Origin of the sequence: Pseudoalteromonas sp. G4 (genome assembly GCF_028875915.1) — a bacterium.
In the GTDB taxonomy this organism is placed as follows: Bacteria; Pseudomonadota; Gammaproteobacteria; order Enterobacterales; family Alteromonadaceae; genus Pseudoalteromonas.
Window position 1 is genome coordinate 1 of sequence record NZ_JAPEHW010000013.1, and the last position, 57,671, is coordinate 57,671.

Genomic DNA, 57,671 nt, shown 5'->3' on the forward strand with positions numbered 1-57,671 from the left:
AAATCTGAAATCTGAAATCTGAAATCTACAAAATAAAAAACCGCTGTAAAAACAGCGATTTTTTTAGCTACAAATCAAATATCAATTATTGACCTTTGATTTCGCTACGACCATTGTAAATCGCTTTTTCACCTAACTTCTCTTCGATACGAAGAAGTTGGTTGTACTTAGCAACACGGTCAGAACGACACAATGAACCAGTCTTAATTTGACCTGCCGCAGTACCTACTGCTAAATCAGCAATTGTTGCATCTTCAGTTTCACCTGAACGGTGCGAGATAACCGCTGTAAAGCCAGCTTCATGCGCCATTTGAATTGCTTCAAGTGTTTCAGTTAGTGAACCGATTTGGTTGAACTTGATTAAGATTGAGTTTCCAATCTTTTCATCAATACCACGCTTTAAGATCTTCGTATTAGTTACGAATAAATCGTCACCAACTAGCTGTACTTTGTCGCCAATCTTATCTGTTAGTACTTTCCAACCAGCCCAGTCGCTTTCGTCTAATCCGTCTTCAATTGACACAATTGGGTAACGTGCAGAAAGATCCGCTAGGAAGTCAGCAAAACCTTCTGAATCAAATACTTTACCTTCACCTTTAAGGTCGTACTTGCCGTCTGTGTAGAATTCAGATGAAGCACAGTCTAGCGCAAGCGTTACATCTTCATTCATTTTGTAGCCAGCAGCTTCAACCGCTTCAACGATTACAGCAAGCGCTTCTTCGTTAGATGATAAGTTAGGTGCAAAACCACCTTCATCACCAACAGCTGTGTTTAGGCCACGTGCACTAAGTACTTTCTTCAGGCTATGGAAGATTTCTGCACCCATGCGAAGTGCTTCTTTAAAGTTAGGTGCGCCTACTGGCTGAACCATAAACTCTTGAATGTCTACGTTGTTGTCTGCGTGCTCACCACCGTTGATGATGTTCATCATAGGTACTGGCATTGAGAACTTACCCGGCGTACCGTTTAGTTCAGCAATGTGTTCGAATAACTCTTGGCCTTTGTCTTGTGCTGCAGCTTTAGCGTTTGCTAAAGAAACAGCTAGAATCGCGTTCGCGCCCAGTTTTTCTTTGTTTTCTGTGCCATCAAGATCAATCATGATGCCATCAATGTCTTTTTGCTGGTGAGAGTTTTTGCCGATTAAAGCGTCAGCGATTGGACCATTGATGAAATTCACCGCATTTAAAACACCTTTACCTAAGTAACGGCTCTTGTCACCATCACGAAGTTCTAATGCTTCGCGGGTACCCGTTGATGCGCCTGATGGTGCACATGCACGACCCCAAATGCCATTTGCTAAATGTACTTCAGCTTCAACAGTTGGGTTACCACGTGAATCCATTACTTCACGACCAATGACTTTTACGATTTCAGACATCTTATATCCTCTTTCCCATAAAGGTTGTTGTGCTAAGCCTGTGAAGGGTTCAAAATCACAGGCAGTTTAAATAAAAAAGCCGCGACACAGGTCACGGCTTAACAATTACTTTTCGTCTTTTTGCGCAGCGAACGCCGCACCCACGAAGCCTTCAAATAAACGATGGCCATCGCGAGGAGTTGAAGTAAACTCCGGGTGGAACTGTGCAGCCACAAACCACGGGTGATTTGGATGCTCAATCATTTCCACCAGCTTCTTATCTTCCGATAAGCCTGAGAAAACAAGACCGGCTTTCTCTAGTTGCTCAACGTAGTGGTTGTTCACTTCGTATCTGTGACGGTGACGTTCGAAAATTTCTGGCGCGCCGTATACTTCACGTGCTTTAGTACCTTCAACTAAGTGACACTTTTGCGAACCTAAACGCATTGTCCCGCCAAGATCAGACTCTTCAGAACGTTGTTCAACGTTACCTTCTTTATCTAACCACTCAGTAATTAAGCCAATTACTTTGTGCTCAGCGTCCGCATCGAATTCAGATGAGTTTGCGCCTTCAAGGCCAGCAACATTTCGTGCAAATTCAATTAAAGCAACCTGCATACCTAAACAAATACCTAGGTATGGTACTTTGTTTTCACGTGCGTATTGTGCAGTTAAAATCTTACCTTCAACGCCACGACCACCAAAACCACCTGGTACTAAGATACCGTCAAGACCTGCAAGCATCTCAACGCCTTTTGTTTCAACGTCTTGTGAGTCTACATACTTAATATTAACCGTTACACGGTTTTTAAGGCCTGCATGCTTAAGTGCTTCGTTAACTGATTTGTAGGCATCTGGTAATTCAATGTATTTACCAACCATACCAATCGTTACTTCACCGTTTGGATTAGACTCTTGATATAAAACTTGCTCCCACTCAGAAAGATCAGCTTCTGGCGGCTCAATGTAAAAGCGACGACATACTAATTCGTCTAAACCTTGCGATTTAAGAAGCGCAGGAATTTTATAAATACTGTCTACATCTTTTAATGAAATAACGGCTTTTTCTTCTACGTTAGTAAATAACGCAATTTTTGCTCGCTCATTCGCAGGAATTTGGCGATCTGAACGACAAATAAGAATATCAGGCTGAATACCAATCGAACGTAACTCTTTTACTGAGTGTTGTGTTGGTTTTGTTTTCACTTCGCCCGCAGCACCAAGGAAAGGCACGAGTGTTAAGTGCATATATAGTGCAGCTTCACGGCCAAGCTCAGTACCCAGTTGACGTAATGCTTCAAGGAAAGGTTGTGATTCAATATCACCTACCGTGCCGCCAACTTCAACAATAGCAACATCATAACCTTCTGCACCATCCAGTACACGGCGTTTGATATCGTTTGTAATATGTGGAATAACTTGAATAGTTGCACCAAGGAATTCACCACGACGCTCACGACGTAATACGTCTTCAAATACACGACCCTGCGTAAAGTTGTTACGCTTGGTCATTTTGGTGCGAATAAAACGCTCATAGTGACCTAAGTCTAGGTCAGTTTCAGCACCGTCTTCAGTAACAAATACTTCACCGTGCTGAATAGGGCTCATAGTGCCAGGATCAACATTAATGTAAGGATCAAGCTTTAGAATCGTTACGTTTAGACCGCGCGCTTCTAAGATTGCAGCCAATGATGCTGCAGCAATACCTTTACCCAAGGAGGAAACGACCCCGCCTGTAACGAAGATAAATTTTGTATTCATGTGAACCCTAAGATGTCAGGAATTAATAGACAATATTGCCGTTAAAGGCAATCAACAAGACGGGAAAACATTATACTAAAAGTTGCCATTTTGCTCAAATGAAATTTACGCTTTCTCAAGCTTTTTAACACGCTGCCAAACCGCTTCCATTTCTTCTAGGCTTGCTTCTTTCATTGGTTTTGATTTAGTAATGGTTAATTCAACCGAATTAAAACGCCTTACAAACTTATTATTAGCGTTACGCAGTACCTGCTCAGCGTTAAACCCTGAATGGCGAATTACATTTACCAAAGCAAACAGTAAATCGCCTAACTCTTCAGCTAATTTTTCATCTGGCCCGTGTGATTCTAGCTCTTCGCGTACTTCTTGAAACTCTTCTTCTACTTTATCAAGCGCGCCTTTGACTGATGGCCAATCAAAGCCAACACTGGCAACACGTTTTTGAATTTTTTGCGCGCGAGTCAGCGCTGGTAATCCATGTGGAATATCATCGAGGGTATTCGTTTTTGACTTTTGTTTACGCTCAGCCGCTTTTTGTTCTTCCCAATTTGCTTTTAACTGCGCTTCAGAAAACACTTCTTCATTGGCAAATACATGAGGGTGGCGGCGCACTAATTTATCGCAAATGGCCGCAACAATATCGTCAAAGTTAAATAACTGCTGCTCTTTGCCAAGTTGGGCATAAAAGATAATTTGAAACAGTAAATCACCCAACTCATCTTTAAGTTCAAGCAAATCCTCTCGCTCAATGCAATCGGCTACTTCATAGGCCTCTTCAAGAGTGTGCGGCACAATTGAGGCAAAATTTTGTTGCAAGTCCCAAGGGCAACCACCATCGGGGTCACGCAGTTTGCTCATTATATTAAGCAGAATTTCAATATTATGGCTTTGACTCATTAGGTTCTTACCGCCGAAAAAACGCCATCAACTTGCGATAGCTTAACTAACAGTTTATTCATCTGCTCAATATTGTTGATTTCAATCTTCATTTCAAAAATCGCGGTTTGACGCGCATTATTAGTTTGCAGATTCATATTCAGCACATTGGTTTTTTCATTGGCAAGCACTGAAGATATATCACGCATTAGTCCTTGACGGTCGTTTGCCTCAACGCGAATGGTTACCGCATAGTGCTCACACACTTCATCAGCCCAACTAACATTAATAAAGCGTTCTGGAAACAGCCCCCGTAAATGTTCTAATTGTTCACAGTCACTTCGGTGCACAGCAATACCGCGCCCTTGGGTGATAAACCCTTGAACACTGTCACCTGGCACAGGCTCACAACACTTGGCAACATGGCTTAATAAACTGCCTACACCATCAACAACAATACCGTTTTTATCGCCTTTGCGCGGTTTTGCTGATTTACGAAACTTGGGTAGCTCATCATCTTGCGGTAGATGTTTATTTTGTAAAAAGTTAATCAGCTGGTTTATGCGCACATCCGCAGCTCCAACCGCAACTTGTAAATCTTCTATCGAATTCAAGTTAAAACGCGTCAATGCAGGTTTTAAGTCTTTGGTTTGCAAACTCAGTTTAGCAAGTTCTGCATCCAGAATTTCTTTACCAGCGGCAAGATTTTTATCGCGGTCTTGTTGCTTAAACCAGTGATGAATTTTAGAACGTGCACGTGATGATTTTACATACCCTAAAGATGGGTTTAGCCAATCACGACTTGGATTAGGTTCTTTCTGCGTAAGAATTTCAACTTGGTCGCCAGTGTGAAGCTCATGGGTAAACGGCACAATTTTGCCGAACACTTTTGCACCGATACAGCGGTGTCCTACATTCGAGTGAATGTAATAAGCAAAATCAAGCGGTGTTGCGCCCTTTGGTAAGTCGAGGATATCGCCGCGCGGCGTAAATACGTATACACGGTCTTCCACAACTTGGTTTTTAAGCTCTTCAGCAAACTCTTCGTCGTCGACAACTTCTTCTTGCCACTGTAGTAACTTTCTTAACCAACTGATTTTTTGTTCGTAACCTGAGTTTTTACCCGGCAATGAACCTTCTTTATAAAGCCAGTGTGCGGCAACCCCAAGCTCTGCATCTTGGTGCATCGCTTGGGTGCGAATTTGAATTTCAACAGTTTTGCCTTCGGGTCCAAATACAACCGTGTGAATAGATTGGTAGCCATTAGCTTTTGGTGTGGCAATGTAATCATCAAACTCTTTATTGAGATGACGCCAGTTAGTATGCACAATACCCAGTGCCCCGTAGCAATCTTGCAGTTCGTTAACCACCACGCGCATTGCGCGAATGTCAAAGAGCTGATCAAACTGATAGTTTTTATTTTGCATCTTCTTGTAGATGCTATAAATGTGCTTTGGGCGACCGTACACTTCAGCTTCGATACCGGCATCGGCCAATTTAGCTTTAACAAGGGCCACCATATTGCTCATGTAACTTTCACGAGCAATGCGCTTATCATCGAGTAATTTAGCGATTTCCTTGTATTTTTCTGGATGAAGGTAACGCAGTGAAAGATCTTCAAGCTCCCACTTTAATTGACCAATACCCAAACGGTTCGCCAGTGGTGCAAAGATGTTGTCCGTTTCTTTGGCGGCAATTACCCGCTCTTCTTCAGAGGCGTTTTTTAGTTCGCGCAATAAACACACTTGCTGCGCGAGTTTTATTACCACAGCGCGCACATCTTCCACCATTGCCAATAGCATACGGCGAATATTATCAATTTGCGTACTGCCTTTGCCCTGGAAGCTTAGCGCACCGAGCGCCGCCATTTGTTCAACACCTTTTAGAAGCTCTACAACAGATCTTGAAAAATGCTTGCTTAAGTGTTCTTTATCGAGCTTGCCGTTTAAATAAAGCGGCGTGAGAAATGCGGTTAACAGGGTTTCGGCATCCATATTAAGCTCTGCGAGAATTTCGACAATTTCTTTGCTAGCAGGCAAACTGCTTTCAAATTCGTCGTCTAATTTTTTTTGCTCGCAATATGCTAGGCAATAATCATAAGCACGCTCAAGCTGCTGTTGCTTATCGTCGCTTAAGGCCAACATCTCTAGCCACGCTTGAAAGCCCTCTAGATTAGCAAGTAAGTGCGATTGCCTAATGGATACCATGTCTATTAATTCTCCTTTTCAAACAACGCCATCGTTTCAATATGGGACGTATTAGGAAACATATTCATCAATGAAATTTTACTCACCTTAAAGCCCGCGTTAATTAAAAGCTTGCTGTCACGTGCCATGGTTACTGGGTCACATGCAACGTAAAGTATACGAGAAAAACGCTTTAATTTAAGTTGAGTTAGAATATCAAACGCCCCCATACGCGATGGGTCTAGCAATAGTACCGAATACTCGCGATTAAACCAGTCTTGCGTCTTAATATTTTCTGTTAAATCCTGACAATAAAATGCGGCATTGGCCAATTGGTTTTCTTGGGCATTGTGTTTTGCTAGTGTAATAGCTGATGCAACACCTTCTACACCAACCACGTTCTTACACTGAGTTGCGAGCGGTAAAGTAAAGTTACCCACGCCACAAAAAAGGTCTAATACAGTGTCTTCTTTTGTTACATTAAGCCAGTTAAGAGCCTGCTTAATCATAGCTTTATTTACATCTGCATTTACTTGAATAAAGTTATCAAAGCCAAAAAACAGTTTTAACTGATAATCATCAAGTATGTAATACGGTGTTTCTTGGCTATCAAAAAGCCCTTTATCACTATTGAGTACCAACTGCCATTGATGCTCGAGGCACATGGTTTGTAGTTGCTTAAAATCACTGTCTTTAAGGGCTTTTGTATGACGTACGATTAAATAATTTCCGCTTTCAACCGAACATAACTGTAAATGTGAAATTGAATCACCTCCTTTTAATTGAGGTAATAGCGATCTTACCGCACTGAAAACAGCTTGCCACGGCTTAAGCAAAACATCGCACTGTGAAATATTGATTATTTTTTTTGATTGTTTTTGGCGATAACCAACTAAAAATTGATCTTTTTGCTTGTCGTAAATAACCGCAATACGACCGCTGCGACGATAATGAATGGGCTCACTCGTTAACGGTTTTTGCCATGGTAAATTAGATACTTCAGCAAATTTTTCGAAGAGCTTTTTCACAGCCGTTTGCTTTTCTTGCACTTGCTGCTCGGCGTCTAAATGCTGTAATTGGCAGCCGCCACATTGTTCATAATGCTGGCAAAAAGGCGTTACTCGAAAAGCGCTTGGTTCAAGTACTTTTACCGTTTGGAATTTTTCAAATTTACTTTTATTTGAAAGTTGTTTGGCTAAAACAGTTTCGCCTGTTATTGCCCCTTCAACAAATGCCACTTTTTTATTGCTACGCGTTACACCTAACCCTTCATGGTTCATTGAGTCGATGTTTAATGTTTGTTTCTCTGCTGAAAGTTGCTTTTTTTGCGGTTTAAAAAACCTTGCCACTGTGATTACCCTATAAATTGTTTGCCTAATATCGCTTTAGTCTTTAACCTTAACTCAGTGTCATAATAATTTATTATAACAATCGCACCCGATGAGTAGATTTGGCTTAAGAGACTGGATAATACTATTAACTTTAGTACCCACCTTAACGGTAGGTATTATCCTAGGCAGTTATTTTACCTTAACTCGCTATCAAGAACTTAACGATTTTCTCACCGAACAAGGGCAAACCATTTCCACACCGCTGGCAAAAGCCATAGAGCATGCGCTAAACAGCAACAATATTGTTGAATTAAAGTCGGTTATTAGCGATACACACAATCAACACGCGCCACTCATAAAATCAATTGTGTTATTCAACGCCGATCATGAACTTATTCTCACCAGTAACTATTACCCTGAGATAGAAGAGTTTAAATTTGAAAACGGCAACGCATTGCCAAAACAGCTTTATATTAAACAATTTGAAAAAAGCATTCTGTTTTCGCTACCAATTTTCGATAAAAACGCGCTTTCACAAGACAGCTTATTAATTTCACAGCATTTACCAGTAAAAGCCTATGTAAACGTAGAAATTAGTAACGACCGCGCAGTGATTGCGCGCCAAAGTGCTTTGCTGTTTAGTATTGTGATTATTGGGTTAGCCGTAGCCATCGCGTTAGTAATTGCGTTTCGTTTTTCTAATCGCTTAAGTGATCCAATCAAAAAGCTGGTGTTTGCGGTTGATCAGCTAAAAAGTGATGAATTAGAAACCGGACTCGATGAGCGTATGGCAGGCGAGTTTGAAATTTTAAGACGCGGTCTTAACGATATTTCGGCCAATATGGTTACGCAAAAAGATGAAATGCAGCGCCATATCGACCAAGCCATTAGCGACTACCGCGAAACGCTTGAACAATACGAAACACAAAATATTAAGCTAAATTTTGCCAAACGCGAGGCGCAAAGAGCAAACCAAGTTAAGTCTGATTTCTTAGCGAAAATGAGTCATGAGCTCAGAACGCCGCTTAATGGTGTTATTGGCTTTACCCGCCAGTTATCTAAAACACCACTCAATAAACACCAGAAAGATTACCTCGATACCATTGAGTTTTCGGCTAAAAGCCTGCTCACAATTATTAGTGATATTTTAGATTTCTCTAAGCTTGAAGCGGGTGCGATGGAACTTGAGCATATTCATTTTCAATTGCGCGATACCATTAACGAGGCGCTCACCTTATTAGCGCCGAACGCCCACGAAAAGCACATTGAATTATCGCTATATGTTGCTGATGGGATTTCCGATCATGTAATAGGCGACCCTACCCGCTTTAAACAAATTTTAATCAACCTTATTAGTAACGCGATCAAATTTACAGACAATGGCAGTGTTACTATTGACGTAACCGGCCGTATGTTAAGCGACCATAAGCAAGCACTGCTTATTTCTGTTAAAGACACCGGCATTGGCATCGATAGCAATAAACAAGATTCACTGTTTTTGGCGTTTGGCCAGGCCGATTCCAGCATTACCCGTAAGTTTGGTGGTACCGGTCTCGGTTTGATTATTACCAAACACTTAGTCGAAGCAATGGGCGGTAAAATTTCCTTAAATTCAGCGCTAGGCAAAGGCAGTTGCTTTACCTTTAATGCTGAACTTGAAATTCCAAAGCATCAGTACGCAATCGATTTACCACTCGCACCACTTGAGCAAAAGCGCATTCTCTTTTATGAGCCTTTTGAACACAGTTTTGAAGCTGGCTGTGAGCTATTTGAAAGTTGGCAATTAAATGTCACTCCTTGTGCCACCCTTGGCGAACTGGAACAAGCCCATAATCAGGCGTTTAATTTCGATATTGGCTTGCTAGCCATCAACATTGACCCGAGTGACCTGCAATCATGCCGCGATATAATTAAACGCACGCGTGAAAAATGCGATTACTTATATGTTTTAGTGAATACTATTTCTCACAGTTACCGTGAAGTTGTGATTAATGCTGGCGCCGATGCATGCTTGTCTAAACCTATGAACCATCGCAAGCTTTGTCACACTTTGGCAGCACCATACCGTCTTGATCACCCAACGATTAGCACACCAACAAACAGTAAAGAAAAACTGCCACTTAAAGCGTTAGTAGTTGATGACAATGATGCTAACTTGCGTCTAATGTGCGCGCTGTTGCAAGATAAGATTGAAAGCTTTGATACAGCACACAATGGTGCCCAGGCTGTTAGTCTTGCTAAAAGCCGTAAATACGATGTGATATTGCTTGATATTCAAATGCCTATTATGGATGGTGTAACTGCATGCAAACTCATTTTAGAATCTTCACTTAATGAACAAACCCCAATTATTGCCGTTACTGCGCACGCCCTTGCCAGCGAAAAAGAGTCTCTGTTAAGCAATGGCTTTACCAGCTATCTAACTAAACCTATCGATGAAGAAATTTTAATGAAAACCATCGCTGAGTTTGGTTCAAAAGATTATCAACCTTCAGTACAACCAGCTAAACTAATAAGTAGCGAACCACCATTTGAAAGTACCATGATTGACTGGCAGCTGGCGTTACAACGTGCTGGCGGAAAAGAAGATCTTGCAAATGAAATGCTTAGCATGTTGTTGCTTAGCATTCCTGAAACACAAAAGTTAATTAGCGAAGCATTCGGTGATAATGACAGTAAAGAGCTATTAAGTATTATTCATAAATTTCATGGCGCCTGTTGTTATACTGGCGTACCCAAAATTAAAGCTCTCGCAGAAACTATCGAAACAGCGCTAAAACAAGCACAATCACTTAAAGACATCGAGCCAGAAATTTTTGAACTGCAAGATTGTTTATCGAGTTTAATGCAAGATGCAGGCGCAATTCAGAGTGTGGAGTAAGAGTTTACCTTTAAAGCAGACTGAAGAATTTGACGGGACCTTCAGAGTTTAATCTCTTCTAAATCATGGAATAATTATTGGAATGTCGCTGTTTTTGAAAACAACGACAAGCAGAATTAAGCTCTGTAATAAGCTAAAACTCAAGGCTAGAAAAGCTTACATTCTTGCTTCTAGCATTAAGCGTTTCATATCTGAAACTGCTTTTGCTAAACCATCAATCGCTGCGCGGGCAATAATTGCATGGCCAATATTAAGCTCGTAAATTTCAGGAATGGCGGCTATTGGTTTTACATTATGATAATGCAAACCATGGCCGGCATTAACGGTTAAACCAAGGTCTGCTGCATACTTACACCCAGCGGCGATACGCACTAGTTCTTCATCACGGTCTTTATCGTTTTCAGCATCGGCATAAGCACCCGTGTGAATTTCAACAAATGGCGCTTTTACGCGGGCACATGCATCTAACTGCGCTTCAATTGCATCAACAAATAACGATACTTTAATGCCAGCTGCACTTAGTTTTGCTACTGCATCTGCTATTTTTGCTTCATTGCCAATCACGTCTAAACCACCTTCGGTAGTAAGCTCTTCACGCTTTTCTGGCACTAAACATACATATTCTGGTTTTACTTCAAGCGCGATACCTATCATCTCATCGGTAACGGCCATTTCTAAATTCATACGTGTTTGAATGGTTTTTGCCATCACATAAACATCACGATCTTGAATATGGCGACGGTCTTCACGTAAGTGAATAGTAATACCATCTGCACCTGCATGCTCTGCAACCGTTGCCGCATGGGCAGGATCTGGAAATTGTGTGCCACGAGCTTGTCTTAACGTAGCGATATGGTCAACATTGACCCCTAATAAAATCTCTTTCATATTTTAAGATCCAAATAATTCTCGGCTTTTCAGTTTTTTATACCCTAAAAGCGGATTAAGTAAATAGCGTGCCAGTTGTTTTGCTAATGTGCGCGTTAGCTTATCAGAAAAATCTAACTGTGCAATTTGTTGAATTTGCTTGCCGCTTAAGCCACGTTTGCTGCCACGCAAAGATAGCCAACCCAGTTCATTTTGATACTGGTAATACGTATCATCTTTCAATTCAGAGCCATGAGCATCAAAAGAAAAATCCAATCCAACACCTAGCGCTTCTAATAATTGAAATTCAAACGAACGTAAAATGGGTTCGTAGTCCTCATCATTCGCTAACTGCGTTAGATGCAGATGATACAGCTCATATATTTCATCAAGTGGTTCATTGATAGGTGTTAAGCGAGCAGTAAGTTCGTTGAGGTAAAAACCACAGTACAAAGCTTTATTTTTGAGTGCAACAAGGCTCTCTAGCTCGTATTGGTTTAAGTATTTGATATCGCCTTTGCCAGCATATTGTACGCTAAGGCGACTAAATGGTTGTAGATTGGCTTTTTGCTTGATGCTGTTGCGCCCTTTAATGCGGGCTAACAAGCGAAGATGACCAACACCTTGTACCAACAGGTCCAACATTAACTGCGAGTCGCTAAACGGACGTGAATGCAGTAAATAAGCTGGCACAAAGTGTTGCATTGATTAGGCCTTAGTCTTCACCATAGCCTAAGCTGCGAAGTGCGCGTTCATCATCAGCCCAACCTGATTTCACTTTAACCCAAAGTTCTAAGAACACTTTATTATCAAGCATATCTTCAAGATCTTTACGTGCTTCGCGGCCGATTACTTTAAGCTTTTCGCCTTTATTACCAATCACCATGCGTTTTTGTGTTTGGCGCTCAACCAAAATTAAGCCGTTAATTTGCCAAACGCCGTTATCCATCCATTTAAACTGTTCGATTTCAACAGTCACAGAATACGGTAGTTCGTCACCCATAAAACGCATTAGCTTTTCGCGAATCACTTCTGCTGCTAAAAAGCGCATTGAGCGGTCTGTTACGTAATCTTCAGGGAAGTAAAACTCACATTGAGGCAAAGTGTTATGCACGTGCTGTTTGATTTGTTCAACGCGTTTACCATGCTTTGCAGATATTGGGATCATATCAAGGAAGTTACCCTTGGTTGCTAACCACTGCAAATGTGGTAGTAACTCTTCTTTTTCCTTAACGTTATCTTCTTTGTTAATAGCAAGAATGACAGGCACGCCGCTGCCCATAACCTTATTTAGTACCATCTCATCGTCATCTGTCCAACGGGTACCTTCAACAACAAAGATAATCAGCTCTACGTCGCCAATTGAACTTGATGCAGCGCGGTTCATTAAACGGTTAATCGCGCGTTTTTCTTCGCTATGAAGACCCGGAGTATCAACATATACGGCTTGGTATTTGCCTTCAGTGTGAATACCCATAATGCGGTGACGTGTAGTTTGCGGCTTACGTGAGGTAATACTCACTTTTTGCTCAACCAAACGGTTTAACAGCGTTGATTTCCCCACATTTGGGCGGCCCACAATGGCAATCATGCCACAGTGAGTATCAATTGGCGCATCTAACAGGTCTTTATCAAGCGTCATCTTTAATCATCTTCAATGCAAGCTCAGCTGCTTTTTGTTCTGCTTTACGACGCGAACTTCCTTTAGCTACTACTTGAGGTTTATTCTCAATTAAGCACTCAACCGTAAATACTTGGTTGTGTGCTTGGCCTTTAGTATCAATTACATTATAGCTAGGCAGAGGGATCTTGCGGGCTTGCAGATACTCTTGTAGCAAGGTTTTTGGGTCTTTTTGATTATGCCCTGGGGTAATTGCTTGTAAACGCGTTTGATACCAGTTAAGTACTAATTCACGACATGTTTCAATGTCTGAATCTAAAAATACAGCACCTATAATTGCTTCAACGGCATCAGCAAGGGTTGATTCACGGCGATAACCACCGCTTTTCAGCTCACCCGGACCAAGGCGGAGAAAATCGCCAAGTTCAAATTCCACACCAAATTCCGCCAATGTTTGACCGCGTACTAGCGTTGAGCGCATACGGCTTAAATCGCCTTCACGGGCTTTTGGAAATTGATGATACAAAGCATCAGCTATAACGAAGCTCAAAATCGAGTCACCTAAAAACTCAAGGCGCTCATTGTGAGCACCCCGGTAACTTCTATGGGTCATTGCTTGCTCTAGCAAGCGAACGTCGTTAAAGCTGTAACCTATCTTCTTAAATAATAAGTTTACGTCTTTAGTCATTATTAACTTGTTAAAAGATTATTGAATTTTGCCAAGGCGTTCAAAACGCACACCAGTTGGCACCCAAGACGGTAATAAACTGTCTTCGTCTTCTGAAAAAGTAAAGCTCATCCAAATAAATACGGCTTTACCTACTAAATTTTCTTTTGGTACAAAACCCCAAACACGGCTATCTTGGCTGTTATCACGGTTATCACCCATTGCAAAATAATGGCCTTCTGGTACACGCCACTCGTCTTGTGCCGTACCCGCTTGCTGATAATAGCGACCTGACAATTCAGGCATTGCTGGGTTAATTAAAATATCGTGTGTTAAACCCGAAAGCTGTTCTGTGGCACGAATTTGTGGAATGCCCGCTAGGCTAAACTCACCTTGGTTTACTAATTCGCGCTCCATTTTATTAAATTGGCCACAAGTTAGACCTTGGCTGTCAGTTTGCCCTGCTTCACATTTAGGCTTAATGTAAATTTCCTTATTACGATAAATAATAGTATCGCCCGGTAAGCCAATTACACGCTTAATAAAATCAATTTTATCGTCTTCAGGGTATTTAAATACAAATGGGTCTCCACGCTCTGGCGTACCTACATCCATCAGTTGTGAACGCCAAACAGGATCTTTTACACCATAAGAGTATTTTTCCACCAGAATGAAATCACCTTTTAATAAGGTTGGCATCATTGAGCCTGATGGAATTTGGAACGGTTCATACAAAAACGAACGGAAAATAGTAATGGCGGCAACCATAGGAAAAATCGATTGCGCTGTTTCTGCAATAGAATGCTGCGGCGCAATTTGTTCGATCACTTCTTCGGTTAACGGCACTTGGCTTGAGCCCTGCGCAATTGCAATACGCTCTTTACGCTTTGGCGCGTAAACTAAGTGGTCGATTAACCAAATCAGGCCTGAACCTAAGGTCAACAATACTAGGAATATTGAAAAATAACCCGCCATGTAATTAACTCCTTACTTACCCACTTTCAAAATGGCTAGGAAGGCGTCTTGAGGTACTTCAACATTACCGAGTTGTTTCATACGCTTTTTACCTTCTTTTTGTTTTTGTAATAGCTTTTTCTTACGTGATACGTCACCACCGTAACACTTCGCGATTACGTTTTTACGAAGCTGTTTTACAGTTGTTCGAGCAATTACGTGACCACCAATAGTTGCTTGAATCGCAATATCGAACATCTGACGTGGGATCAGCTCTTTTAATGCTTCTGCTAATTGACGGCCACGCGACTGAGAAGCATCGCGGTGACAAATAATTGCCAGTGCATCAACGCGGTCACCATTGATAAGAATATCAACGCGCACCATGTCGGCCGGTTGGAAATGCTTGAAGTTGTAATCAAGTGACGCAAAACCACGGCTGGTTGATTTCAACTTATCGAAGAAGTCCATTACCACTTCACCCATAGGCAATTCGTAAGTCACTGCTACTTGGTTACCGTGATAAGCCATTTTGGTTTGCACGCCACGTTTTTCAATACACAAGGTAATTACGTTACCAAGGTATTCTTGTGGTACAAGGATGTTTGCTTCAACAATTGGCTCACGAATCTCATCAATATTACCAACCGGTGGTAATGCAGACGGGTTATCGATATGAATTACATTGCCGCCCTTTTCAACAATCTCATACACTACCGTTGGTGCAGTAGTGATTAGATCCATGTCGTATTCACGTTCTAGACGCTCTTGAATAATTTCCATGTGAAGCATACCCAAGAAGCCACAACGGAAACCAAAACCAAGTGCTGTTGAGTTTTCTGGCTCATAGAATAACGAAGCATCGTTCAAACTTAGTTTAGAAAGCGCATCACGGAAATTCTCATAATCATCCGAAGAGATTGGGTACATACCCGCATAAACTTGCGGTTTCACCTTTTTAAATCCTGGTAGTGGCCCTTCAGCTGGCTCGCGCTGTAGGGTAATGGTATCGCCTACAGGTGCACCATGGATCTCTTTGATACCTGCAATAACAAAGCCTACTTCACCTGTTTTCAAAATACCGGTGTCAGTTTGTTTTGGTGTAAAAATACCCACTTTATCAACAATATGAACCTGACCATTTGACATAATCTGGATTTTGTCGCCTTTTTTCAGCTCGCCGTGTTTAATACGTACCAGTGATACAACACCCTGGTATGGGTCAAACCATGAATCGATAATAAGTGCTTGTAATGGCTTTTCTGGTTCACCTTCTGGCGGTGGAATATTTTTAACAATGTCTTCTAAAACCGCGTCAATACCGATACCTGTTTTTGCACTACACTGAGTTGCACCAGTAGCATCAATACCTACGATATCTTCAATTTCTTCTGCAACGCGGTCAGGATCTGCTTGCGGTAAGTCAATTTTATTAAGGATTGGTAAAACTTCTAAATCCATTTCAATCGCGGTGTAACAGTTAGCAACTGTTTGTGCTTCCACACCTTGACCAGCATCAACTACTAACAGTGCACCCTCACACGCAGCTAACGAACGTGATACTTCATAGGTAAAGTCAACGTGTCCTGGTGTGTCGATAAAGTTTAGTTGGTATGTTTCGCCGTCGTTTGCAGTATAGTTTAGCGTAACACTTTGCGCTTTAATTGTAATACCACGCTCACGCTCAAGGTCCATTGAATCCAGTACCTGCTGTTGCATTTCGCGATCAGATAAACCACCACAGACTTGGATTAAACGATCCGATAAAGTCGATTTACCGTGATCAATGTGGGCAATAATAGAAAAGTTACGAATGTGCTTCATATGTTGGATTCAATACTTCTAAATAAATAGGGTTCAAAATCAAAACGCCGATTTTACCCTTAATTTGGGTTAATCACCATTAATTTGCGTGATTGGTAAGCTAATTGGGTGGATTTTTTTTATTTTTATACGATTTTTTAACCCTTTTTGCTTTGCTTTTGCTAATAAAAAACCAACATATCCGCCAAATATAGCAAACAAAACTTGCCAAAGTTCAGTCAACACAAATACGTTTGCAGCCACAATTGTAAATATCAGAGCAAGTAACAATGGCATCATATAGGTCAAAAGCGACATTTTAATGACATGAGAGTCATCTAAGGCTAAATCTACTTTTTGACCAATTTCTAATGGTGTTTCACTTTCAATGGTCAACTCCGAACGTTTATTAGCAAATAGTTTGGCAAATGTAAGAGAGCCACATTTACCATCACATCCGCTGCATGCTTGTGGCTTTGGAAGTGCAAAAGTGACCAAAGTATTGTCTACTTTGGCCACGGTAAAGGTTTTTTCGATCATGCTATTGGGCGCGTTGGACTGATTCTGCCACTAGTTTAGCAGTCATTGGCGGCAGTTGGCCAATTACAGAGACTTCGTAACCTGCTGCTTGATGAATAAATACCGTTGTTGCGCCAGCTGAAAGCGCTTTACTGCGGCTATTGCTGGCAAGAGGTCTTTGAATAAATACTGACACTTCAATCAAGCCATCACTGTAAAGATAGTAATCTGCTAACTCACCATTTAAGTTTAACGTTTGACGCTCTGATTTAATCAGTGCAAAACCTGCTGGCATCGCTTCAATCTGCCAAGTTTCAATGCTGTTATCGTCTGATGCCGCAGCTACAGGTGATGGTAAATTTTGTTGGCTCATTTCGATAAGTTCAACACTTGGCTGTTCACTGAAACTGACATTGGTCATTTGCAGCTGTTCTACAATTTCGCCTGTTGCTGAAACATATGCTGTTTTCAACGGTAGTTTTGAATGGCCATCTAACCAAAGCCAGTAGTTAAATTTACTTTGATCTTTCGATTCTATTCTTACCAATTGAGCGACACGACCTGAGATACGCGATTTACCACCCAAGGCAAAATGATAATGAGGCTCTAAGTCAGTAATGTTATTAAAAATAATGCTTGGAATAGGCCCTGCAAGAGATGAACTGTACAACGAGTAAGGGGTATTTTGTGGTTCAAAATAAGTGACAACATTATCAATACGTAACATTTCTACTCCGGCACCGTCGAGCAGGCTTAAATGCTCTAACTCTTTACCATTGTAGTTAGCATGTCGCCATGCATATGGTTCAATATTATTGCGCCCTTTAACCACTACAAATGAGGCGGTGAAGTTACTTTTTTTGACCGTTTCGGCCATATCTAATAATAGCTGCTTGGCTTCATTAGGTTCAGAAGCAAAGCTTGGCAACGCAACTACAAGCCAAGCTAAGACAACGAATATTCGCATCGACTAGTTGTTCTCCGGATCGTCTTCTTTTGCTTTTTCAGCTTGTGCAATACGTGATTGACGTTGATGCTCCATAAGAAGTGCACCTAAGCGCTTTTCTTCCAACTCTTTTAGCCCTTTTTGCGCGATGCTCCATAAGAAGTGCACCTAAGCGCTTTTCTTCCAACTCTTTTAGCCCTTTTTGCGCTGTTTCAAGCGCTGGCTCTGTAGAGTAACTCACTGGTGTTGCTGTACCACCGAAAGGCATAGTTTCTAGATTTTGTAATTGTGGTGTAGGGTTCATAATATCAGCATCTTGCTGAGGCATCGTCTGAACACCAATAACCGCAACAGCCGCTACACTGGCAGCAATTGCTAATTGGGCGAATGGCTTCTTCCAATTTGATAGCACAGTGGCACTTGAATTATTTACCGCGGCAATATCTTCAGCGATAGGAGCTTGGCTGTATGTTTCTTCTTGTTCTAGTGCCAACGCGACTTGATCTGCGATATCGATTTGAATTAGTGCTTTGCCTTCGCCGCGCATAACATCACCAATCAGTGAATAACGCGATGCAGCGTGCTCTAATTCGTCCCCCAAATGTCGGCTTTCAAAACTGTGTTCATCATCAAACACTGCCGAAATTTGTTCTTTTCGTTTCTCATTCAAATTAGTCATATAAGCGACCTATGCATTATTTAATATTGGATCAAGTCGGTTGTCGATTGCCTCACGAGCACGGAAAATCCGTGATCTAACTGTTCCTACTGGACAGTCCATTATCATGGCAATGTCTTCGTAACTTAACCCCTCTAATTCGCGTAATGTAATGGCTGTTTTAAGATCATCCGGTAAACCATCAATTGTCTTAAAAATTACCTGCTTTATTTCATCACTTAGTAATAAGTTCTCAGGTGTAGAGTTACTTCTAAGTGCATCAGCACCATCATAAAACTCTGCATCGTCTGCATCTACATCATTCGCAGGGGGACGACGACCTTGAGAAACCAAATGATTTTTAGCACAGTTAACGGCAATACGGTAAAGCCATGTGTAAAAAGCACTGTCACCTCTAAAACCGGGCAACGCTCTATATGCTTTAATAAACGCTTCTTGTGCAATATCAGCAACATCTCCATGGTTAGAGACATAACGTCCAATTAAGTTCGCAACTTTGTTCTGATATTTTTTAACTAACACATTAAACGCGTTTTTATCACCTTGCTGAACTTTTCTTACTAGCGCTAAATCCAAATCCTGCTCGCTCATTCGAGCCGGTACTCCTCTTATTTATTATCTTTCTCTAGTTCCCGAGAATAAATTCACTATTTAGGACTCTAGGGTTTTGAAAAAGTTCGATACATTTTGTAAAAAACTTAATTAACTGACTTTAACACCTTTTCTAAAGCAAAATTAGCACAAAATTAACTTAACGCTATAAATCGCGGCCTTTTCACCATTTCCTGCATACTATGTACGACTTTAGTCTTTTTATCATTGTCGTAATTGGTGTTAATATTGCGCCCATAACTCAATAGCATTGTAAAGTGATACTTGTATGACAAATACGCCACAATTAACAACTGATGTTGTTATCGTAGGTAGTGGTGCAGCAGGCTTAACCCTAGCGCTGACTCTCGCTAACCATTGCCACGTCACTGTATTAAGCAAAGGGCCATTAACCGAAGGTTCTACTATGTATGCCCAAGGTGGCATCGCTGCTGTATTTGATAAAGAAGATAGTATTGAATCTCATGTTGAAGATACACTTGCTGCTGGCGGTGGTTTGTGTGACCGTGATGCGGTTCACTACACTGCTAGCAATGCAAAAACCTGTATGAAGTGGTTGATCGAACAAGGTGTGCCATTTGATATGGACAAAAGTGCACTAGGTAAAGAACGTTACCACTTAACGCGTGAGGGTGGGCACAGCCACCGCCGCATTTTACACGCCGCCGATGCAACAGGAAAAGCAGTTCAAACCACCCTTATCGATCGTGTTAAACAGCACAAAAATATTCAATTACTTGAAAGATATAACGCTATCGATTTAATTACGGATGAAAAACTAGGTCACTCGGGTAAGCGCTGCCATGGCTTATATGTGTGGAACCGTGCAACTGAACAAGTTGAAATTATAAATGCGCGTTTTATTTCGCTCGCAACAGGTGGTGCAAGTAAAGTGTATCTTTACACATCTAACCCTGATGTCTCAAGTGGTGATGGTATCGCTATGGCCTGGCGTGCAGGTTGTCGTGTTGCCAATATGGAGTTTAATCAATTCCATCCAACCAGCTTATATCACCCAGAGTTACAAAACTTTCTAATTACAGAAGCAATGCGCGGCGAAGGGGCATATTTAAAACGCCCTGATGGCTCACGTTTTATGCCTGACTTTGATGAACGCGCTGAACTTGCTCCGCGTGATGTGGTTGCCCGTGCAATCGATTATGAAATGAAGCGCCTTGGTGCAAACTGTGTTTACCTCGATATCAGCCATAAAGATAAAAACTTTATTATCGACCATTTCCCTACCATTTATGCAAAATGTTTGAGCGTAGGGTTAGATATTACCAAAGAACCTATACCTGTGGTGCCAGCAGCACATTATACCTGTGGTGGTGTCATGACTGATTTTAATGGTAAAACCGACTTAGATAATTTATATGCAATTGGTGAAGTTGCCTACACAGGTCTTCACGGTGCAAACCGCATGGCGAGTAACTCTTTACTCGAATGCATTGTGTTTGCACAAGCTGCAGCCAAAGATATTATTGCTCAATTAGCGCAATCTCACACCCCTGAAACATTACCTAATTGGGATGAAAGCCGAGTAACAAATTCTGATGAAGAAATTGTAATTACTCATAATTGGCATGAACTTCGTTTGTTTATGTGGGATTACGTTGGTATTGTTCGCACTACAAAACGCTTGGAGCGTGCATTGCGTCGCGTTGAATTATTGCAACAAGAAATTGATGAGTATTACACTAATTTCAGAGTTAGCAATAACTTGCTGGAATTACGTAACCTAGTACAAGTATCTGAGCTGATTATTCGCAGTGCACTTGAGCGAAAAGAAAGCCGTGGGCTGCATTACACGCTTGATTACCCAGAGCCAAAAGCAAATCCAAAACCGACCGTTTTACATAAACACTAATCGGGTCACTGCTTTTGATAAACGGCTCTTAAGAGCCGTTTTCTGTCTCTTTTTGAAAGTGAACTTAGCATAATAAACTGGTTTCTGTTACTTGGTTTATGTTTAAACTTTAGCAACACAAACCAAGTGGTAACGATACTAAATGGGCTTATTTCACCAATCAGTTTACCGCTCGATTCACTTAACACTGCGCGCTTTTCATCAAGCAATAAATAGCTATCACTTACCAACATATTATTGAGCTTGTAAAAGAAATAATAACTAAGAAAGAGTAAAAAAGTTGTAACACATATAACCGCAAAGAGACTTTCTGCAGGCAACAGTGCAATGGTAAAAATAGGAAGGTTAATGCCGATATAAACACTCGGCATTATTTTTGATTCGCCAACGTATATTCTATACTCGGACACGATTTAAAATAGTATTAACCATGTAATTTAATTCAGCGTCTTTGCACTCTTCATGACCCATAAACCATGCAAACAGATCGGGGTCGTCAGCTGTCAGTAAACGCTGAAAAATCGCTTTATCCTTGTCACTTAACGCATCAAAGGCTTCATCAACAAATGGTCTCAGTAAAACATCCAGTTCCAACATACCACGGCGACATGCCCAACGTAATTTAGCCTTACTATCTAAATTGCTCATTTCATACCTCGTTAATTAGCGCTAGCTAATAGTAGCAAAAGCTAAGCATGCAATCATCAGGAATCTAAGTTAAAATCAATGCATTAATTTATAGTGATATGTCAATTATGGTAATAGCAAATCGTATAGCTGAAAAAATTGTTGTAATAAGTGGTCAAGACAGAAAATCTTATCTCCATGGTCAAGTAACACAGGACCTTAATTTACTTAATGAAAGTACGTTTTTATGGTCAGGTCATTGTAATGCCAAAGGCAAACTATGGTCAGTACATAAGCTTATCGCAAGCGACGAAAGCTACTTATTACTTGCAAGTGAGAGTGAAGCCAATCAAAGCTTTAGTGAACTTAAAAAATACGGCGTATTTTCAAAAGCTGAATTTGAGCTAAGTGAGCCATTACACACTATTGGCCTTATCGCACAAAGCACCAGTGAAATTGAGTCACTACTATCTATTTCATTTGGCGAAAATAATTTAGTCAGCTTTGACTTAGGCTATGCACTACAATTAGCAAACGGCCTTGTTGAGCTTGTTATTGCTGAAGACAAACTTGCAACACTTGAAACTAAAATCACTATCGAAGCCCATGAAAATGATTGGCTTGCAGCCACAATTAAAGCAGGTTTACCACGTTTAAGCGCAGAGACGTTAGACGAATTTGTACCACAAATGGTAAATCTTCAAGCAATTGGAGGCATTAGCTTTAATAAAGGCTGTTACACCGGGCAAGAAACAGTGGCTCGCATGAAGTACCTAGGTAAAAACAAACGTGCCATGTTCAGCTTATTTGCTAAAGACCAAACAATTGAAAGTGCCAGTGAAGTTGAAATCCAACTGGGTGAAAACTGGCGAAGAGCCGGTAAAATCACCAATATTGCGGTAACCGCAGAAGGCACTTTTGTGCAGGCAGTGTTACCAAACGATACAACTGAGCAAGCTCAGTTACGAATAAAAGATCTCGAAGAGTCTCACCTTTGCGTGATATCTCTTCCATATACACTTGAAGATTAGGTTAGATATGAAAATTGCACAGCAAAAAGTGGTAAAACTACATTATTCAGTAATGGATAAAGACAACAATGCAATCGACAGCTCATTTGATAACGAGCCGCTTGAATTTATTGTTGGCTCAGGTTTTTTAATTCCAGGCCTAGAAACTGCGCTAATTGATAAGCAAGCTGGCGATACATTTACTGTAGAAGTATCTGCAAAGGATGGTTACGGTGAGCGTCATGATGGCCTGATGCAAGCAGTGCCAAGATCAATGTTTGAAGGCATGGACATCGAAGTAGGTATGCAATTTCGCGCAACCACTGATGAAGGCGAGCAAACAGTTGTAATCATCGACATTCAAGACGAAGATGTGGTTGTCGATGGTAACCATCCTTTATCAGGTATTGATTTAACATTTGATGTTGAAGTACTTGAAGTACGTGATGCAACTGAAGAAGAATTGGCACATGGCCATGTTCATGGTGAAGGCGGCTGTGGTTCACACCATGATCACGTTCATGACGAAAATGGCGGCTGCTGCTAATAAAGCAGTAAGACCAATAAAAAATAGCGCTATTGAGCGCTATTTTTTTTGTTTATCTAAAGCAGCAATTAAACCCGCTTGATCGTTCGTTCCAAGACGTATTTTAGTATCATCTTGTAGTACTAATTCTACCGCTTTAAAACCGTGAGCAGAATAAACAAAACCATCATGACTAATGCGAAGCCCTATGCCATGACGCCAAGAATTTGTAACAGCCTGATACGAAACAATGTTTGATAGTGGCAAAGTTTGACCAAACCAGCCAAAAGCAAAGCCCCATTTAATCGTATTATCTTTCACTGTTACTGTCATGCCATGAAATAACAAAGCAACTAACAGCACAAACCCTGCAAATAATAGTAAGCCCATAATTGGCCCAACTAAATAAACGGCTAATAAGGTGAATGAGAAAATCCACGACATTAAAAATAAAATAGCCCAAGCCATTTGCTTATGTGAATACATTAAGATGGTTCCTAATTAATTGAAGCTAAAAACAAAAGTAGCACTTGTTTCAGCATCATAATTTCGCTTACCTGCTTCTGGCAGCGTGTTGTAACGATAAAGATAAGAAAACTTTAAACTCAGCGCACCACTGATTTGACTAACCAATGATGTTTCGGACTTAATACGCGAATTTAAACCACTTAAAGAATGTTCGGCACTAATATCTTGGTTAAAACGAGTACGCTTACTGACAATGCGCTCCCATTGCAGCGCTAGTCTTAACAAATAACCTAAATTAGATTCTTTCGATTCGGTTACTTGGTAATTCATACCTGGCCCAATATCCAAATCAATACTGTCTTTTTTGGTTTCTAAAAATCGCCAACCATAACCGGTTGCAAAACTCGCCTGTTTTTCAATACCGCTAAATCTATCAAATTCGTAGTCACCATATAAAAATAGTGAGGTATTCTTATCTTCAAGTAAGTAATTGCTTTGCAATGAAGAGAAATAGCGCGCTGCAGACAGCCCTTTGCCGTCTTCATTTTCTTTTTTAACTAAGGAGTCAAACTTCAGCTGATTTCGCCAGTTATTTAGGTCCTGCATTAGGTTGGTTTTTAGTTTTGCACTGGATGTATTTGTGTTTCCAGTGGTAACAATAAAACCCAACTCTAAATCACCAAACAACAAGCGACCTTTGTTTTCTTTGTATCTGTCATCAACAGGTGTTTCACCATAAATGGCAAAATCTTCGAACGGATCGGCTGCCATTACCTCAAAACAAAAACACATACACAAAAAAACTAACCAGCGCATTACAAACTACTTCAAACCTCTATTCGTAAATGAAACCCTAGCTTAACTAAACCAATTCAAAAAATCCGCGCAAAAAGTGTAATTTTGCTAACAAATTTTTAAAAACTTACCGAGTGACTGAATTATTTCCAAAGCACGTGAACAAACGGCGCAGCCTTGTCGCGACTAATCAATATTCTGGCAAATAATACATCTTGGTTTTCAAATTCCAAACCAACTAATACTTGAATATAAAGCTCTGGTTCAATTTCAAATTCAGTAAATTCTTGCCAAGATTCGTCCGGTTCACTTTCTTCAATAAAACCAAGATCCTCTCGATACTTGTTGAATTCAACAATATCTTGCTCAGAAAGGTTATCAGGTGCAAGTTCTAAAAACACCTCATAAGCGTGGTTGGTGGCTTCTTCAATAGTCCACAAATGATCTTCTTGCGTCATAATTATGCTCAAAAATTTTTTCTAATTATATCAAAACAAAAAAGGCAAAGAAGTCCCTCTTTGCCTTATATTTTGTGATTTTAACTAGCGCACTACTCGCTTGCGAGCTTGGCCTTTACTTTTTCACGCATTGTTTGAATTAGCGCGTAGAAAATCGGAATAAGCAGCGTACCGAAAATCGTTGCAGCCAACATACCCGCAAGTACAGTTAAACCTAAGCTAACTCGGCTACCGGCACCTGCACCAGTTGCAAATACCAAGGGTAAAACACCCAGCACAAACGAGAACGCCGTCATGAGTACTGCTCTAAAACGCAGCCTTGCTGCATTAAGCGCAGAATCAAATATGCTATGCCCTGCTGCTCGTTGTTCCATCGCAAATTCAACAATCAAAATTGCCGTTTTGGTGGAGAGACCAATCAGCAATATTAAACCCACTTGGGCATAAATATTGTTAGCCATACCAACAGCATAAAGTGCAGCCATCGCACCAAAAATCGCCAATGGTACTGCTGCGATTACCGAGAACGGAATCGTCCAACTTTCATATTGTGCCACTAAGAATAAGTAAACAAAGATAATCGCTAAACCGAATAGTAACGGTGCTAAGTTACCAGCTTGGATTTCTTGTTTAGTTTGTCCAGCCCAATCGTAGATATAACCTGTTGGTAACTGAGCTGAAAGCTCTTGCATTACTTTAATCGCCTCACCACTTGAGTAACCAGGTGCAGGTTGACCTGTAATACTCGCACTACGATATAGATTAAAATGGTTAATACTGGTTGGGCCTAAAATTGGCTCAAGGCTGGCAAGCGTAGTTAATGGTACCATTTCACCATTGCTGGCACGCACATAGTAATTATTCAAATCAGACGGATCTTTACGATATTCCGTTTCCGCTTGAATAACCACCTGATAAGTACGCCCAAACTGGTTAAAGTCATTAATATATAACGAGCCTAATTGCGCTTGTAACGTAACAAACACATCACTTAGCGCAACACCTTGCGCCTTTGCTTTATCACGGTCAATTTCTAAAAAGTACTGCGGTACATTGGCACGGAAAGTACTAAATACACGGCTTAATTCTGGGCGTTGGTTTGCTTCATAAATTAAACCATTCATTACCTGCGCCAGTTCATTTGGGTCGCGACCTTCGCTATCAAGTAATCTAAATTCAAAACCTGAACTCGTACCTAACCCTGGAATTGGCGGTGGGTTAAAGACAAAAATTTGCGCATCAGGCATCGCAAATAACTGCCCCATTAAACGCGGAATAATTTGCCTTAAACCAAGTTCTGGTGCTGTACGCTCTTCCCAGTCTTTTAAGATAATAATACCTAAACCATTATTTGAACCTGGGCCACCTAACAGCGAACTACCCGACACCGAAATAAAATCAGTGACTGCTGGGTCAGCCAAAATAACTTCATTGATTTTCGCCATTACTTCAGCGGTACGACCACTTGCCGCCGCATCCGGCAATTGCACATCAACAAATAAATAACCTTGGTCTTCAGCAGGAACGAAAGCTGTAGGAACCGATTTTGTTAGCCAACCTGTGGCTGCAAAAAGCAATACAGTTACAACCCCCACTCGCGCAGAACGTTTTAATAACCAATTTACGCTAGAAGAATATTTTTTCGTTGATGATTCAATACCACGTTCAACAGGTGCAAGCCATTTCACTGGCTTCATTGCTTTTTCACTTAGTAGCAATGTACATAGCGCGGGGCTTAGTGTCAGTGCGTTAATCGATGAAATTAATACAGCAAAAGAAATTGTCACCGAGAACTGCTTATAAAGCTCACCTGTAATGCCCGGCATAAAACCAACCGGTACAAATACCGCTAAAAGAACTAAAGTGGTCGCCACAATTGGTCCTGACACTTGTTCCATTGCTTTGGTTACCGCCTCTTTAATAGGCAGTTTCTCTTCTTTTAAAATACGCTCAACGTTCTCAATAACAACAATCGCATCATCAACCACGATACCAATTGCCAGTACAAGGCCAAATAATGTGATGGTGTTAATTGAGTAACCCATCAACATCATAAAGGCAAACGTACCTACCAAAGATACTGGAATAGCCACAGAAGGAATAAGCGTTGCACGCCAGTTTTGTAAAAACAAGAACACCACTAAAATTACCAAGGCAACCGCTTGGTAAAGGGTAATTACTACTTCATCAATTGAACGGTTAATAAACTCGGTAGTGTCGTAAGGAATACTGTAATGAAGGCCATCTGGGAAACGTTCCGCAAGAATTTCCATCTCTTTTTTAACATTTGCCGCCACTTCAGTCGCGTTTGCATCAGGTAATTGGTAGATAACTAAAAACGCGGTATCGTCACCGTTTAATTTAGCAGTAAAGCCATAAATTTTAGAACCTAGCTCAATACGACCAATATCTGATAAACGAACAAAATTGCCTTCATTAGTGGCACGAATAATCGTATCACCAAATTCATCCGGTGTTTTTAAACGTCCGCGCGCTTGAATCGAGTATTCAAATTGCTGATTTTTGGGAGCAGGGCTTGCACCTAATTTACCCGCGGCAACAATTAAGTTTTGCTCTTTTAGTGCATTTTGCACATCCGATACAGCCACCCCAAGCGACGCCATTTTATTTGGGTTTAGCCAAATACGCATTGAGTAAGTTTTTTCACCCATCACTTCTGCATTGGCAACACCTGGAATACGACCTAGCGGCTCGGTTAAGTAGTTGGTTGCATAGTTACTTAAGAAAATATCGTCGAGGTTTTCTTGTGAACTATAAAGTGTTACACCCAAGAGCATATTGCTTGACTGTTTTCGTACCACAACGCCTTGACGCTTAACTTCTTCAGGTAACCCAGCCTCAGCTAATGCTACGCGGTTTTGTACGTTAACCTGCGCCATATCATCGTCAGTACCAACTTTAAAGTACACAGTGATCGTGGCTGTACCATTATTGGCCGCTGTAGATTCGATGTAGAGCATATCTTCCACACCATTGATTTGCTCTTCAATGGGCCGGATCACCGACTCCTCTACAACTTGTGCACTTGCACCAGGATAAACTGCCGTTACCTGAATTTGCGGTGGCGTGATCTCTGGGTACATGTTTACAGGTAGCAGGTATAACGAAATTAAACCCGCAAGCGTTATAACAATCGAAATAACCAGCGCAAATTTAGGCCGATTAATAAACGTTTTACTAATCATTTATCTCACCTACTCTGCGCTGTTTGTGATAACACCAGTTACCGCATCTACATTTTTATCAACAGGGTTTACTTCAACGCCAGGGCGCACCTTTTGTAGGCCTTCAATGATAATTCTCTCGCCTGCTTCAATGCCTGAATTTACTACCCACATGGCATTAACACGACGACCTAAATCAACATGACGGGTAGTTACTTTATTGTTGCTATCTACAACCAATACAAACTTACCTTGCTGATTTTCTTGTACAGCAGCCTGAGGCACTAACGCCATTTGCGATTTATTTTTACTCTCAGCAATCAGCTTTACAAATAAGCCTGGTAACACAATGCCATTTGGATTAGGGAAAGTCGCTCGAAGCTCAACAGTACCTGTATTACTGTCAATTTTAGTATCGGCAAAATCGAGCATGCCTGCTTCTGCATATTCAGTGTTATTTGGTAAACGAATTTTTAAATCAATCGGTACTTGTTCAGGGCTTTTTATATTGTGATGTTCCTGCAAGTAAGTGGTGTAAAGCGCCTCTTCTACTGAGAAGTTTACATAAATTGGATCAATTGCAGTGATTGTCGCAAGCACACCACTTTGTGGGCTAATAATATTACCCACATCAATGTTAACTCGGCCAATTTGACCATCAAATGGCGCACTAATTTCAGTGTAGCTTAAATCAAGCTTGGCTTTTTTAAGCGCCGCTTCACCTGCTTTTACTGCAGCTTGTGTTTGCGCTGCATTAGTAATCAATTTGTCTAAATCGGATTGAGAAATAAAGCCTTGGTCTGCAACTTCTTTACCACGTTTTAAATCACGTGCAGCGCCAGCAGCCCCTGCAATTTTTGATTTAAGGTCTGCATCATATTGCGCCACTAACGCTTGGTATTCACTCGGGTCTATTTTTAACAATAAATCGTCTTTTTTAACCTTAGAGCCTTCCACAAACTTACGTTCAATCAATTCGCCCTGAACGCGAGTAGTGATTTCAGCTTCTTTAGAAGCTTGTGTGCGTGCTGTAAACTCACGGTAAGTACCTACTAAATCACTGTTGACCGTATAAACAGAAACGGCTGGAGCTGGCGCCTTTTGCACTACTTGTTCTTTACCACACCCTGTTAAAGCTATTGGCCCTAACAAGATACAACTAACAAACAGAGCCGATTTAGTCGGGCAACTAATCTTTTTTAATGTGGTTCTTACATGCAACTCTCCCTTATCACAAATAGAGCAAATTTTTGTTTCCGGCAAAAGCGCCGAAATTTCTAATAAAATCTTCTGGTTATCAATCATAATACGACATGACATTAAATGTAATTTAATATTTAACTAATTTTTAGCAAATCAACATGAGCATATTTTTAAATCTAATATGCTGAATAACGCCGTTATTTTGCAAAGAAAATATGAACCTAGCGTGAAGTATGGCGCTTTACAGGGGCTTTTTTCCACGTTAATCTCAAACCCTTAACAGGTCGGATGAGAATAAAAATGAAGCACCTAATCACCTTAAGTATTGATGCAGGAATTGCCACTGTCACCTTTGACCGCGCTGAAAAACTAAATGCACTTAGTTTTGATAGTTTTATCCAGCTCGACAGCATTATTAAACAACTTAAAAAAGAAAAGTCATTGCGCTTAGTCATTATTGACGCAAATGGCAGTGATTTTTGTACTGGCCTAGATGTTAAAAGTATCAGTCGCTCTGCAATTACTATGGTTAAGTTATTGTTTAAATGGCTGCCCGGCAATGCAAATTTAGCACAGCGCGTCACCCTTGGTTGGCAAGAAATAAAAGCGCCGGTCATTTGTAAAATTCATGGCCGTTGTTTTGGTGGCGGTATGCAAATAGCTTTAGGTGCCGACTTTCGCCTTGCCAGTAAAGATGCCCAGCTTTCAATTATGGAAGCGCGCTGGGGGCTCACGCCTGATATGGCTGGCAGTGTGATGCTGCAAGGCTTAATGCCTTATGACCAAGCATTAAAGCTCACTCACCTTGCTGACCCAATTGATGCAAAAACAGCTCTTTCGCTTAATTTAGTTACTGAGGTCTGTGATGATTTAAACAAACGCTGCGAACAACTTAAGGATGCACTCTTAGAAAAATCACCAGACGCCCTAGCTGCTAACAAACGTACGTATCAAAAGCATATGTTAGTTAATCGCCGTAAATTACTAGCCGCAGAAACACTAAATCAAATTAAAATTTTACGCGGTAAAAATGTAAAGCGTGCAATAAATAACCGATTAAAAGACGAATCAAAACCCTTCTTCGACTCTGCAAACTGGTAACGACTAAAGACCAGTAGATCTGGCATAAAGCTGTGGTAGGCTAGCAATATGAAATATATTTTTAGTCTGATTATTTTACTCTCAGCCCTTGGAATTGCCCACGGGCTGCTGTTTTTGCTTGATTTTAAATTTCCGCCTGCGGTGCTCGCTATGGGGGTATTATTACTTGCGCTCAAATTAAATATAGTGTCGCTGAAAAAGTGTGAAGTCGCGGGTAATCTATTACTTAAATATTTCCCGCTTTTTTTCATTCCAGCAGGGGTGGGTATCATTCAGCATTTAGACCTAATAAAGGAAAATCTATTTTTAATTATTTTCTCAGTACTTGCTGCCACCATAGGTACTTTGTTTATTGTTGGGAAAGTAGCAAGTTTACTTTTTGCATCTAACGATAAGGAACAATCATGAGCTTACTTTTGATTGTTCTCTCGCCAATATGTTTTTTTGTCTTTAAATGGCTTCAAACTCATTATCTTAAGCACAGTTTATGTAACCCCATTTTGTTAAGTATTTCACTGATAAGTTTAGTACTGATATGGGGGGATATTAGTTATGCACAGTTTGCCGAGGTAAACACCCCGTTTTTCTGGTTATTAGATTTGGCCATTGTGGCGCTCGCTATTCCACTTTACAAAGAGTCACGTACCATCAAAAAAGCAACATGGCGTTACATTCTATGCAGTGTTATTGGGGTTGCAAGCTCATCCATTATTGCAATGTTAACAGCATACAGCTTGGGCGCGAGTGAGCAACTGGTTGTCAGTCTTGCTCCTAATGCGGTGACCACCCCCATCGCAATTGAGGTAAGTGAGCAACTTGCTGGTATTAGTGCACTTTCGGCTGTTGTGGTTATTTGCGTTGGTATTTTTGGTGCAGTGATCGGTTTACCTTTGCTTCGCTTTTTTGGTGTAAAGCATGTTCCAAGTCAAGGACTCGCTCTCGGCGCGGCCTGCCATGCGGTTGGTACAGCAAGGGCAATTGAAGTTGATGAACGCATGGGTGCATTTGCATCGGTTAGCTTAGTATTAAGCGCCATATTGACGCCATTACTATTACCTGTAATCTATACCCTATTAAGTCTCATATTTACAACCTAACTTAACGGTAAATAAATGTTACTAAAACGGATTTTATTAATAGGAGTGGTGCTTGTGATGGCGGGATGCGCAACACATATGAAGCCGAATCCCGGCGAAAAAAGCTATGCTATGCCACCTGCAAACTCCGGCAAGTTAGCAAACTTCGTAACCGAACTTACAACCCAAAATAAAAATCAAACAGGCGTTTTTACCTTAGGGCAAGGCGTTGATGCGTTCATGTCACGCGTCAGCCTTATTAATGCAGCCAGTAGTAGCATTGATTTACAATATTACATTTACAACAAAGACATTACAGGCAACCAAATAAACTACTCTTTGTATTTAGCTGCCGAACGCGGAGTACGTGTACGCATTTTACTAGATGATTTAAAAGCGCCTGATTCTAACCCACAGTTACAAATTTTGAATCAACATAAAAACGTTGAAATCAAACTATTTAACCCCTTACCTAATCGCAGTAACAAAGCGCTTGGGATCCTGTCCGATTTTTCACGGTTAAATAGCCGTATGCATAATAAATCACTTACCGTCGATAGCCTTTCTTCAGTGATTGGTGGTCGCAATATTGGCGATGAATATTTTAGTGCCAGCCATGAGGTAGAGTTCGGTGATTTTGATTTGCTATTAATTGGCGATGCCGTTGGCGATATTAATCGCCAGTTTGATGAATACTGGAACAGTGAATACAGCTATCCGCTTTCTGTGTTCCACCCAAAACGTTACTCAAATGAAGAGACCATTGAAATTTTAACTAAATGGGATCTTGAAATTAGCGAAGCTGCACAAGCAGAGCAAGAATATGTAAACGCACTTAAAAATTCGCAATTTATCGAATACATTACTGAAGGTGCATTGCCTTGGTCATGGGGTAACGCAAAGGTGCTTTACGACCCACCAAATAAAATTAGCGCCAATGGCGTAACAAGCCCATTACTGGATGATTTAGCCAGCACATTTGCTGATACGAAGCACCACCTGTATATTATTTCTCCTTATTTTGTGCCAGGCAAAGCAGGTACGGCCTACCTTAAAAAGATGGTTGAGCGTGGTGTTAACGTTACGGTACTGACAAATTCACTTGCCGCGACCGATGTAGTCGCGGTGCATTCTGGTTACGCACCATATCGTAAAGCGCTGCTAAACGCGGGAGTCACTCTGTATGAATCCAAAGTAACGCCCAACTTTAAACCCACAGCATGGCGAGGCTCAACACAAGCCAGCCTTCATGCAAAATCCATTATTTTCGACAGTAAACATATTTTTGTCGGTTCGCTTAATCTCGATCCTCGTTCAATGTTTATCAATACCGAAATTGGTGTTTTGTTTGAAAATGAAGAGCTCACAGGCAAGGTTATTGATACGCTTAAAACAGCAATTACAAATTCAGCTTACCAAGTAAAATTAGAAGATGGTGAGCTGCTTTGGTATGACATGGCAAGCCAAAAAGTCTATAGCAAAGAACCAGATGCCAGCATCTGGCGCAAAATTGGTGCATGGTTCTTTCGCGTATTACCCATTGAAGATCAACTGTAATCACATCGTGAAAGTTGACTTTCGAGACGACTGGTCTAATAATATTCACAAAGTGTGTACGTAAAAAATTAACCCAAATATGAATAAGCCAGATACCAAAGAAGCGATTTTGGCGGCAGGTCATGCGCTGATTATCGAAAAAAGTTACAACGGATGTGGCTTAAAAGAAATCCTAGATAAGGCTGGAGTGCCTAAAGGTTCGTTTTATCATTACTTTAAGTCTAAAGAAGACTTTGGTTTAGCGTTAATTGAACGCGCCCAAGATCAAACTCACGACTTTATGCGTGAATTTCTACGCGACCGCAAATACTCGCCTCTGCAGCGGATAAATAACTGGTTCAAACGCATTCAACAGTTTCACGAAGAAGAAGGCATTGACTGCGAATGTCTTGTACCAAAATTAATTCTGGAACAATCACAACTCAGTGAAAATATGCGTGGCGGCATTAAGTGTGCGCAAGATTTAATGCACAGCATGATGGCGCAAACTATTAGAGAAGCCCAACAAGAAGGCGAAGTAAACGAAAAACTCGACCCACATAAAATTGCAGCATTCTTGTTTAATGCCAGCCATGGCGCTGCAATACAAATGCAAGTAGAGCGCTCAACAGAGCCTTACGATAATTTTGTCGATATTATTTTTGAAACAATTTTAGTGCCTTAATTGGCACTTTCACCTTGAAAACCCACCACTCTAGACCAATCGGTCTAAAAAATACTTTTTAAATATAAATAAAAAATTCAATCACTTAAATAAATTCAACTTACCAAAAATAGCATTCAGCCGAAATTCATCTTGCAACAATTGCCATTATAAAAGACAATCAACTAGACGACTGGTCTACTAAATTGGAAATACGATGACTTCTCCACGCTCATTTAAACAAATTGGACTTTTATTAAGTCTTTTGTTTCTGGTGTTTCATGCTAATGCACAAGTGGTGCGTTTTAGTGAAGCAACCGAACAACAATTACAACCACGCAAACGTGTCGTTGGTACCTTAAAAGCTTTTAATCAAGCCAATGTCGCTTCTGTTGAATCAGGTAAGGTTGTTAATGTACTGGTTAACGAAGGCGATATTGTGACAAAAGGTGCTGTTTTAGCACATTTAGACACCCGCCGACTTGATGCTGAAAAGCAGCGTTTGCAAGCAGAGAAAATGCTTGCTGAGGCGAATTTATCGTTAGCAAAAGCAGAGTTTACGCAAGCCGAAGAAGATTATTTAGCGTATAAACAATCAGCACAAAAAAGCGCCGTATCAAAACAGCGTCTAAATCAAAGTAAAACACAAACAATCGCTAATCAAGCCCGTGTTATAGCTGCAACGCAAGCAATTGAAGCGTTAAATGCTCAGCTCGACGCTTTACAAGTTCGCATTGATGATATGTCAATTCGCGCGCCATTTGATGGCCAAGTTACGAGTCGACTCGCAGAGCTTGGGCAATGGTTAGGCAGTGGCGATCATGCTTTTACACTTACCTCACTAAATAAATTAGAAGCTTGGTTAGATGTACCTGAGCGATTTGCTTTCTTAGCCGGTAAAGCTCCCTCTGAAATTGCTCTGCAAATTGGAGGTGAACTTGTACAAGCGCATAATATTAAAGTACTTAATAGCGTTGATGAGCGAGCGCGTACTTTCCGCGTTATTGGTCAAGTTAATGGTAATGGCTTAATGCCAGGAATGTCAGTAAGTGCATGGTTACCAGAAGGTGAAAGCAAAACAACGCTGACAGTACCGAAAGATGCACTGGTAAATCGCGGCGGCAACTACTTAGTTTATAAAGTAATTGTGCAAGGCGATAAGCAAATTGCGCAGCCTGTATCTGTCAATGTTCAATTTCATCAAGGTGACAAAGTGGCTATTTTCGCTCCGCAATTAGCACCAAATGACAAGGTGATCACTGAAGGCAATGAACGATTAATGCCAGGCCCTGTGGTTGCTGTAGCCGATGTCTCAAATGGCAATCAACAACATTTAAAGTAGGCGCGATATGAAGATTGTAGAAAGTGCGGTTAAACAACCCATAAGTGTTATCGTCGCCGTTATTTTATCAGTATTAGCGGGTATTTTAGCTTTTACACAAGTACCCGTTCAAATGACGCCATCGGTTGACTCAGTGGTTGTTAGCGTAAGAACATTTTGGGAGAACGCAAGCCCTGAAGAAATTGAATCTGACGTTGTTATTGAACAAGAAAAGGTACTGTCAGATGTCAATGGCTTGGTTTCATTAACCAGTATTAGCCAAACGTCTGCAGCGCAGCTGCGTTTGGAATTTGAAACTGGCACCGATATTAAACAAGCACAAGCAGAAGTCGTACAAAAGCTTAACGAAGTACCCGCCTATCCTATGGGGGTATCTGAACCGACAGTTGAAGGCGTTGACCCAATGTCGGTTGATTACATTGCCTGGGTAGGCCTTGCAGCAACCGACCCGAGTTTTGACAACACTACCCTATATGATTTTATGGAGCGCCGATTACGTCCACGCCTTGAAAACATCAAAGGTATTTCAAAGGTGGGGATTTTAGGTGCCCGTGAGCAAGAGCTGCAAATACAAATTGACCCAATCAAACTGGCAAATTTTGGTATTACTTACAGCCAACTAGTAGACGCGATTCAAATTACTAACACCAATTACTCAGGTGGTCGTTTGCCTGATGGTAAAAATGATATTCGTGTGCGTGCAATGGGGCGTTTTAGCGATGTAGCAACCATTGAAAATATTGTGATCCGTAAAGATAACCGCGGCCCGGTATATGTAAAAGACATTGCGACAGTAAAACTCGACTACAAAGATATGCGTGATTGGGTGCGTGCTCGCGGTGTGAAAATGCCATTTTTTAACTTCCAACTGGCCCATGGTGCTAACTTACTTGAAACCATGAACTCGCTAAAAGCGGAAATAGCAGAGTTGAATAAACCCGATGGCATGCTTGAGCAACATGCTAAAAAGCTTGGTATCAATGGTACGATTGAGCTAGTTACTACCTGGGATTCATCAAGCTATGTAGAAAATGCCATTGATTTAGTACAAAGCAATATTATGGTCGGTGGCTTACTTGCCGTTATTACCCTGCTGCTATTTTTACGCTCGCTGCGTACCATTGGCGTTATTGCTATCGCGATTCCAATTTCAGTGATTGCATCGGTGGTTATTTTGGTTGCCCTTGGTCGTTCGATTAATATTGTATCGCTTGCGGGCATGGCCTTTGCAGTAGGTATGGTAGTTGATAATGCCATTGTGGTTATCGAGAATATTTTCCGCCATTTAGAAATGGGTAAAAAACCGCTTAAGGCCAGTGTTGAAGGTACGCAAGAAGTTGCAGGCGCGGTGTTTGCGTCAACTATGACAACACTCGTGGTATTTGTGCCTATTTTAACCATTGCCGACAGCGCAGGTCAGCTTTTTCGCGATATATCACTTGCCATCATGGCAGCAGTCTTTATTAGTTTTGTCGTATCTGTCTTAGTTATTCCGGTAGCGGGCGCTTATTTCTTGCGTGCGCGCAGTGACTCTAAACAGGTAAAATTAAAAACGGGTAAATTGGCTGAGCTTGAAAAGAAAGCAGCAAAGCTGCCGAGCCACATTGGCGCCTTATTTATCGCAATTACCAGCACTACCAAACGAAAAGTTACTGTGGTGACTAGTTTTGCAGTCGTAACACTTGTTGGTATTGCACTACTTATTCCACCGCTTGATTACTTACCAAAAGGTAACCGTAATTTTGCTTTCGGTTTTATGGTACCGCCGCCGGGTTATAACCTTGATCAAGTATCTGAAATTGGTGACCGTATTGAAAAAGTGCTTCGCCCTGCATGGGAAGTAACTGGTGATAAATACCAAGCTGAAACAGTGATCCGCGGTGGTAAGCCAGACTTAACGCAAAGCGTGCCTGATATTCAATTAATGGATGGCAGTACCATTAAAGCTCCAGAAATCGATCACTATTTCTTAGTTGCAATGGACGGTCAAATTCTCCATGGCATGATCCCAAAAGAAGCAGATAAAACCATTGACGCGGTCGACTTCTTAAACCAAACATTAATGGGTGTAAACGCGCCAGATGTGATTGGCTTTGCTTTCCAGTTTCCACTTTTTAATACCGGTGGTACAACGGGTAGCGCGATTCAAATCGACTTGGTAGGTGATGACTTAGAGCAAATCACTAATGGTGCAACAGCCTTGCTATTTAAGTTAATCGGCAGTTATGGGCCATATGCAACCATTCCAGAGCCAGCTAACTTTTTACTACCAACGCCAGAGCTATCAATTAAACCGCTAGATGAGCGTTTAGCCGAACTCAACATGACGCGCCGTGATTTAGGCTTAGCAGTGCAAGCTAATGGTGATGGCATCATTATGATGAACAGTTTTGCTGTTGGTGGCGAATTAAAAGACCTTAAAATCGTAACGAGTGCACAACAGGATGATTTCCCTATTGATGCACTGATGCAAACACCGCTAGCAACACCACAAAGTCAGGTAGTTGATCTTCAATCGCTGGCCCTGGTTGAGCGTACGCAAACCGTCGATCAAATTAAGCACGTTTCACGTCAGCGTGCGGTAACATTACAATTTACACCACCTGCAGGAATGCCGCTTGAGCAAGCAATTGCATCAGTGAATACCTTGGTCGACGAGCTGCGCGTCGCGGGGGCAATCTCTCCTGCCGTTGAAGTGAATCTTGCTGGTAGCGCCGGTAAGCTTGCAGATCTTAAAAAGTCCTTACTCGGCGACGGTAGTTTATTTGGCACCTTAAGTTCAAGCATGTTTCTAGCTATGTTTGTAGTGTATCTGGTAATGGTTATTTTATTTCAAAACTGGAAATACCCTCTTGTTATTATGGTGAGCGTACCACTTGCAACGCTTGGTGGCTTTATGGGTCTAGCCGCTGTGCATTGGGCAAGCGTGTTTGACCGCTATACGCCGATACAAAACCTTGATGTATTAACTTTACTTGGTTTTGTTATCTTGGCAGGTGTGGTTGTGAATAACGCCATTTTGATTGTGCATCAAGCCCTTAACAATCTTAAGCACAAAGGACTTACTGCCCAATTGGCAATTAAAGAGTCTGTTGAAAGTCGTGTTCGTCCGATTATGATGTCGACCCTTACTTCTGTGGGCGGCATGTTACCACTGGTACTAATGCCTGGTGCAGGTAGTGAGCTTTACCGTGGTTTAGGTGGCGTCGTGGTTGGCGGATTAGTGGTTTCAACAATATTCACTTTGATTTTAGTGCCAGTCATATTAAGCTTCTTACTTAAGGATTCTGATATAAAGCAAAATTCAGAAGACACCGATTTAAGGACAGCCGCTTAGATATGGAAATCTAAATTGATGACTGACCAAAAATCCCAGCTCCGGCTGGGATTTTTTATTTTAATACCTAATCTATGTAGTGTCAGAACAGTAATAGCGCAGAATAAATCAAATGATATCAAGACATAATTTTACATAGAAAGTTGCTTTACATAGATAAATTCAAACTCAATTAGCATAATATTTATGCTTCCAGAATGTTCCCTATTAAATGAACTACTATTAATCTCACATTCAATTTCATCTGAACACTAATCTTTGTCTATAGTATTTAAGTGGCTTGTTAAAATAAGCGAACTGATGATAGAAATAGATAATAAAATCTTAAATGATGTAGCAACAGGTTTTACCATCCCTGCAAAGCCGGATATCCTACAAGCACTGCAAGATGAACTAAGCAAAGAACCTGAATTATTTCGCGTTGCCGATATTATTGCAGCCGATGTGGCAACATCCGCTGCTGTATTAAAAATAATTAATAGCCCTTTTTATGGCCTTGCTCGAACAATCAGTGACATTCGCCAAGCAGTCATGTTTTTAGGACTAGAAAATATTACGAATCTGGTTACTGGCTATTTATTAAAACAAGCGTATGACCAAAGTAAATGTTCACTCTCCCTCAATCGTTTTTGGGATAATGCCAATGATATTGCCAATGTATCGTGCATTATTGCCAGACATTTAAAAACGCCTTTGCCGCCTGAAAACTTACATTTAATTGGGTTATTTCATGATGCAGGCATACCCGCGATGGCAATACGGTTTGAGCAATATGCCAAACTACTGCAAGAACACCGGGAAAACGACTCAACACCATTATTTACTAAAGAGGAAAACCGTTTTAAAACCAACCATGCTGTTGTCGGTTATTACCTTGCTACTAGCTGGAATTTACCCAAACAAATTTGCCAAATAATTTTACAGCATCACTGTGATGACTTTTTTAATGCGTGTTCAGATGATTTTGAACGCAGCTGTTTTGCCTGTTTAAGACTTGCTGAAAATTTTGTTCATATTGCAAGGCACTTTCGTCCTGAGCCTCAATGGCACACAATAGAACTGCGAGTATTAGATACCTTACAACTCGATGAATATGATTTCCAAGATCTGAAAGAAGATGTAGAAGAATACTTAATTTCATCGCATTAAAACCAGCTCACATAATTCAGTTTTATTCACAGCCCCTTGAAAACAAAAAACCCAGCATATAGCTGGGTTTTTTATCAGGCGTTACTTAGTCCGCTTGCGGGCGCATATGCGGGAATAAGATTACATCTTTAATCGTTGGCGAATCAGTAAATAACATCACTAGACGGTCGATACCAATACCCTCACCTGCTGTTGGTGGTAAGCCAAACTCAAGTGCTTGGATATAGTCATCATCAAAGTGCATTGCTTCATCGTCACCAGCATCTTTTTCTTCAACCTGACGAGCAAAGCGCGCTGCTTGGTCTTCAGCATCGTTAAGCTCAGAGAAACCATTTGCTAATTCACGACCACCTACGAAGAATTCGAAACGGTCAGTGATAAATGGGTTTTCATCATTACGACGCGCAAGTGGCGACACTTCCCACGGGTACTCAGTGATGAAAGTAGGTTGGATCAGTTTGTGCTCAGCTGTCTCTTCGAAGATTTCACATAAGAACTTACCTGCACCCCAAACACATTTTTCTGGGATCTTAACGTGTACTTTCTTCGCGTAAGCGACTAACTCATCGAAATGATTTTCAGGGTCTTTGAAGATATGCGCAATTTCTTCAGCATCAGGACCATACTTGATGATGGCATCAGCCATAGATAGACGCTCGAACTTGCTACCAAAATCATATTCGATTGTTTCAACAACTTCACCTTCAGCATTTTTAACTGTGTTGATAACAGTTGTTGTACCAAGTACATCTTGTGCAACGGTACGTAACATGTCTTCCGTTAAGTTCATCAGATCGTTGTAATCAGCGTAAGCTTGGTAGAATTCAATCATCGTAAATTCAGGGTTATGGCGCGTTGAAAGACCTTCGTTACGGAAGTTACGGTTAATTTCAAATACGCGGTCAAAACCACCCACAACTAAACGCTTAAGGTAAAGCTCTGGTGCGATACGTAAGTACATGTCGATATCTAACGCATTGTGGTGAGTCACAAATGGACGCGCCGTTGCACCACCAGGAATAACCTGAAGCATTGGCGTTTCAACTTCCATAAAGTCACGTTCAGCTAAAAAACGACGAATACCTTCAATCACTTTTGAACGAATACGGAACGTCTCACGGGTGTCCATATTTGTAATAAGGTCAACATAACGTTGACGGTACTTTGCTTCTTGGTCTGTTAAACCGTGGAATTTTTCTGGTAATGGGCGTAGTGATTTAGTCAGTAACTCATACTTAACCATATCTACGTAAAGGTCGCCTTTACCTGATTTATGAACTGGACCAGACACACCGATGATGTCACCGATATCAAGTTGGCCATACTTCTCTTTTAACGCTTTTTGCACGTCTTTTGAGGCATATGCCTGAATACGACCTTTCATATCTTGAAGTACAAGGAAAGGACCACGTTTAGCTAAAATACGGCCTGCTACTGAAACTTGGTGGTCTAACTCGACTAACTCTTCCTTCGATTTATCACCAAACTTAGCTTGTAGATCTGCTGTGTAATCTTCACGGCGGAAAGTATTCGGGTGACCATTAGCTGAGCAATTCTCACGAATCGCATCTAGCTTGGCACGACGCTCTGCAATCAATTTATTTTCGTCTTGAATTTGATCTGTCATGTTATAGCTCTAAGTTGCTTGGTTTAAATTAAAGGCCAGATTTCAGGCTGGCTTCGATAAACTTATCTAAATCGCCGTCTAATACGGCTTGAGTATTACGGTTTTCAACCCCTGTACGTAAATCTTTGATACGAGAATCATCAAGTACGTAAGAACGAATTTGGCTACCCCAGCCAATATCCGATTTTGCATCTTCTTGTGACTGCTTTTCAGCATTCTGTTTATGCATTTCAAGCTCAAACAATTTTGCTTTTAACTGCTTCATCGCCTGTGCTTTGTTTTTGTGTTGCGAACGGTCATTTTGACACTGCACTACCGTGTTGGTTGGTAAGTGAGTAATACGTACCGCCGATTCTGTACGGTTAACGTGCTGACCACCCGCACCCGATGCACGATATACGTCAATACGTAAATCGGCTGGGTTAATATCAATTTCAATATTGTCATCCACCTCAGGATAAACAAACGCAGAAGCAAATGATGTATGGCGGCGACCTGTTGAGTCAAACGGGCTTTTACGTACTAAGCGGTGCACACCTGTTTCAGTGCGTAACCAGCCATAAGCGTACTCACCTGAAACACGAACCGTTGCACCTTTAATACCTGCAACATCACCATCGGTTGCTTCAACTATTTCTGCTTTAAAACCTTTTGCTTCTGCCCAACGTAAATACATACGCAGCAGCATATTACACCAGTCTTGTGCTTCAGTGCCGCCTGAACCTGACTGCAGGTCGATATAGGCATCGTTACCATCTTGCTCACCAGAGAACATACGACGGAATTCAAGCTTATCAAGCTGCTTCATTAATTCTTCGAGTTCAGCCTCAGCTTCTGCAAACGTGTCTTCATCTTCTGCTTCAACAGCAAGCTCAACTAAGCCTTCAACATCTTCTGCGCCTTGGTCTAAGGTATCAATCGTGTCAACAATCGCTTCTAAGCTCGATTTTTCACGACCTAACGCCTGCGCTTTTTCTGGTTCATTCCAAACCGCAGAATCTTCTAATTCGGCATTAACTTCTTCTAACCGCTCTTTTTTTAGAGGGTAGTCAAAGATACCCCCTAAGTTGGTCGGTGCGCTCGCGAATTTCCTTGATTTGATTAATCACAGGATTCACTTCAAACATTACATCACTCCAACTGGTGTTTTGCCTTAATTCTTGGCAATAATCAAAGGCGGGAATTTTAGCAAAAAAAAATGGTTTTGATTAGATTCAAAACCATTTTTTCGCATAAATATTTCTTATCTATGCTAATTGTATTTCACTGACCAATAATTGCAGCGAAAACTTACCTCTAAACTCATTAATATCAAGTTGATAGGCTAAACGTACTTTTTCAGCTGCGGTATTTGGCCACGCCCTTAAATCAACATTAAAGGCAATCGCGTCCACATCTAAACCCGACGCATGGCGCAATACTAATTTTAAATGCTTCTCACCCACCATACGCTGTTGAATAACATAAAAAACATCGTCAAATAGTGGCTCAGGAAAGCTTTGGCCAAAAGGCCCTGCTTGCTTAAGTTGGTTGGCGAAATTCAAGTTAAAACAATCAGCTGGCAAATTACCATCAGTTAATAGCACCGCGTGTTTATCTTCTTCGGCAAGCGTATTTGCTACCTCGTCTGTGTAAATTTGCTTAAAGCGCGCAAAGTCGCTTTCTAAAATTGATAAACCCGCCGCCATTGCGTGACCGCCAAATTTTAAAATTAAATCGGGGTGTTTGGTTGAAATCGACTCCAACAAATCACGCATATGCAGTCCTGGTATAGAGCGGCAACTGCCTTTTATTTCACCATTTTCACCCTGTGCAAAAATCACTGTCGGACGGTGATATTGCTCTTTTAAACGACCTGCCAAAATACCAATAACACCTTGGTGCCAATCATCTTGATATAAACATACCGCATCTGGAATTTCTTGTGATTGTGACACTAAGCGTTCTAGCACTGCATTAGCTTCAACTTGCATACTTTGCTCGATTTCACGGCGTTCTTGGTTTAATCCATCAAGTTCCGCGGCAATGCGTCTTGCCTGATTGCCATCCTGACTTAGTAAACACGCGATACCTAAACTCATGTCATCTAAGCGCCCTGCCGCATTAAGCCTTGGTGCAATAGCAAAGCCAAAGTCACTGGCTTGCAGGCGATAACTATTTCGGTTGGCAACCTCAATCAAAGCTAAAATTCCGGGGCGAGTACGACCTGCGCGAATGCGTGCCAAACCTTGGTATACCAAAGTCCGATTATTAGCATCAAGCGGCACTACATCGGCTACCGTACCCAGTGCAACAATATCCAAAAGACTCGCCAAATTAGGTTGCGCTAAGCCGAAGTTTTCAAAATAGTTTTGCTCTCGCAACGTGTGACGAAGTGCCACCAGCAAGTAAAACGCAACACCGCATCCCGCCAATGCTTTTGATGGAAACTGACAATCAAAGCGGTTTGGATTAACAATCGCGTCGGCGTTAGGAAGCTGTTCACCTTGTAAATGGTGATCAGTAACAATCACTTGAATGCCAGCTTGCTTACAAATTTCAACACCTTGCAAACAGGAAATGCCGTTATCAACTGTGATAAGAATATCCGGCTTAATTTGCACTACTTGTTCTGCAAGCTGCGGGCTTAAACCATAACCTAAATTAAAACGGTTTGGCACTAAGTAATCGACATGTTGAAAGCCAAACATCGGTAGACCTTCCATTAACACCGCAGTACTGGTTGCACCATCAGCATCAAAGTCACCGACGATTAAAATTTTGGCGTGGTTTTGCAGCCCATTAATCAGAATATTTGCGGCAACATCAATATCTTTCAATAAACGAAAATCAAGTAATGACGCAGCGCCATTATCGAGTTCAGTATTGTTTTTGATGCCACGAGAGGCATAAATTTGTTTAATAACAGGGTGAAGCGATGCGTCTAAATAACTGTCGTCAACGCGGGCACGTGTTTGAATTGTTTTTTGCATGAACCGTTTTTAATAATCTGAGACTAAAAAGGGCCTTAACGGCCCTATTTCACAAACTGGTTAGGTTACCCTTTTGTACTACTTTCAAGAATTTGCTTTAACTGAGCCGCTGGCTGGTAACCAGGAATAAGCGTGCCATCTTCAAGGATGATAGCTGGCGTACCCGTAATACCAAAACTTTGACCCATTTCAAATTGCTCTTTCACTGGTGCATCACATGCAGCTACATCCACTACATCATCACCTGCTTTTGCATCAGTAAGTGCTTTGGCCGCATCTTTTGCACACCAAATGTCTTGTAAGTCATCAAAACCTTTACTTGGTATACCGGCACGTGGATAAGCAAGATATTGCACCGTAATGCCTGCATCAAGATAATCATCCAGCTCGCGGTGTAATTTACGACAATAACCACAAGTAATATCAGTAAAAATCGTTACTTTATGTTTTTCGTTTTTAGCTGGGTAAACGATCATCGAGTCTGCAAATTGCTTAACGCCTTCTTTACGCAAATTACCCAGTGCAACTTCCGTTAGGTTTTCTTTATTTTCTAAATCAAGTAACGTTCCTTGCAGTAAATACTTACCATCAGCCGTGCTGTATAACACGCCGCGATTGGTTAATACTTCATACAAACCTTTTACAGGTGTTTCTGCTACACCACTTGCTTGTAGACCGATTTTTTCAAATTCCGCTATGATTTTCGCTTCGATTGGATCAACACTCGCTGCTGCGACACCATTTGCTGAAATATTAAATGCCGCACTCAACAAAGCAGCTGCGATTGCTAGTTTTTTCATTTGCTATCTCTTTTTTAAATACTGGGGCTTATAAATATTTAGACCGTATTAAGCCACATAAAATTCCGTATTTTGTCATCAAGCTCTTGGATGATGCGTCTGATGAATGGATTTTAACCTTTCTTTTGCTACATGAGTATAAATCTGTGTGGTCGATAAGTCACTATGACCTAACATCATTTGTACAACACGTAAATCAGCACCATGATTGATCAAATGTGTGGCAAATGCATGACGTAAAGTATGCGGTGATAATTCACTCTGAATATTCGCGACGATAGCATAGTGTTTAATGCGATGCCAAAAGGTCTGCCGCGTCATGCCAATGCCGCGTTTTGACGGAAAAACAAAATCAGTCGCGTGTTTGATTAATTGCGGACGTGCCAGCTTAATAAACGCTTCAATATACTCAAGCGCCACTTCACCCATTGGAACTAAACGCTCTTTATTTCCTTTACCTTTAACAAATACCACAGCTTGGCGCAGATTGATTTGCTCCATACGCAGTCCAACTAATTCACTTACGCGAAGCCCTGTTGCATATAACAGTTCAAGCATGGCTTTATCTCTTAGCTCAATGGGCTCTTCGAGATTTGGCGCATCAAGCAAGGCTTCAACTTCTTGTTCTGTTAAGGTTTTAGGTAATGACTGGCCTAGTTTTGGCTGTTCAATATGGGCAAGCGGTGAGCTAGAGAGCTTTTTCAAGCCAATAAAATACAAATAAAAGCGTTTTAACGCACTTTGCGCACGAGCGGTGCTGCGCGCTGTAAACCCATTTTCTCGGCGGTATGCTAAATAATCGAAAATAATGCTTTCATCAACATCAAAAAGCGATGTTTTCGCAATAAAAATCGCAAACTTATTTAAGTCACTACGATAAGCCGCCAAGGTATTTTCACTTAAACCTTGCTCAAGCCATAGAGCATCTAAAAACTGCTCAATCTTTTGACTATTTTCAACACTTGGGGTTTGTTTTTCTGTCAATGTATTAATAACACATAGGTTAAGGTAAACTAGCGCCTATCATATCAAGCTCTCGGCAACGCACAAATTTAATATGAAAATTGGTTTATTTTTTGGCTCTACAACCTGTTACACCGAAATGGCTGCAGAAAAAATTCAGCAAATTATCGGTGAAGACATCATTTCACTTCACAATATTAAAGACGAGTCACTGAAAAACGCTGAAGAATTCGATTTCTTAATATTTGGTATTTCTACTTGGGACTTTGGCGAGTTACAAGAAGATTGGGAATCAATTTGGGACGATATTGAGTCGGTTAACCTAAGCGGTAAAACCATTGCCCTTTTTGGCATGGGCGATCAGCAAGGCTATGGCCAATGGTTTCAAGATGCGTTAGGCATGCTGCACGACAAAATTAAACCACAAGGCGTGACCTTTTTAGGCTACTGGCCTAATTCAGATGATTACGAATTTGAAGCATCAAAAGCATTAACCGAAGATGGCACACAATTTGTTGGCTTGGCACTTGATGAAGACAGCCAATACGAGAAAAGTGATGAGCGCATTGCTACTTGGGTTGAACAAGTGATGACAGAATACGCTGAAACGCGGTATATACGCTGTGCTGTACTCCCCATTCTCAGCATGAATAATCAATTCTTCTTCAACTAGCGTTTGCAACTCATCATTATGCGCTAAACACAACAATACGCGTTTTGCTGCTTTCTTTTTACTAGTAAATACCCACAGCTTTTTTGTAATTTTCAAATTAGCGTTATCTGCGGCATTTTCAAATCGGCTTAACTCGGTTGTTGGTAATACCACACAAAATCGTCCCTTTTCGCTTAATAAACTTGCCGCTTTAGCACATAAACTGTCAAACGATAAACCATCCGTATGGCGCGCCGTCATTCGCTGTGCATTATCGCTTTTCAGTGAATCATTAAAAAATGGCGGGTTTGAAACAATCAAATCAAACGCTGTATTTGCTTGAAATTCTTTGATGTCACCTTGACACAAATTTAGGTCTTGCCAAGGAGAAGCTGAAATATTCTCTTTCGCTTGTAAAAATGCATCATTATCAATTTCAACAGCTGTGATAACTAAACTAGGCGCACGCTGCTTAAGCATTAAGGCAATTAGCCCCGTACCTGTGCCAATATCTAATGCTTTATTTGCGCCTTCAAGAGGTGCCCAAGCGCCCAGCAAAATACCATCAGTGCCGACTTTCATCGCACATTTATCGTGGTTAATATGAAACTGCTTAAACGTAAAACCCGACATTGCGGTAAAATGCCCTCTGCCCTATTGCCTGATTCGGTGTATAATACAGCTAATTTTCCTTTATGTTTATTTCCTTATGCACTTTGCTGACCTAGATCTTGATCCCAAATTATTAAACGCCATTGAAAAAATGGGTTTTGATAAACCAACTAGCATTCAATCGCTCGCAATTCCTGCAGCAATGAAAGGTCGTGATATTTTAGCAAGTTCACCAACCGGTACTGGTAAAACCGCCGCGTTTTTACTTGGTTCAATGCAATACCTAATTGATTTCCCAAGACGTAATCCAGGTTTTGCGCGCGTACTTATTATGACACCAACACGTGAACTCGCCTATCAAGTGTATGAACAAGCAAATGCCCTTGCAGCGCAAACTCACCTTAAAATTGGTGTAGTAACCGGTGGTATTAACTACGGTAGTCATAAAGAAATTTTTGAAAAAAATAATGACATCCTTATCGCAACACCTGGACGTTTAATGGATTATCTAAATTCAGAAAACTTCCACGCAGAAGATGTTGAAGTACTTATTCTTGATGAAGCCGACCGCATGTTAGACATGGGTTTTCGTAAAGAAATGCTACGTATTTGCGACGAAGCTAAAAACCGTAAACAATGCTTTTTATTCTCAGCAACACTAGAAGGTGATAGTGTTGAGCTATTTGCAGAGCGTATTCTAGATGACCCTGCACTACTAGAAGCAACCCCATCACGCCGCGAAAAAGGCAAAATCCATCAGTGGGTGCATTTATCAGATAACCGCGAACATAAAGTGGAACAACTTGAAGCGATTTTAAAATCGGAAGAAGTTGAAAAGGCCATTGTGTTCGTTAAAACACGTGAACGTTTAGAGCAGCTAGTTGGCGAGTTATTCGCGAAAGACATTAAAACCACGTGGCTGCGTGGTGAAATGCCTCAGGATAAACGTTTAGCCGCACTAAAAAGCTTTGATACCGGCCGCACAAACGTATTAATTGCAACAGACGTTGCCGCGCGTGGTATTGATGTAGCTGATATTAGCCACGTAATTAACTTTGATATGCCACGCACCGCCGATATTTATGTTCACCGTATTGGCCGCACAGGCCGTGCCGGTAAAAAAGGCACCGCAATTTCATTTATTGAAGCTCATGACGTGGAAATTTTGGCAAAAGTTGAGCGCTACACCGAGCAAAAACTTAAACGCCGTACAATTAAAGGCCTAGAGCCAAAACACAAAGAAGCTAAACTACCGGCGAAAAAGAAAAAAGATCCGGAGAAAATGAAGGCGAAAAAGAAAGCCAAGAAAAAAGCGAAAAAGAAGTAAATTAATTACGCGGTGTTAATTTATTACACCGCATTATATTTTCCCATTTTAGAATGCTGACTAATTTAAAAATCTATACTGTTCCTTTGCTTGTAAGTTTATCGCTGCTTATAAGTACAGTTACTTTTGCAGCCGAAACTTACAGTGATCACGAGGAGTTTTGTCAATCTCGTTCGTTTGAAAAGTGTGATTTATATCTAAAAGACACACTAGCGAGTATAAACCCCTACAGCAACCAATGGTATAAAATCAGCTCGTATCAACTCGATTTTTACTACGATCACCAGTTGTTTTCAGAAACATTGAAAATTACTTCGCCATTGCTAGAAAAATCTGAGTTACCTAGCGTCTTTAAAGCGCAAATCTATTTTTACCACGCTAAAGCATTGAACTATACCGGCCAGAAGTTACAGGCTAAAGAAGTTGCATTTAAAACCAAGGAGATTCTGAAAGAACATTTTGATGCCTTTCAAGATCCTTACCGTATTGTTGAAATAGCCAACCTATACCATGTATTTGGTGACCCTGAAAATGCACTAAAACTGCTCCAAAAAACTCAGCATCAATTTGCTAAACGACAAGATCCGCATTTTAATTTTGAGTTGTACGGTAATCTTGCACAAACTTATATCGCATTGGGTGATTTAGATAAACAAGCATTAGCGTGGCAAAATGCTCTTTATGCGGCTAATCAAACAAATGATCCACAAAAGATAAAAATAGCTTATGGTGGTTTGGCCTTTAGCCAAAAAGCAAACAAAGACTTTCAAGGTGCTTATAATAACTACCTCAAAGCACTATCAATAAAAGCCCCCAAACAAAATCAAGCAAGCTTTGCGAGATTACAAATAAATTTAGCTGAAATGGGTCTAGCACTTAAAAATAAAAAGCTCGCAATGGATCACTTTAAAAAAATATTACCCCAAAGTGTGCCTAGACTGCACAAAGAGCGATATTTACAATTGCAAACTAAACTTCAAATTGAATAAAACTTAGGCTCTTATTGCACCTTCATGGCGTAATAACCACGCCTTTCGCTCTAAGCCTCCACCGTAACCAGTCAGTGACCCATCTTTACCAATCACCCGGTGACACGGGACAATAATCGCAACCCGGTTCATACCATTTGCGGTTGCCACAGCACGCACTGCTTTGGCGTTATTCAGTGCAGAAGCTTGTTCTGAATAACTACGTGTTTCGCCAAATGGAATGGTTTGCAGGCCTTGCCATACCCCTTGCTGGAATTCAGTGCCTGGCAGTTCAAGTGCTACACTAAACTCTTTACGCGTGCCTGCAAAATATTCATTTAACTCTGACTTACACAGCTTAATGTGATCATTCTCGCCTTGTAAAATCAACGCATTTAGACGCTTTTGTAAATCGTTGAATTCCGTTTCAAGCATTCGCCTATCAACAAACTCAACTAAGCATACACCATTACTAGTTGCGCAAATAAACATCGGGCCAATCGGTGTAGTGTGACGCGCAATTAAGATAACTTGCTTATCTTTACTTTTACTCGGATTAAGGCCTGTGGCTTTTTTAAATGTATAGGCAAAGCCACTTAACGAGTTAAAACCTGAATCAAGCGCCGAATCAATTAGCTGTTTGCCATTTTGAATTTCCTGATAAGCAGTGTTAATGCGAACCATGCGCTGATACGCTTGAAACGTCATGCCATAGTGTTTTTTAAACCAACGCCTTACCAGCTCAGGCTGTATTCCAGCCTCTTTTAAATGGTAGTCTGAAAGCTTTTCTTGGCCTTTTTGCGCTAGCAATTTTAATGCTGTAGCAACTGGCTCTGGCATTGAGTGGGCATTTTGTGTTGGCTTACACACTTTGCACGGGCGAAAGCCCGCATCAAGGGCATCTTTTACCTCTGAGCAAAATTCAACATTTTCTTTTTTTGGTTTGCGTGCACTGCAAGTCGCGATACAAAAAATCTGCGTGCTGGTAACACAGGCATAAAAACAGCCAAGATATTGACTGTTTTTATCTACCAATGCTTGGTAATACTCGTTAATTTTTTCAGGTTGGGTAATTTTCATAAAGCCAATCATTTGGTGATTTTAGCCAAGCGTAACCAAGGCTAACATTTCACTCAACCGAAAACTGAACAAGTATATTTTTAGTGCTGGTCTAACGTACTTTCAGGCAAACCAATTTCATCCAACATCATCATTAAATGTGCAGCGCTCCAACTAAAATTAGTTGCGCCTTGTTGATCACCAGTAAAAGGATGATAGTTTTCACGAATACTGTCTTTTTCGCTAAGGCCCTTACTATTACTAATCAGCTTTTGTAAAAGCTGCTGCGCGTCTTTTTTATAGCCATAATGACTTAATGCACTTAGTGCGAAATACACTTGATCAAGCCATACTCTGCCACGCCAATAGACATCTGCGCCAAATGCAGGGTTTGTGATAGCAGCGGTAGGAAATGGCACATAGGTATTAAACTCGTTTTTACTAAGCATAGTATTAATAACGCTTTTAGCATTTTTGCCACTTGCAACCTGGCTAAATAACGGCGCCCAACCTTCAGGGCCTTTACCGCGATGCACCAACAACTTACCTTTACATTCACTCGATGACTGTGGGGTATTATCAATGGCTAAATCATAATAAAAGCCAGTTTTGCTATCGTAAAAACACGCATCAATACGTGCTTTTAAGGTTTGATATTCCGCTTGGTATTTTTGTGCATCTTGGTTGTTACCTAATCGTTTTGCCATTGCCGCTAATTGCTGTTTTTCCATTGCTAGATAGCTATTAAGCTCTACAGATTCTTGATTGATAGAATAACCAACCAGTTGACCATCACGTACGTTTTCAAAAATCTTAACCTGCCAATCAGCCTTGGCTTTTGCCATATCCCCTTGATAAGTTTGATTGGCATATTCTTTAAACTGTTCATTTGAAATAAAACCAAAGCGCGCCGCATTATCCATTCCTGACTCCCAGCCCGCGGCATGTTGTACAGGAATATCAAACGCACTAATTTGAGGGTTATCAAGTAAATTTAAATACAGCTGATTACCGCTGCATATATACCAATTATCTTTCCCTTTTTTGCACGATGCCAAAACAGCCAGTTGCGTACTTGCTTGCACTTTGAAACGCATCTCCCCCTCTTTTGTGGTATGTGTATCATCAACCGTGCCGCCATATTCAATTAAACCATTGCCATTATGATCGCGATTAAAATACCACCACTCATGATACGCTTTTAATTTCGGATACATTTCGGCCAAAACAAACGACCCAAGATGCCAGTGGCGGCTTAGTATTACGCTCATTCCAATTACCGCCATCGCCCCCGCGCGCTTTTGAGTTATTGTAAAACACCGCATCGATCACCATACCTGCATCTTGCGCACGAAGTGTATCTTTGTCCGTTATTTGATAGTCAAACATGGCGCGTACATTATCTTTAGCAAGTTCCGGCATCACCTCTGCAAGCGCATAGGCATGCTTCCAACTGTCCCACGCCCATACGCCATTAAACCAACGGGCTGTCACTGATGGGGTTATGCCATTATGTTTAATAGCCCCTGCAGGACTGCGCCAGTTGCCAACTAAAGTTTCTAGCGACTTTATTGCTAATTTTTCGGCTTCTTTGCTGTGCTGATTTGATAGTTTATTTGCCAATGACTGCCATCTGGTTTTCGCTTTCAAATAGGCTGGCTTTTTACTGTTTAACCAAGCGCTTATTTTTACATCTTCGCTGTCGCTTTCGTGCTGATTGTGAGTATAGCTGAGCACTGTGGTCAGTAATGTTGAGTTTGCAGGCAAAATCGTTAAACCACTGGTACTTCTGTAGCTTTGTTCAGCAGGATTAAAAACTGATTTAGAAGCAATAGAACGGGCTATTTTAAATTGCGCGGTGCTGTCATTAAGTTTGTGCCACGTATCGCGAGTTTGGTCAAATTGCCATTCAATTTTTTGGCTAGAAACTTGCGGTGTTATTTGCCAAATGTAATCATCATCTGCGCTTTTCCAATACTTTGTAAGTTGCCCTTGCCACTTTAGTGAAAGATTAAGCGGCTTTTCGGTTAAGTTAGTAATGCGTGTATCAATCACACTGCTACGCGTTGATACAAAACTTAAGTAAATATCGATGCTAAATGTGTTTGTGGTAAAGCTTTGTTTGTAATATCCAAGCTCACTTGAAATGGTACTTGGTAATGTAGAGAGACGTTGATAATTACCGCCATCAACAGCAACTGATAACATCTCAACATATTCAGCAAAATAAAGGGTGTACTCTTCAAACACAATGGCAGGCCCCGCAAAGCTGCCAGCATTTTCATGTTTTGGTTGTAAAAACCCATGCCAGCTACCAAGGTCAAATAATGGGTTTGCTTGCTGATTACCGTATTTGTCATAAAATTTTGCCAATTTGGGCTCGCCTACACGGTCGAGTTGCGATGCAGAAATAGCCTGAAAGCTAAAACACATTAGAATAGAAGTGAGTAGAAATTTCATTAAGATAAGTTAACAGTTTAAATTTTGTATACATTATCCACAACATACTTTAAAAAACAATTCTGGACAAATGCACTACTATCTCAAGTAAAAATCAATTGAATTGCGTGACAGTACTTCCTAGAATGAAGCTGACGCCAAAATAATGGCGAGTAAATAAATTATAAAAATAATGAAAAAACGAAACGGTATCTTGGCAAGCTTATTATTGCTGAGCACAAAACTTTTAGCTGCGGATAACATGCATAACTTTGAAGATGTATGTTTTGAACTTCCCGTACCAGAGTGCAGTGCAAAATTATTAAAAGAGCAAAGTGAATATGACCCATTCACGACCGATTGGTATTTTATTACTGCTCATTACCTAGATTTTCTCTATGAAACAACAAATTTGCTGCCGCTTAAAAACCTAACTGAGCAATATATCAATGCCGACCATAGGCACCCTATCACTTTTCAAACTCAGCTTTACTTTTATGCCTCTAAAGCATTTAGTGTTTATGATGAAAAAGAGAAGGCTCAGTATTACGCTAAAAAAGCGGTTGCGTTAGTAAGCGCTACATCTGATAGTTTTCCAAATCCTCTGCGCACAGTAGAAATAGCTAACTTAGAAATGGTTTTCGGGGACAGAGATAAAGCCGTTAAAATGTTTAGTCGCCTTGCGCAAAAATACAAAAAGAGTAAAGACGCCAAATTACAGCACGAAATCTATGGAAATTTGGCAAATGCTTTGTACTCACAAAATCAATTACTAGAGTCAATTCCGCATCGTAAAAGTGCTATTTTTTGGGCGAAACAGCTTGGCTTTACAGAAAATATAATTACAGCGACAGGCAATTTAGCGCGCACTTATCAACTTGTTGGCCAGTTACAGCTCGCTAATGAAACTTATCAAAATGCAATTTCTCTATTTAAAACAGGAGAAAGCCCTAACTATTCCATTTTTCAGTTACGTTTAGCTGAAATTAACGCTGCGCTGAGTTTGCAAAATGAAGCAAAAGTACACCTTGCAGAAGTTAAATTTACTAAGTTATTGCCGGGCCACCTTACTCTCTACAAGCAACTAGCTCAAAAGTTAGACTTAGAAACCTCGACGCTTTAATCACCAATCTTAACTTGTTAATCTGATAGCAACGGTTAATACTTGTACTAAGTACAAGTAATGTAGCGTAAAAATGTCGATTTATGCTTTAGCACTCTTTTTTTTATTACCAGTTGTTTCATTCTGGCTTTTTCCGCATGTCAATAGCATTGATTACATCAGCTTTACATCTGAATTTATTATGGCTGTGACGGTGCTTGTTTGTATTGTGAATTTAAAGAACTTTCAAAAAAGTGAGCGCTCAAACCAAATTCTCTATGTTGGTTTCTCTATTCTTTTAGTTGCCATCTACGTTGATGCTCTAGATGAATTATTTATTTTTCCAAAAGTCATCACGATTGTAATTGAAGATATCTTCCAAATTACGGGGTTGCTTTTGATCGTTTTCGGTATCAAGTTGTGGCTGGAAAAACAAGAAGCGCAAAATCATTCATTGATAAAATTAGCCACGACCGATCCTCTCACTGGCGTATTTACTAGGCGCTATTTTATTGACAAAGCAACTGAAAAGTTAAGTGAAAGCAATCCGCGTTTTTGTATTTTGATGCTTGATATCGATCATTTTAAAAAAATAAATGACAAGTATGGGCACAATGCAGGTGATTTAGCCTTGGTTGAGTTTTGCTCACTGATGGAAAAAAACTTACGTGATTCTGATTTATTTGCCCGCTGGGGCGGTGAAGAATTTATTGTCATGCTGCCGCATATTGCACTGTCTTCAGCTGCAGAGAAAGCCGAATCACTTCGAAGCAAGCTGGCTGAATCAAAAATCAAGTTGCCAGATGCTGAATTTACTATGACAGTGTCGATTGGTGTGGTTGAGTTTAGCCCTGTTACCCCAAAACTCGAGACGCTGATCGATATTGCCGATCAGCGTCTCTATAAAGCAAAACAGCAAGGGCGAAACCAAGTTGTATCAAACTAGCTAAGTGTTTGTTGTTATGCTTGCTCTTCTCTTAAAAATACAGGCTCATTTGCTTTTTTAGTTTGCTCTTTGCTAAAGTAATAACCCGCACAATCAAACGCTAATAGCTTATCCATTGTCGTTACTTGCTGTTCCATAAGATAACGCGCCATTAAGCCTCGTGCTTTTTTGGCATAGAAGCTAATCACTTTATACTGACCGTTTTTACAATCCTTAAATACAGGTGTGATAATTTCACCTTTAAGCGCTTTTTTATCGACCGCTTTAAAATACTCGTTAGATGCTAAATTTACTAATGTCGATGTATTTTGCTCAGCAAATACCTCGTTAAGCTTTTCAGCAATAATACTACCCCAAAATTGATATAAATTAGCACCGCGTGAATTCGTAAGTTTTGTGCCCATTTCAAGACGGTACGCCATCATTAAATCAAGCGGTTTCAAAATACCATACAAACCTGACAAAATGCGCAAATGGTTCTGGGCGTAATTAAGCGTTTCTTCACTGAGAGACGCAGCATCAAGTCCAACATAAACATCCCCATTAAACGCGTAAATAGCTTGTTTAGCATTACTTTCATTAAATGGTGTTTGCCACTCGGTAAATCGCGCTACATTCAAACCCGCCAATTTATCGCTAATTTTCATTAAACTTGAAAGGTCTTGTGCTGAGAGTGTACGACACACTTCAATCAGTTCTTGGCTATGGCTTAATAATTCTGCCTGAGTGAAGTTTTTGTGCGGTGCTGGCGTTTCGTAGTCTAAATTTTTAGCAGGTGATATTACTGTGATCATAATTACTATTGACTTGTCGTTGTATTAAGGTAATTTCAACATTTCTTGTAATAAAAATCACCTGTTAGTTAGCATTCGATGGATTTTTCTTCGCTAGGAGTAGCGTAAACCGTGAGTTACGGACATTTGACCTTTCCCAAATACTTGTCATCTAGCTTTAATGATTCATCTTTAAGCTAAACTTTAGCTAACACGCTATTTTTATTACCTTGAAATTAGGAATGAGGTAAACCATGACACAAATTTTAGCGGCTTTAAAAGCCCAATCTACAATTGTTGCCGATACTGGTGACATCGCTGCAATCAAAGAACACCAACCTGAAGATGCAACAACAAACCCTTCACTACTTTTAAAAGCAAGTGAAATTGAGGCATATCAGCCATTACTGGCAGAAGCACTTTCATATGCAAAAGCAAACGAAGTCGACTCTGCTAAGCAAGTAGCCCTAGCGTGTGATTATTTTTCAGTTTTACTGGGTAAAGAAATCAGTGAAGTTGTACCTGGTTACATTTCAACAGAAGTTGATGCGCGATTATCATTTGATACTGAAGCTACCATTGCAAAAGCAAAAGCTCTGCTTGCGCTTTACCGTGAAGTAGGCGTTGATACAGATAAAATTCTGATCAAAATCGCATCAACGTGGGAAGGTATCAAAGCAGCAGAACAGCTAGAAAAAGAAGGTATTAAGTGTAACCTAACGCTGCTTTTCTCTGAAGCTCAGGCAAAAGCGTGTGCAGATGCAAATGTATTTCTGATTTCGCCGTTTGTTGGTCGTATTTTAGATTGGCACGTAAAAAATGGCATGCCTAAGCCAGAATCAGCACTTGACGATCCAGGTGTACAATCAGTGCGTAGCATCTACAATTTCTATAAGTCACATGGTTATGAAACCGTTGTAATGGGTGCAAGTTTCCGTAATACCGGTGAAATTTTAGCGTTAACAGGCTGCGACCGCTTAACGATTAGCCCTCAACTATTAACTGAACTTGCAGAGTTAAGCGACGCAGAGGTTTATCCTCTAGAAAAACCAACGGAAGTATTACCAAAACCAGCACCACTTAGTGAAAATGATTTCCGCTGGCAGCATAACCAAGATGCGATGGCAACCGAAAAGCTCGCTGAAGGCATTCGTTCGTTTGCCGAAGCACAAATTGAACTTGAAACTCGTTTTGCAAACCTATAAGGAATAAACGGTTTATGACCACCTTAGCGCAGTTGCACACGCAACTAATAAATGCTGCTGAGAATATTAAAAAGAGCCATATTTTGGCTCTTTTTGATGCGCAGCCTAACCGTGCATATGAATTTACACTAAGTGCGGCAGGTTTAACCCTCGACTTTGCTAAGCAAGCAATCGATAAATCCATTCTTAATGATTTAATTGAAGTTTCTAAGCTAAAGCAGTTAGCGCAACTAAAGCACGCGCAATTTAGTGGTGAATCAGTAAACACAACTGAAAAACGTGCGGTACTTCACACAGCATTGCGTGATAGCGCTTTGTTAGCTAAGCACCTGCCCGAGGTGGCAGAAGAAATTGAAGCAACTAAAACACGATTACTTGATTTTGTTGCGCGTTTTGAGCAAAAAAGCATCGTAGGCACTACAGGCAAAGCCATTACAGATGTAATAAGCATTGGTATTGGGGGCTCTTTTTTTGGCCCTAAAATGTTGGAAGCTGCATTAGTAGATAGTCATGTGAATAACATCAATGTGCACTATCTTGCCAACATTGATGGCCAACAAATTAAGCATACTCTGGCTAAACTAAATGCTGAAACTACATTAATAGTGGTAGCGTCGAAATCGTGGACCACAGCTGAAACCCAGCTTAATATGCAAGCCGTGATGGACTGGTTTAAGCAAAGTATGCCAAACACTGCAATTGCCAAACATTGGGTTGCATTGACGGCTAAACCAGAGCTCGCAAAGCAAGCAGGCTTTAGTGATGAAATGATTTTTCCATTGTGGGATTTTATTGGCGGCCGTTATTCAATCTGGTCAA

Annotated in this window: 50 protein-coding genes and 1 pseudogene (1 of these 51 running past the window's edge); 19 read left to right on the plus strand and 32 right to left on the minus strand. The window is 40.8% G+C overall.

Annotated elements, in window-relative coordinates; genetic code table 11:
* Positions 1-85 precede the first annotated feature (85 nt).
* The 5 genes from eno to rlmD form a co-directional block, all read right to left on the minus strand.
* Positions 86-1,378 (minus strand): phosphopyruvate hydratase, encoded by a 1,293-nt coding sequence (gene eno, locus ON073_RS06420; RefSeq protein WP_274761045.1) that lies wholly within the window; start codon positions 1,376-1,378, stop codon positions 86-88.
* Between the two features lie 105 nt (positions 1,379-1,483).
* Complete coding sequence (locus ON073_RS06425; RefSeq protein WP_274761046.1) at positions 1,484-3,118, minus strand: CTP synthase; 1,635 nt, start codon at positions 3,116-3,118, stop codon at positions 1,484-1,486.
* A gap of 105 nt (positions 3,119-3,223) precedes the next feature.
* A complete protein-coding gene (mazG, locus tag ON073_RS06430) occupies positions 3,224-4,015 on the minus strand; it encodes a nucleoside triphosphate pyrophosphohydrolase (RefSeq protein ID WP_138633884.1) in 792 nt (263 codons plus the stop codon).
* Entirely contained in the window at positions 4,015-6,201 is a 2,187-nt protein-coding gene (gene relA / locus ON073_RS06435; RefSeq protein WP_274761047.1) for a GTP diphosphokinase, read from the minus strand. Before relA ends, mazG begins: the two co-directional genes overlap by 1 nt.
* A 5-nt stretch (positions 6,202-6,206) precedes the next feature.
* A complete protein-coding gene (gene rlmD / locus ON073_RS06440; RefSeq protein WP_274761048.1) occupies positions 6,207-7,529 on the minus strand; it encodes a 23S rRNA (uracil(1939)-C(5))-methyltransferase RlmD in 1,323 nt (440 codons plus the stop codon).
* Positions 7,530-7,620: 91 nt separating this feature from the next.
* Between rlmD and barA the strand changes: the two genes are divergently transcribed.
* Positions 7,621-10,392, plus strand: coding sequence for a two-component sensor histidine kinase BarA (gene barA / locus ON073_RS06445; protein WP_274761049.1), 2,772 nt, complete (start codon positions 7,621-7,623; stop codon positions 10,390-10,392).
* 156 nt (positions 10,393-10,548) lie between these two features.
* Here the strand turns inward: barA and pdxJ are convergent, their stop codons facing one another.
* The 10 genes from pdxJ to rpoE all read right to left on the minus strand — a co-directional run bounded on the left by pdxJ (position 10,549) and on the right by rpoE (position 19,039).
* On the minus strand, positions 10,549-11,280 hold the full coding sequence (gene pdxJ, locus ON073_RS06450) for a pyridoxine 5'-phosphate synthase (RefSeq protein WP_274761050.1): 732 nt from the start codon (positions 11,278-11,280) through the stop codon (positions 10,549-10,551).
* 3 nt (positions 11,281-11,283) lie between these two features.
* On the minus strand, positions 11,284-11,964 hold the full coding sequence (gene recO / locus ON073_RS06455; protein ID WP_274761051.1) for a DNA repair protein RecO: 681 nt from the start codon (positions 11,962-11,964) through the stop codon (positions 11,284-11,286).
* A 10-nt stretch (positions 11,965-11,974) separates the two neighbouring features.
* Positions 11,975-12,901 carry a GTPase Era gene (era, locus tag ON073_RS06460; RefSeq protein WP_274761052.1) on the minus strand — a complete coding sequence of 309 codons (927 nt, stop codon included), beginning with the start codon at positions 12,899-12,901 and terminating at the stop codon, positions 11,975-11,977.
* Positions 12,891-13,568, minus strand: a complete 678-nt coding sequence (gene rnc / locus ON073_RS06465) for a ribonuclease III (RefSeq protein WP_010560767.1) — start codon at positions 13,566-13,568, stop codon at positions 12,891-12,893. Before rnc ends, era begins: the two co-directional genes overlap by 11 nt.
* An 18-nt stretch (positions 13,569-13,586) precedes the next feature.
* Positions 13,587-14,522 carry a signal peptidase I gene (gene lepB, locus ON073_RS06470; RefSeq protein ID WP_274761053.1) on the minus strand — a complete coding sequence of 312 codons (936 nt, stop codon included), beginning with the start codon at positions 14,520-14,522 and terminating at the stop codon, positions 13,587-13,589.
* A 12-nt stretch (positions 14,523-14,534) separates the two neighbouring features.
* A complete protein-coding gene (lepA, locus tag ON073_RS06475) occupies positions 14,535-16,325 on the minus strand; it encodes a translation elongation factor 4 (RefSeq protein ID WP_274761054.1) in 1,791 nt (596 codons plus the stop codon).
* Between the two features lie 69 nt (positions 16,326-16,394).
* Complete coding sequence (locus tag ON073_RS06480; protein ID WP_274761055.1) at positions 16,395-16,844, minus strand: SoxR reducing system RseC family protein; 450 nt, start codon at positions 16,842-16,844, stop codon at positions 16,395-16,397.
* Between the two features lies 1 nt (position 16,845).
* Positions 16,846-17,790, minus strand: coding sequence for a MucB/RseB C-terminal domain-containing protein (locus tag ON073_RS06485; protein WP_274761056.1), 945 nt, complete (start codon positions 17,788-17,790; stop codon positions 16,846-16,848).
* Between the two features lie 37 nt (positions 17,791-17,827).
* Positions 17,828-18,448 carry a sigma-E factor negative regulatory protein gene (locus ON073_RS06490; protein WP_274761057.1) on the minus strand — a complete coding sequence of 207 codons (621 nt, stop codon included), beginning with the start codon at positions 18,446-18,448 and terminating at the stop codon, positions 17,828-17,830.
* A 9-nt stretch (positions 18,449-18,457) separates the two neighbouring features.
* Entirely contained in the window at positions 18,458-19,039 is a 582-nt protein-coding gene (rpoE, locus tag ON073_RS06495; RefSeq protein ID WP_274761058.1) for an RNA polymerase sigma factor RpoE, read from the minus strand.
* Positions 19,040-19,328: 289 nt separating this feature from the next.
* Between rpoE and nadB the strand changes: the two genes are divergently transcribed.
* Positions 19,329-20,930: an L-aspartate oxidase gene (gene nadB / locus ON073_RS06500; protein WP_274761059.1), complete on the plus strand. Its 1,602-nt coding sequence runs from the start codon at positions 19,329-19,331 to the stop codon at positions 20,928-20,930.
* Positions 20,931-20,935: 5 nt separating this feature from the next.
* Here nadB and ON073_RS06505 read toward each other — a convergent pair whose 3' ends face one another.
* Both ON073_RS06505 and ON073_RS06510 read right to left on the minus strand, forming a co-directional pair.
* Positions 20,936-21,301 carry a hypothetical protein gene (locus ON073_RS06505; protein ID WP_274761060.1) on the minus strand — a complete coding sequence of 122 codons (366 nt, stop codon included), beginning with the start codon at positions 21,299-21,301 and terminating at the stop codon, positions 20,936-20,938.
* 25 nt (positions 21,302-21,326) lie between these two features.
* Positions 21,327-21,578, minus strand: a complete 252-nt coding sequence (locus ON073_RS06510) for an FAD assembly factor SdhE (RefSeq protein WP_274761061.1) — start codon at positions 21,576-21,578, stop codon at positions 21,327-21,329.
* Between the two features lie 107 nt (positions 21,579-21,685).
* Between ON073_RS06510 and ygfZ the strand changes: the two genes are divergently transcribed.
* Positions 21,686-22,588 carry a tRNA-modifying protein YgfZ gene (gene ygfZ / locus ON073_RS06515; RefSeq protein ID WP_274761062.1) on the plus strand — a complete coding sequence of 301 codons (903 nt, stop codon included), beginning with the start codon at positions 21,686-21,688 and terminating at the stop codon, positions 22,586-22,588.
* 7 nt (positions 22,589-22,595) lie between these two features.
* Positions 22,596-23,114 (plus strand): FKBP-type peptidyl-prolyl cis-trans isomerase, encoded by a 519-nt coding sequence (locus ON073_RS06520; protein ID WP_274761063.1) that lies wholly within the window; start codon positions 22,596-22,598, stop codon positions 23,112-23,114.
* Between the two features lie 39 nt (positions 23,115-23,153).
* Here ON073_RS06520 and ON073_RS06525 read toward each other — a convergent pair whose 3' ends face one another.
* The 5 genes from ON073_RS06525 to ON073_RS06545 all read right to left on the minus strand — a co-directional run bounded on the left by ON073_RS06525 (position 23,154) and on the right by ON073_RS06545 (position 29,304).
* The gene (locus ON073_RS06525) at positions 23,154-23,579 is read right to left on the minus strand and encodes a hypothetical protein (RefSeq protein ID WP_274761064.1); all 426 of its coding nucleotides are present in this window, start codon (positions 23,577-23,579) and stop codon (positions 23,154-23,156) included.
* 15 nt (positions 23,580-23,594) lie between these two features.
* Positions 23,595-24,377 carry a DUF481 domain-containing protein gene (locus ON073_RS06530; protein WP_274761065.1) on the minus strand — a complete coding sequence of 261 codons (783 nt, stop codon included), beginning with the start codon at positions 24,375-24,377 and terminating at the stop codon, positions 23,595-23,597.
* Positions 24,378-24,499: 122 nt separating this feature from the next.
* Positions 24,500-24,814 (minus strand): HI1450 family dsDNA-mimic protein, encoded by a 315-nt coding sequence (locus tag ON073_RS06535; RefSeq protein WP_274761066.1) that lies wholly within the window; start codon positions 24,812-24,814, stop codon positions 24,500-24,502.
* A 92-nt stretch (positions 24,815-24,906) separates the two neighbouring features.
* Positions 24,907-28,020 carry an efflux RND transporter permease subunit gene (locus ON073_RS06540; protein WP_274761067.1) on the minus strand — a complete coding sequence of 1,038 codons (3,114 nt, stop codon included), beginning with the start codon at positions 28,018-28,020 and terminating at the stop codon, positions 24,907-24,909.
* Positions 28,021-28,029: 9 nt separating this feature from the next.
* Entirely contained in the window at positions 28,030-29,304 is a 1,275-nt protein-coding gene (locus ON073_RS06545; protein WP_274761068.1) for an efflux RND transporter periplasmic adaptor subunit, read from the minus strand.
* Positions 29,305-29,502: 198 nt separating this feature from the next.
* On the opposite strand from ON073_RS06545, the gene ON073_RS06550 reads away from it, so the two are divergent.
* The 8 genes from ON073_RS06550 (at position 29,503) to ON073_RS06585 (ending at position 39,407) form a co-directional block, all read left to right on the plus strand.
* On the plus strand, positions 29,503-30,303 hold the full coding sequence (locus ON073_RS06550) for a crotonase/enoyl-CoA hydratase family protein (protein ID WP_274761069.1): 801 nt from the start codon (positions 29,503-29,505) through the stop codon (positions 30,301-30,303).
* A gap of 48 nt (positions 30,304-30,351) precedes the next feature.
* Positions 30,352-30,711, plus strand: a complete 360-nt coding sequence (locus ON073_RS06555; protein ID WP_274761070.1) for a CidA/LrgA family protein — start codon at positions 30,352-30,354, stop codon at positions 30,709-30,711.
* A complete protein-coding gene (locus ON073_RS06560) occupies positions 30,708-31,400 on the plus strand; it encodes an LrgB family protein (protein ID WP_274761071.1) in 693 nt (230 codons plus the stop codon). The genes ON073_RS06555 and ON073_RS06560 overlap by 4 nt, the downstream gene beginning before the upstream one ends.
* A gap of 78 nt (positions 31,401-31,478) precedes the next feature.
* Positions 31,479-32,936, plus strand: coding sequence for a phospholipase D family protein (locus tag ON073_RS06565; RefSeq protein WP_274761072.1), 1,458 nt, complete (start codon positions 31,479-31,481; stop codon positions 32,934-32,936).
* Between the two features lie 79 nt (positions 32,937-33,015).
* Positions 33,016-33,600 carry a TetR/AcrR family transcriptional regulator gene (locus ON073_RS06570; protein WP_274761073.1) on the plus strand — a complete coding sequence of 195 codons (585 nt, stop codon included), beginning with the start codon at positions 33,016-33,018 and terminating at the stop codon, positions 33,598-33,600.
* 196 nt (positions 33,601-33,796) lie between these two features.
* Positions 33,797-34,921, plus strand: coding sequence for an efflux RND transporter periplasmic adaptor subunit (locus ON073_RS06575; protein ID WP_274761074.1), 1,125 nt, complete (start codon positions 33,797-33,799; stop codon positions 34,919-34,921).
* 7 nt (positions 34,922-34,928) lie between these two features.
* Positions 34,929-38,258, plus strand: coding sequence for an efflux RND transporter permease subunit (locus ON073_RS06580; RefSeq protein ID WP_274761075.1), 3,330 nt, complete (start codon positions 34,929-34,931; stop codon positions 38,256-38,258).
* A gap of 300 nt (positions 38,259-38,558) precedes the next feature.
* The gene (locus tag ON073_RS06585) at positions 38,559-39,407 is read left to right on the plus strand and encodes an HDOD domain-containing protein (RefSeq protein ID WP_274761076.1); all 849 of its coding nucleotides are present in this window, start codon (positions 38,559-38,561) and stop codon (positions 39,405-39,407) included.
* 85 nt (positions 39,408-39,492) lie between these two features.
* On the opposite strand, the gene lysS is transcribed toward ON073_RS06585, so the two are convergent.
* From lysS to xerD, 5 genes are all read right to left on the minus strand, one after another.
* Positions 39,493-41,034, minus strand: a complete 1,542-nt coding sequence (lysS, locus tag ON073_RS06590) for a lysine--tRNA ligase (RefSeq protein WP_274761077.1) — start codon at positions 41,032-41,034, stop codon at positions 39,493-39,495.
* Positions 41,035-41,062: 28 nt separating this feature from the next.
* Positions 41,063-42,161, minus strand: a protein-coding gene (gene prfB / locus ON073_RS06595; RefSeq protein WP_199922521.1) for a peptide chain release factor 2 whose coding sequence is annotated in 2 segments (ribosomal slippage) — positions 41,063-42,085 and positions 42,087-42,161 — 1,098 coding nt in all. Because the reading frame shifts where the segments join, the coding sequence is not laid out codon by codon here.
* 120 nt (positions 42,162-42,281) lie between these two features.
* A complete protein-coding gene (gene recJ / locus ON073_RS06600; RefSeq protein WP_274761078.1) occupies positions 42,282-44,006 on the minus strand; it encodes a single-stranded-DNA-specific exonuclease RecJ in 1,725 nt (574 codons plus the stop codon).
* Between the two features lie 65 nt (positions 44,007-44,071).
* Positions 44,072-44,806, minus strand: coding sequence for a bifunctional protein-disulfide isomerase/oxidoreductase DsbC (gene dsbC, locus ON073_RS06605; protein ID WP_038640258.1), 735 nt, complete (start codon positions 44,804-44,806; stop codon positions 44,072-44,074).
* 78 nt (positions 44,807-44,884) lie between these two features.
* On the minus strand, positions 44,885-45,790 hold the full coding sequence (gene xerD, locus ON073_RS06610; protein WP_274761079.1) for a site-specific tyrosine recombinase XerD: 906 nt from the start codon (positions 45,788-45,790) through the stop codon (positions 44,885-44,887).
* Positions 45,791-45,863: 73 nt separating this feature from the next.
* Here xerD and fldB point away from each other — a divergent pair, with 73 nt between their 5' ends.
* Complete coding sequence (gene fldB / locus ON073_RS06615; protein ID WP_274761081.1) at positions 45,864-46,442, plus strand: flavodoxin FldB; 579 nt, start codon at positions 45,864-45,866, stop codon at positions 46,440-46,442.
* Positions 46,443-46,511: 69 nt separating this feature from the next.
* Here the strand turns inward: fldB and ON073_RS06620 are convergent.
* A pseudogene (locus ON073_RS06620) lies at positions 46,512-47,054 on the minus strand (tRNA1(Val) (adenine(37)-N6)-methyltransferase); the annotation flags it as partial.
* Positions 47,055-47,130: 76 nt separating this feature from the next.
* Between ON073_RS06620 and srmB the strand changes: the two are divergent.
* Positions 47,131-48,360: an ATP-dependent RNA helicase SrmB gene (gene srmB / locus ON073_RS06625; RefSeq protein WP_274761082.1), complete on the plus strand. Its 1,230-nt coding sequence runs from the start codon at positions 47,131-47,133 to the stop codon at positions 48,358-48,360.
* A gap of 86 nt (positions 48,361-48,446) precedes the next feature.
* Positions 48,447-49,349, plus strand: a complete 903-nt coding sequence (locus ON073_RS06630) for a tetratricopeptide repeat protein (RefSeq protein WP_274761084.1) — start codon at positions 48,447-48,449, stop codon at positions 49,347-49,349.
* Between the two features lie 3 nt (positions 49,350-49,352).
* Here the strand turns inward: ON073_RS06630 and ON073_RS06635 are convergent, their stop codons facing one another.
* The 3 genes from ON073_RS06635 to ON073_RS06645 form a co-directional block, all read right to left on the minus strand.
* Positions 49,353-50,408 (minus strand): bifunctional transcriptional activator/DNA repair enzyme AdaA, encoded by a 1,056-nt coding sequence (locus ON073_RS06635; RefSeq protein WP_274761085.1) that lies wholly within the window; start codon positions 50,406-50,408, stop codon positions 49,353-49,355.
* A gap of 80 nt (positions 50,409-50,488) precedes the next feature.
* Complete coding sequence (locus tag ON073_RS06640) at positions 50,489-51,658, minus strand: MGH1-like glycoside hydrolase domain-containing protein (protein ID WP_274761086.1); 1,170 nt, start codon at positions 51,656-51,658, stop codon at positions 50,489-50,491.
* A complete protein-coding gene (locus ON073_RS06645) occupies positions 51,576-52,847 on the minus strand; it encodes an MGH1-like glycoside hydrolase domain-containing protein (RefSeq protein ID WP_274761087.1) in 1,272 nt (423 codons plus the stop codon). The genes ON073_RS06640 and ON073_RS06645 overlap by 83 nt, the downstream gene beginning before the upstream one ends.
* Before the next feature lie 172 nt (positions 52,848-53,019).
* On the opposite strand from ON073_RS06645, the gene ON073_RS06650 reads away from it, so the two are divergent.
* Both ON073_RS06650 and ON073_RS06655 read left to right on the plus strand, forming a co-directional pair.
* Entirely contained in the window at positions 53,020-53,949 is a 930-nt protein-coding gene (locus ON073_RS06650; protein ID WP_274761088.1) for a hypothetical protein, read from the plus strand.
* Between the two features lie 73 nt (positions 53,950-54,022).
* A complete protein-coding gene (locus tag ON073_RS06655) occupies positions 54,023-54,874 on the plus strand; it encodes a GGDEF domain-containing protein (protein WP_274761089.1) in 852 nt (283 codons plus the stop codon).
* 14 nt (positions 54,875-54,888) lie between these two features.
* Here ON073_RS06655 and yaaA read toward each other — a convergent pair whose 3' ends face one another.
* Entirely contained in the window at positions 54,889-55,668 is a 780-nt protein-coding gene (yaaA, locus tag ON073_RS06660) for a peroxide stress protein YaaA (RefSeq protein WP_274761090.1), read from the minus strand.
* A 233-nt stretch (positions 55,669-55,901) separates the two neighbouring features.
* Between yaaA and tal the strand changes: the two genes are divergently transcribed.
* Both tal and pgi read left to right on the plus strand, forming a co-directional pair.
* Positions 55,902-56,852: a transaldolase gene (tal, locus tag ON073_RS06665; protein WP_274761091.1), complete on the plus strand. Its 951-nt coding sequence runs from the start codon at positions 55,902-55,904 to the stop codon at positions 56,850-56,852.
* Positions 56,853-56,866: 14 nt separating this feature from the next.
* Positions 56,867-57,671, plus strand: partial view of a glucose-6-phosphate isomerase gene (gene pgi / locus ON073_RS06670; protein ID WP_274761092.1) — the 5' end (the start) only. 809 nt of this gene lie beyond the right edge of the window; only the first 805 of its 1,614 coding nucleotides appear in the window; its start codon is at positions 56,867-56,869; its stop codon lies off the right edge, out of view.

Excerpts from the sequence above, each read along its gene's own strand:
- eno (WP_274761045.1), bottom strand. The coding sequence starts at position 1,378 with ATGTCTGAAATCGTAAAAGTCATTGGTCGTGAAGTAATGGATTCACGT.
- ON073_RS06425 (WP_274761046.1), bottom strand. The coding sequence starts at position 3,118 with ATGAATACAAAATTTATCTTCGTTACAGGCGGGGTCGTTTCCTCCTTG.
- mazG (WP_138633884.1), bottom strand. The coding sequence starts at position 4,015 with ATGAGTCAAAGCCATAATATTGAAATTCTGCTTAATATAATGAGCAAA.
- relA (WP_274761047.1), bottom strand. The coding sequence starts at position 6,201 with ATGGTATCCATTAGGCAATCGCACTTACTTGCTAATCTAGAGGGCTTT.
- barA (WP_274761049.1), top strand. The coding sequence starts at position 7,621 with ATGAGTAGATTTGGCTTAAGAGACTGGATAATACTATTAACTTTAGTA.
- pdxJ (WP_274761050.1), bottom strand. The coding sequence starts at position 11,280 with ATGAAAGAGATTTTATTAGGGGTCAATGTTGACCATATCGCTACGTTA.
- recO (WP_274761051.1), bottom strand. The coding sequence starts at position 11,964 with ATGCAACACTTTGTGCCAGCTTATTTACTGCATTCACGTCCGTTTAGC.
- era (WP_274761052.1), bottom strand. The coding sequence starts at position 12,901 with ATGACGCTTGATAAAGACCTGTTAGATGCGCCAATTGATACTCACTGT.
- rnc (WP_010560767.1), bottom strand. The coding sequence starts at position 13,568 with ATGACTAAAGACGTAAACTTATTATTTAAGAAGATAGGTTACAGCTTT.
- lepB (WP_274761053.1), bottom strand. The coding sequence starts at position 14,522 with ATGGCGGGTTATTTTTCAATATTCCTAGTATTGTTGACCTTAGGTTCA.
- lepA (WP_274761054.1), bottom strand. The coding sequence starts at position 16,325 with ATGAAGCACATTCGTAACTTTTCTATTATTGCCCACATTGATCACGGT.
- ON073_RS06480 (WP_274761055.1), bottom strand. The coding sequence starts at position 16,844 with ATGATCGAAAAAACCTTTACCGTGGCCAAAGTAGACAATACTTTGGTC.
- ON073_RS06485 (WP_274761056.1), bottom strand. The coding sequence starts at position 17,790 with ATGCGAATATTCGTTGTCTTAGCTTGGCTTGTAGTTGCGTTGCCAAGC.
- ON073_RS06490 (WP_274761057.1), bottom strand. The coding sequence starts at position 18,448 with ATGACTAATTTGAATGAGAAACGAAAAGAACAAATTTCGGCAGTGTTT.
- rpoE (WP_274761058.1), bottom strand. The coding sequence starts at position 19,039 with ATGAGCGAGCAGGATTTGGATTTAGCGCTAGTAAGAAAAGTTCAGCAA.
- nadB (WP_274761059.1), top strand. The coding sequence starts at position 19,329 with ATGACAAATACGCCACAATTAACAACTGATGTTGTTATCGTAGGTAGT.
- ON073_RS06505 (WP_274761060.1), bottom strand. The coding sequence starts at position 21,301 with ATGCCGAGTGTTTATATCGGCATTAACCTTCCTATTTTTACCATTGCA.
- ON073_RS06510 (WP_274761061.1), bottom strand. The coding sequence starts at position 21,578 with ATGAGCAATTTAGATAGTAAGGCTAAATTACGTTGGGCATGTCGCCGT.
- ygfZ (WP_274761062.1), top strand. The coding sequence starts at position 21,686 with ATGGTAATAGCAAATCGTATAGCTGAAAAAATTGTTGTAATAAGTGGT.
- ON073_RS06520 (WP_274761063.1), top strand. The coding sequence starts at position 22,596 with ATGAAAATTGCACAGCAAAAAGTGGTAAAACTACATTATTCAGTAATG.
- ON073_RS06525 (WP_274761064.1), bottom strand. The coding sequence starts at position 23,579 with ATGTATTCACATAAGCAAATGGCTTGGGCTATTTTATTTTTAATGTCG.
- ON073_RS06530 (WP_274761065.1), bottom strand. The coding sequence starts at position 24,377 with ATGCGCTGGTTAGTTTTTTTGTGTATGTGTTTTTGTTTTGAGGTAATG.
- ON073_RS06535 (WP_274761066.1), bottom strand. The coding sequence starts at position 24,814 with ATGACGCAAGAAGATCATTTGTGGACTATTGAAGAAGCCACCAACCAC.
- ON073_RS06540 (WP_274761067.1), bottom strand. The coding sequence starts at position 28,020 with ATGATTAGTAAAACGTTTATTAATCGGCCTAAATTTGCGCTGGTTATT.
- ON073_RS06545 (WP_274761068.1), bottom strand. The coding sequence starts at position 29,304 with ATGATTGATAACCAGAAGATTTTATTAGAAATTTCGGCGCTTTTGCCG.
- ON073_RS06550 (WP_274761069.1), top strand. The coding sequence starts at position 29,503 with ATGAAGCACCTAATCACCTTAAGTATTGATGCAGGAATTGCCACTGTC.
- ON073_RS06555 (WP_274761070.1), top strand. The coding sequence starts at position 30,352 with ATGAAATATATTTTTAGTCTGATTATTTTACTCTCAGCCCTTGGAATT.
- ON073_RS06560 (WP_274761071.1), top strand. The coding sequence starts at position 30,708 with ATGAGCTTACTTTTGATTGTTCTCTCGCCAATATGTTTTTTTGTCTTT.
- ON073_RS06565 (WP_274761072.1), top strand. The coding sequence starts at position 31,479 with ATGAAGCCGAATCCCGGCGAAAAAAGCTATGCTATGCCACCTGCAAAC.
- ON073_RS06570 (WP_274761073.1), top strand. The coding sequence starts at position 33,016 with ATGAATAAGCCAGATACCAAAGAAGCGATTTTGGCGGCAGGTCATGCG.
- ON073_RS06575 (WP_274761074.1), top strand. The coding sequence starts at position 33,797 with ATGACTTCTCCACGCTCATTTAAACAAATTGGACTTTTATTAAGTCTT.
- ON073_RS06580 (WP_274761075.1), top strand. The coding sequence starts at position 34,929 with ATGAAGATTGTAGAAAGTGCGGTTAAACAACCCATAAGTGTTATCGTC.
- ON073_RS06585 (WP_274761076.1), top strand. The coding sequence starts at position 38,559 with ATGATAGAAATAGATAATAAAATCTTAAATGATGTAGCAACAGGTTTT.
- lysS (WP_274761077.1), bottom strand. The coding sequence starts at position 41,034 with ATGACAGATCAAATTCAAGACGAAAATAAATTGATTGCAGAGCGTCGT.
- recJ (WP_274761078.1), bottom strand. The coding sequence starts at position 44,006 with ATGCAAAAAACAATTCAAACACGTGCCCGCGTTGACGACAGTTATTTA.
- dsbC (WP_038640258.1), bottom strand. The coding sequence starts at position 44,806 with ATGAAAAAACTAGCAATCGCAGCTGCTTTGTTGAGTGCGGCATTTAAT.
- fldB (WP_274761081.1), top strand. The coding sequence starts at position 45,864 with ATGAAAATTGGTTTATTTTTTGGCTCTACAACCTGTTACACCGAAATG.
- srmB (WP_274761082.1), top strand. The coding sequence starts at position 47,131 with ATGCACTTTGCTGACCTAGATCTTGATCCCAAATTATTAAACGCCATT.
- ON073_RS06635 (WP_274761085.1), bottom strand. The coding sequence starts at position 50,408 with ATGAAAATTACCCAACCTGAAAAAATTAACGAGTATTACCAAGCATTG.
- ON073_RS06640 (WP_274761086.1), bottom strand. The coding sequence starts at position 51,658 with ATGAGCGTAATACTAAGCCGCCACTGGCATCTTGGGTCGTTTGTTTTG.
- ON073_RS06645 (WP_274761087.1), bottom strand. The coding sequence starts at position 52,847 with ATGAAATTTCTACTCACTTCTATTCTAATGTGTTTTAGCTTTCAGGCT.
- ON073_RS06650 (WP_274761088.1), top strand. The coding sequence starts at position 53,020 with ATGAAAAAACGAAACGGTATCTTGGCAAGCTTATTATTGCTGAGCACA.
- ON073_RS06655 (WP_274761089.1), top strand. The coding sequence starts at position 54,023 with ATGTCGATTTATGCTTTAGCACTCTTTTTTTTATTACCAGTTGTTTCA.
- yaaA (WP_274761090.1), bottom strand. The coding sequence starts at position 55,668 with ATGATCACAGTAATATCACCTGCTAAAAATTTAGACTACGAAACGCCA.
- tal (WP_274761091.1), top strand. The coding sequence starts at position 55,902 with ATGACACAAATTTTAGCGGCTTTAAAAGCCCAATCTACAATTGTTGCC.